This window comes from Phormidium sp. FACHB-592 (assembly GCF_014695795.1).
Lineage (GTDB): Bacteria > Cyanobacteriota > Cyanobacteriia > Leptolyngbyales > Leptolyngbyaceae > Stenomitos.
Map to the genome: position 1 here is coordinate 1 of NZ_JACJOZ010000089.1, position 57,671 is coordinate 57,671.

48 protein-coding genes and 5 pseudogenes are annotated in these 57,671 nt (G+C 48.5%); 29 read left to right on the top strand and 24 right to left on the bottom strand.

The genetic code is table 11. The annotated features are described in order from the left end of the window. Nucleotides 1–636: transposase (locus H6F86_RS24795; RefSeq protein ID WP_190452331.1), on the top strand; the 636-nt coding region annotated here is incomplete at its 5' end. Nucleotides 637–1,033: 397 nt separating this feature from the next. Here H6F86_RS24795 and H6F86_RS24800 read toward each other — a convergent pair. After that, nucleotides 1,034–2,239, bottom strand: coding sequence for a threonine synthase (locus H6F86_RS24800; protein ID WP_199305481.1), 1,206 nt, complete (start codon nucleotides 2,237–2,239; stop codon nucleotides 1,034–1,036). 551 nt (nucleotides 2,240–2,790) lie between these two features. Between H6F86_RS24800 and tnpA the strand changes: the two are divergent. From tnpA to H6F86_RS24835, 7 genes and pseudogenes are all read left to right on the top strand, one after another. Further along, a pseudogene (tnpA, locus tag H6F86_RS32480) lies at nucleotides 2,791–3,094 on the top strand (IS200/IS605 family transposase); the annotation flags it as partial. Nucleotides 3,095–3,391: 297 nt separating this feature from the next. Further along, entirely contained in the window at nucleotides 3,392–4,252 is an 861-nt protein-coding gene (locus H6F86_RS24810) for a prohibitin family protein (RefSeq protein ID WP_190452333.1), read from the top strand. Nucleotides 4,253–4,599: 347 nt separating this feature from the next. After that, nucleotides 4,600–4,950 carry an ATP-binding cassette domain-containing protein gene (locus H6F86_RS32485; RefSeq protein WP_190452341.1) on the top strand — a complete coding sequence of 117 codons (351 nt, stop codon included), beginning with the start codon at nucleotides 4,600–4,602 and terminating at the stop codon, nucleotides 4,948–4,950. 359 nt (nucleotides 4,951–5,309) lie between these two features. Beyond that, nucleotides 5,310–5,825 (top strand): Rrf2 family transcriptional regulator, encoded by a 516-nt coding sequence (locus H6F86_RS24820; RefSeq protein ID WP_190452343.1) that lies wholly within the window; start codon nucleotides 5,310–5,312, stop codon nucleotides 5,823–5,825. Between the two features lie 175 nt (nucleotides 5,826–6,000). Further along, entirely contained in the window at nucleotides 6,001–6,507 is a 507-nt protein-coding gene (locus H6F86_RS24825; RefSeq protein ID WP_190452345.1) for a hypothetical protein, read from the top strand. A 2-nt stretch (nucleotides 6,508–6,509) separates the two neighbouring features. Then, the gene (locus H6F86_RS24830; RefSeq protein ID WP_190452347.1) at nucleotides 6,510–7,307 is read left to right on the top strand and encodes a TSUP family transporter; all 798 of its coding nucleotides are present in this window, start codon (nucleotides 6,510–6,512) and stop codon (nucleotides 7,305–7,307) included. Nucleotides 7,308–7,310: 3 nt separating this feature from the next. Next, the gene (locus H6F86_RS24835) at nucleotides 7,311–8,054 is read left to right on the top strand and encodes a phosphatase PAP2 family protein (RefSeq protein WP_190452349.1); all 744 of its coding nucleotides are present in this window, start codon (nucleotides 7,311–7,313) and stop codon (nucleotides 8,052–8,054) included. On the opposite strand, the gene H6F86_RS24840 is transcribed toward H6F86_RS24835, so the two are convergent. From H6F86_RS24840 to H6F86_RS24860, 5 genes are all read right to left on the bottom strand, one after another. Beyond that, a complete protein-coding gene (locus tag H6F86_RS24840) occupies nucleotides 8,013–8,426 on the bottom strand; it encodes a DUF202 domain-containing protein (RefSeq protein WP_190452546.1) in 414 nt (137 codons plus the stop codon). The genes H6F86_RS24835 and H6F86_RS24840 overlap by 42 nt on opposite strands. Nucleotides 8,427–8,564: 138 nt before the next feature. Next, nucleotides 8,565–9,197 carry a hypothetical protein gene (locus tag H6F86_RS24845; protein WP_190452352.1) on the bottom strand — a complete coding sequence of 211 codons (633 nt, stop codon included), beginning with the start codon at nucleotides 9,195–9,197 and terminating at the stop codon, nucleotides 8,565–8,567. A gap of 121 nt (nucleotides 9,198–9,318) precedes the next feature. Then, complete coding sequence (locus tag H6F86_RS32490) at nucleotides 9,319–9,483, bottom strand: hypothetical protein (protein WP_242033680.1); 165 nt, start codon at nucleotides 9,481–9,483, stop codon at nucleotides 9,319–9,321. A 230-nt stretch (nucleotides 9,484–9,713) separates the two neighbouring features. Beyond that, on the bottom strand, nucleotides 9,714–10,460 hold the full coding sequence (locus H6F86_RS24855) for a cadmium resistance transporter (RefSeq protein WP_190452353.1): 747 nt from the start codon (nucleotides 10,458–10,460) through the stop codon (nucleotides 9,714–9,716). Nucleotides 10,461–10,474: 14 nt separating this feature from the next. Beyond that, complete coding sequence (locus H6F86_RS24860) at nucleotides 10,475–11,968, bottom strand: APC family permease (protein WP_190452355.1); 1,494 nt, start codon at nucleotides 11,966–11,968, stop codon at nucleotides 10,475–10,477. A 360-nt stretch (nucleotides 11,969–12,328) separates the two neighbouring features. Here H6F86_RS24860 and H6F86_RS24865 point away from each other — a divergent pair, with 360 nt between their 5' ends. Further along, nucleotides 12,329–13,249 carry a LysR substrate-binding domain-containing protein gene (locus tag H6F86_RS24865; protein WP_190452357.1) on the top strand — a complete coding sequence of 307 codons (921 nt, stop codon included), beginning with the start codon at nucleotides 12,329–12,331 and terminating at the stop codon, nucleotides 13,247–13,249. A 255-nt stretch (nucleotides 13,250–13,504) separates the two neighbouring features. Here H6F86_RS24865 and H6F86_RS24870 read toward each other — a convergent pair whose 3' ends face one another. Next, nucleotides 13,505–14,350, bottom strand: coding sequence for a DUF3883 domain-containing protein (locus tag H6F86_RS24870; RefSeq protein WP_190452359.1), 846 nt, complete (start codon nucleotides 14,348–14,350; stop codon nucleotides 13,505–13,507). 37 nt (nucleotides 14,351–14,387) lie between these two features. Further along, a complete protein-coding gene (locus H6F86_RS24875) occupies nucleotides 14,388–15,158 on the bottom strand; it encodes a lipase family protein (protein WP_190452362.1) in 771 nt (256 codons plus the stop codon). A 522-nt stretch (nucleotides 15,159–15,680) separates the two neighbouring features. On the opposite strand from H6F86_RS24875, the gene H6F86_RS24880 reads away from it, so the two are divergent. Beyond that, nucleotides 15,681–16,553, top strand: a complete 873-nt coding sequence (locus tag H6F86_RS24880) for an MBL fold metallo-hydrolase (protein ID WP_190452363.1) — start codon at nucleotides 15,681–15,683, stop codon at nucleotides 16,551–16,553. A gap of 289 nt (nucleotides 16,554–16,842) precedes the next feature. Here H6F86_RS24880 and H6F86_RS24885 read toward each other — a convergent pair whose 3' ends face one another. Beyond that, the gene (locus H6F86_RS24885; protein WP_190452365.1) at nucleotides 16,843–17,097 is read right to left on the bottom strand and encodes a hypothetical protein; all 255 of its coding nucleotides are present in this window, start codon (nucleotides 17,095–17,097) and stop codon (nucleotides 16,843–16,845) included. A 180-nt stretch (nucleotides 17,098–17,277) separates the two neighbouring features. Between H6F86_RS24885 and H6F86_RS24890 the strand changes: the two genes are divergently transcribed. The 5 genes from H6F86_RS24890 to H6F86_RS24910 all read left to right on the top strand — a co-directional run bounded on the left by H6F86_RS24890 (nucleotide 17,278) and on the right by H6F86_RS24910 (nucleotide 22,687). Continuing rightward, entirely contained in the window at nucleotides 17,278–17,814 is a 537-nt protein-coding gene (locus tag H6F86_RS24890) for a hypothetical protein (protein ID WP_190452367.1), read from the top strand. A 264-nt stretch (nucleotides 17,815–18,078) separates the two neighbouring features. Then, nucleotides 18,079–18,357 carry a Uma2 family endonuclease gene (locus H6F86_RS24895; RefSeq protein ID WP_347241082.1) on the top strand — a complete coding sequence of 93 codons (279 nt, stop codon included), beginning with the start codon at nucleotides 18,079–18,081 and terminating at the stop codon, nucleotides 18,355–18,357. A gap of 68 nt (nucleotides 18,358–18,425) precedes the next feature. Then, nucleotides 18,426–18,644 carry a hypothetical protein gene (locus H6F86_RS24900; protein ID WP_190452369.1) on the top strand — a complete coding sequence of 73 codons (219 nt, stop codon included), beginning with the start codon at nucleotides 18,426–18,428 and terminating at the stop codon, nucleotides 18,642–18,644. Nucleotides 18,645–18,961: 317 nt separating this feature from the next. Next, nucleotides 18,962–19,594, top strand: coding sequence for a M23 family metallopeptidase (locus H6F86_RS24905; RefSeq protein ID WP_190452371.1), 633 nt, complete (start codon nucleotides 18,962–18,964; stop codon nucleotides 19,592–19,594). A 555-nt stretch (nucleotides 19,595–20,149) separates the two neighbouring features. After that, entirely contained in the window at nucleotides 20,150–22,687 is a 2,538-nt protein-coding gene (locus H6F86_RS24910) for a penicillin acylase family protein (protein ID WP_190452373.1), read from the top strand. 293 nt (nucleotides 22,688–22,980) lie between these two features. On the opposite strand, the gene H6F86_RS24915 is transcribed toward H6F86_RS24910, so the two are convergent. The 8 genes and pseudogenes from H6F86_RS24915 to H6F86_RS24950 all read right to left on the bottom strand — a co-directional run bounded on the left by H6F86_RS24915 (nucleotide 22,981) and on the right by H6F86_RS24950 (nucleotide 28,980). After that, a complete protein-coding gene (locus H6F86_RS24915) occupies nucleotides 22,981–23,121 on the bottom strand; it encodes a hypothetical protein (RefSeq protein WP_190452375.1) in 141 nt (46 codons plus the stop codon). A 593-nt stretch (nucleotides 23,122–23,714) separates the two neighbouring features. Continuing rightward, the gene (locus H6F86_RS24920) at nucleotides 23,715–24,401 is read right to left on the bottom strand and encodes an urease accessory UreF family protein (protein ID WP_190452378.1); all 687 of its coding nucleotides are present in this window, start codon (nucleotides 24,399–24,401) and stop codon (nucleotides 23,715–23,717) included. Between the two features lie 18 nt (nucleotides 24,402–24,419). Further along, nucleotides 24,420–24,932, bottom strand: coding sequence for an urease accessory protein UreE (locus tag H6F86_RS24925; RefSeq protein ID WP_190452380.1), 513 nt, complete (start codon nucleotides 24,930–24,932; stop codon nucleotides 24,420–24,422). Then, nucleotides 24,929–25,882: an urease accessory protein UreD gene (locus tag H6F86_RS24930; RefSeq protein WP_190452382.1), complete on the bottom strand. Its 954-nt coding sequence runs from the start codon at nucleotides 25,880–25,882 to the stop codon at nucleotides 24,929–24,931. Before H6F86_RS24930 ends, H6F86_RS24925 begins: the two co-directional genes overlap by 4 nt. An 8-nt stretch (nucleotides 25,883–25,890) precedes the next feature. After that, nucleotides 25,891–26,520, bottom strand: a complete 630-nt coding sequence (gene ureG, locus H6F86_RS24935; RefSeq protein WP_190452383.1) for an urease accessory protein UreG — start codon at nucleotides 26,518–26,520, stop codon at nucleotides 25,891–25,893. A gap of 19 nt (nucleotides 26,521–26,539) precedes the next feature. Further along, nucleotides 26,540–28,246, bottom strand: a pseudogene (gene ureC, locus H6F86_RS24940) (urease subunit alpha). Beyond that, nucleotides 28,236–28,661, bottom strand: coding sequence for an urease subunit beta (locus H6F86_RS24945; RefSeq protein ID WP_190452392.1), 426 nt, complete (start codon nucleotides 28,659–28,661; stop codon nucleotides 28,236–28,238). The pseudogene ureC and the gene H6F86_RS24945 overlap by 11 nt, the downstream one beginning before the upstream one ends. Nucleotides 28,662–28,665: 4 nt before the next feature. After that, entirely contained in the window at nucleotides 28,666–28,980 is a 315-nt protein-coding gene (locus tag H6F86_RS24950; RefSeq protein ID WP_190452410.1) for an urease subunit gamma, read from the bottom strand. A 615-nt stretch (nucleotides 28,981–29,595) separates the two neighbouring features. Between H6F86_RS24950 and H6F86_RS32970 the strand changes: the two genes are divergently transcribed. Next, the gene (locus H6F86_RS32970; protein ID WP_277881711.1) at nucleotides 29,596–29,721 is read left to right on the top strand and encodes a hypothetical protein; all 126 of its coding nucleotides are present in this window, start codon (nucleotides 29,596–29,598) and stop codon (nucleotides 29,719–29,721) included. Here H6F86_RS32970 and H6F86_RS24955 read toward each other — a convergent pair. From H6F86_RS24955 to H6F86_RS24985, 7 genes are all read right to left on the bottom strand, one after another. Then, complete coding sequence (locus H6F86_RS24955; RefSeq protein ID WP_190452412.1) at nucleotides 29,714–30,115, bottom strand: transposase family protein; 402 nt, start codon at nucleotides 30,113–30,115, stop codon at nucleotides 29,714–29,716. The two genes, H6F86_RS32970 and H6F86_RS24955, sit on opposite strands and share 8 nt — an antisense overlap. A gap of 398 nt (nucleotides 30,116–30,513) precedes the next feature. Then, nucleotides 30,514–30,750, bottom strand: a complete 237-nt coding sequence (locus H6F86_RS24965; RefSeq protein ID WP_190452416.1) for a hypothetical protein — start codon at nucleotides 30,748–30,750, stop codon at nucleotides 30,514–30,516. Between the two features lie 509 nt (nucleotides 30,751–31,259). Next, on the bottom strand, nucleotides 31,260–31,379 hold the full coding sequence (locus H6F86_RS32975; protein ID WP_199305484.1) for an SDR family oxidoreductase: 120 nt from the start codon (nucleotides 31,377–31,379) through the stop codon (nucleotides 31,260–31,262). Between the two features lie 55 nt (nucleotides 31,380–31,434). Beyond that, entirely contained in the window at nucleotides 31,435–31,572 is a 138-nt protein-coding gene (locus H6F86_RS32980; RefSeq protein ID WP_347241066.1) for an SDR family oxidoreductase, read from the bottom strand. 45 nt (nucleotides 31,573–31,617) lie between these two features. Continuing rightward, a complete protein-coding gene (locus H6F86_RS31720; RefSeq protein WP_199305485.1) occupies nucleotides 31,618–32,007 on the bottom strand; it encodes a hypothetical protein in 390 nt (129 codons plus the stop codon). 1,200 nt (nucleotides 32,008–33,207) lie between these two features. After that, nucleotides 33,208–36,705: an AAA-like domain-containing protein gene (locus H6F86_RS24980; RefSeq protein ID WP_190452421.1), complete on the bottom strand. Its 3,498-nt coding sequence runs from the start codon at nucleotides 36,703–36,705 to the stop codon at nucleotides 33,208–33,210. A gap of 15 nt (nucleotides 36,706–36,720) precedes the next feature. Continuing rightward, on the bottom strand, nucleotides 36,721–38,487 hold the full coding sequence (locus H6F86_RS24985) for an AAA-like domain-containing protein (protein WP_190452423.1): 1,767 nt from the start codon (nucleotides 38,485–38,487) through the stop codon (nucleotides 36,721–36,723). Between the two features lie 250 nt (nucleotides 38,488–38,737). On the opposite strand from H6F86_RS24985, the gene H6F86_RS24990 reads away from it, so the two are divergent. The 13 genes and pseudogenes from H6F86_RS24990 (at nucleotide 38,738) to H6F86_RS25050 (ending at nucleotide 57,665) form a co-directional block, all read left to right on the top strand. Then, nucleotides 38,738–38,965, top strand: coding sequence for a hypothetical protein (locus tag H6F86_RS24990; RefSeq protein ID WP_190452424.1), 228 nt, complete (start codon nucleotides 38,738–38,740; stop codon nucleotides 38,963–38,965). A gap of 130 nt (nucleotides 38,966–39,095) precedes the next feature. Further along, nucleotides 39,096–40,007 (top strand): TPM domain-containing protein, encoded by a 912-nt coding sequence (locus tag H6F86_RS31725; protein ID WP_199305486.1) that lies wholly within the window; start codon nucleotides 39,096–39,098, stop codon nucleotides 40,005–40,007. Nucleotides 40,008–40,108: 101 nt separating this feature from the next. Next, nucleotides 40,109–41,233, top strand: a complete 1,125-nt coding sequence (locus H6F86_RS25000) for a trypsin-like peptidase domain-containing protein (protein WP_190452426.1) — start codon at nucleotides 40,109–40,111, stop codon at nucleotides 41,231–41,233. Between the two features lie 64 nt (nucleotides 41,234–41,297). Next, nucleotides 41,298–43,850: a type I secretion system permease/ATPase gene (locus H6F86_RS25005; RefSeq protein WP_190452429.1), complete on the top strand. Its 2,553-nt coding sequence runs from the start codon at nucleotides 41,298–41,300 to the stop codon at nucleotides 43,848–43,850. 42 nt (nucleotides 43,851–43,892) lie between these two features. Beyond that, nucleotides 43,893–46,601: a S8 family serine peptidase gene (locus H6F86_RS25010; RefSeq protein WP_190452431.1), complete on the top strand. Its 2,709-nt coding sequence runs from the start codon at nucleotides 43,893–43,895 to the stop codon at nucleotides 46,599–46,601. A gap of 428 nt (nucleotides 46,602–47,029) precedes the next feature. Beyond that, complete coding sequence (locus H6F86_RS25015; protein WP_190452432.1) at nucleotides 47,030–48,358, top strand: HlyD family type I secretion periplasmic adaptor subunit; 1,329 nt, start codon at nucleotides 47,030–47,032, stop codon at nucleotides 48,356–48,358. A 595-nt stretch (nucleotides 48,359–48,953) separates the two neighbouring features. Further along, nucleotides 48,954–49,124, top strand: a complete 171-nt coding sequence (locus tag H6F86_RS25020) for a hypothetical protein (RefSeq protein ID WP_190452434.1) — start codon at nucleotides 48,954–48,956, stop codon at nucleotides 49,122–49,124. Nucleotides 49,125–49,569: 445 nt separating this feature from the next. Next, a pseudogene (locus H6F86_RS32500) lies at nucleotides 49,570–49,991 on the top strand (IS1 family transposase); the annotation flags it as partial. Nucleotides 49,992–50,232: 241 nt separating this feature from the next. After that, a pseudogene (locus H6F86_RS25035) lies at nucleotides 50,233–50,394 on the top strand (IS1 family transposase); the annotation flags it as partial. 203 nt (nucleotides 50,395–50,597) lie between these two features. Beyond that, nucleotides 50,598–50,948 carry a hypothetical protein gene (locus tag H6F86_RS25040; protein ID WP_190452442.1) on the top strand — a complete coding sequence of 117 codons (351 nt, stop codon included), beginning with the start codon at nucleotides 50,598–50,600 and terminating at the stop codon, nucleotides 50,946–50,948. A 15-nt stretch (nucleotides 50,949–50,963) separates the two neighbouring features. Next, nucleotides 50,964–55,883: pseudogene (locus tag H6F86_RS25045) on the top strand (AAA family ATPase); the annotation flags it as partial. A gap of 24 nt (nucleotides 55,884–55,907) precedes the next feature. Next, on the top strand, nucleotides 55,908–56,402 hold the full coding sequence (locus tag H6F86_RS32505; RefSeq protein WP_242033687.1) for an ATP-binding protein: 495 nt from the start codon (nucleotides 55,908–55,910) through the stop codon (nucleotides 56,400–56,402). Between the two features lie 12 nt (nucleotides 56,403–56,414). After that, nucleotides 56,415–57,665: an ABC transporter substrate-binding protein gene (locus H6F86_RS25050; RefSeq protein WP_190452445.1), complete on the top strand. Its 1,251-nt coding sequence runs from the start codon at nucleotides 56,415–56,417 to the stop codon at nucleotides 57,663–57,665. Nucleotides 57,666–57,671: the final 6 nt, after the last annotated feature.

A 57,671-nucleotide genomic window follows, 5' to 3' on the forward strand; every position in this document is an offset into this window, starting at 1 on the left:
GCTAAAGGGTTACTACCAGCAGAGCATCTGGTTGATACAGCCTATGTAGACTCTCCACTCCTGCTGCATTCGGAGCCGCGTTATGGCCTTACGCTCATTGGACCGATGCGTCCGAATGTCAGTTGGCAGGCGAATGTTGATGGCAGCTATGACTTAAGCAAATTCCGCATTAACTGGAAAGCCCAAAAAGTGACTTGCCCACAGGGCAAAAAGAGTCGGAGTTGGTCAGAGGGCAAGGATATGGCAGACAGACAGGTCTTCCACGTCAAGTTCGCAACCAAGGACTGTCACCAATGTGCTCAGCGAGCCTTATGTACACGCTGCGAAAGTGCGCCTCGCCATTTGATGATTCGTCCCCAGCAAGAGCACAAAGCTTTGGCAGCAATCCGGCGACAGCAGCAGACCAAGAAGTGGAAGAAGCAGTATGACAAACGTGCTGGGATTGAGGGCACACTTGCCACAGGCATCCAAGTTCTGGGGTTGAGACAAACGCGCTATGTCGGCCTTGCTAAGACTCATCTCCAGCATATCTTGACTGCCTTAGCCATGAATTTAGCTCGGATTGTTGCTTGGCTGAAGGCAGAACCATTACCGAAACTTCGGGTGTCACGGTTTGCGGCCTTGGCTCCTGCATGAAACAGATGTAGCACATTCGCCAACAGCAACCATTGCTATACAAAGGCGTACCCCCGTTTCCTGCCTGCACTTAGCGGTATGCCCCATCAGGCTGATGTTAAAACGTTAAGGTGTACGAATGACAGGCAAGACTGTAGCACTGTTGCTCAACTCTCCAGCGTTGAAAATGGCAAACAAACCAGGGGTGACGCTGATGTTGTCAGTAAGCTTGAAATTGAGGAAGCCCTCTACCTAATACAGCGTGCGGTTGCCTGGGGTCAAACGTGCGTCCATTCTGTATTGATGTGAAGCTGCGGCTGCCCAAAGATAAGGTCAGCGGTACTCCCCTTACGGAACAGATCGTTCGCTTACGAGCCAACTAGGTTTTGAGCAAAGAAGCTGGGAATCTGGTAACTCTTTAATCACTAAATGCCTCCAGGTATTTCAGCCCTGAGCCTGTGTTGAATAAAACAATGCGCTCGTCCCGATCGAGCTTCTCCTGCTCGATTAAATGCGTAATCGCAGGGATGCAAGCACCCCCTTCAGGAGCGGCAAAGATTCCCTCAGTGGCTCCGATGAGCTTCACACCTGCTAGCAGCGCTTCATCGGTTACAGCAATGGCAGTGCCACCACTCTGGCGCAAAATCGCTAACATCATAAAATCTCCGATCGCCTTTGGTACTCGCAGTCCGGATGCGATCGTGCGGGCATTGATGATTTCAACTCCTGTTGTCAAACCAGACTCAAAAGCTTGAGCGATCGGCGCACAACCCGCCGCTTGCACACTGATCATCCGGGGGCGTTGACTCCCAATCCATCCCAGACGTTCCATTTCATCAAAGGCTTTCCACATCCCAATTAAACCCGTTCCACCACCAGTCGGATAAAGAATGACATCGGGTAGCTCCCAGCCCAACTGTTCCGCCAACTCATAACCCATTGTTTTCTTGCCTTCAACCCGGTACGGCTCCTTTAGCGTTGAAACATCAAACCAGCCTTCGGCGGCTTTGCGCTCTGCCACAATCTTTCCACAATCGGTAATCAAACCATCCACTAAAGTCACATGAGCACCCATTTGTTGACATTCGATGATGTTTGCTTTGGGAGTATCTTGCGGCATGAAAATGTACACCTCCAGTCCAGCTTTAGCAGCGTAGGCAGTAAGTGCCCCGGCAGCATTGCCTGCTGAAGGTACGGCTAGCGTTTTCACACCCAGTTCTTTCGCCATAGAAACGGCGACTGTCATACCTCGCGCTTTAAAGGAGGCGGTGGGATTTTGCGCTTCGTCTTTAATGTAAAGATGTTGCAATCCTAAAGATTGACCCAAGCGATCAGCTTTCAATAGTGGTGTCATACCCTCTCCCAACGTCACACAATGAGCGGGATCGTTGACGGGTAAAACTTCGGCATAGCGCCATAGCGTCGGGGAGCGATCGCGCAATGCTTCCTGAGTCAACGTTGTAGCGGCGCGATCGAGATCATAAGCAACCAGCAACGGTTTGCCACAGTTACATAGATTATGGAGCCGACGCGGCGCATAGTGGCTATTACAAGATGAGCAGTAGAGATGGGTTACATACATAATGCTAATGCCACTTAAGTAGTGTTTGCGGACTAAAAACACAGCATTCTGATAATTGATTGCTTTAATTTATCGTCCTAATAAAAAAGACTATTTACTGCTATTGTTTGCAGCCCATAGAGTGAAATCATAGCAAGTACAGCACAAATAGAACATAAGAACGAGCGCGTTTACAACGGCATCAAACAGTTTTTTAGTACAAGTAGTGCACTCATGAACTCAATTCAACCCACTTATGTAGAGCAACCAATTAGCTGACCGCAGCGACAAATTAGAAGTCTAGTTTTTCACGCCTGAAATCATTACTAGAAAGACACTTCATTTTTAGCGTTTCTGACATGGGGCTATAGAAATTGCTTCAACAGACGGTGTAGAAAGAATTGAATTGATAACAAACAAGCTGCCGTTCTGGTCAAATAGTTTGTCGCCTTTACAATTGGGTATTCATATACTTAACTCACCAAACTAACCCTAATTTGTTGTCTCAGCCCGTTAGTCAAAAACTCCCCCTTTAGTAAGATGCTTTAACAGCGACACACATCTGAGCAGAGGTTGACGCTGTCCAGTAGATGATAGCTTTGACGAAAAACGTCATGGCAGAACAACGTAAAAGGAGCCACACGATTAGCTGCTTGACCGTCCAGCTTATTTGGGTAACGAAATATCGCTAACACGTGCTTAAAGGCAAGATTCAAAAGCGGTTTCGAGAGTTGATTATTCAGATTTGTGATGCAGAGGGCATCAAACTTCTTAAAGGGACAGTAAGTAAGGATCAGGTCCGTGTACATTGAGTATCCTCCTTCCAAGTCAATCAGTGACATGGCGAAGCGCCTTAAAGGACGAACGTCCAGGTTGTTGCAAGAGTTTCCAGATTTAGAGAAGCAATATTGGGATAAGCCTCAATAAGATAAAGCCGCAAAAGATGACACTTATGAATAAGATTAAGATAAGCGTAGCAATTATACAAAAGGGTTACGCACATTCACCTCTTTACTATTCGAAAACCATTGAAGATTCGACAACAATTGAAAACTTTCTCCTGTAACGCTCCGAAGTCCCGATTGAGCTAATATTGTAATACGCTCTTAAAGGCAGTTATCATACTTTCGCTAGCAGTATCGATTACAACCTAACCTAAAATTAGTGCCGTGATTGGCTGCTTCTCTACGCTGATCTTAAATAACTACGATCTATATGAATTTAGAATCGACTAATGAGATTAAAGATTTAGAATCAACCCAAAAAACGAGAAATGACATTCATGTCGTCATTAAAATAGTCACGCTGCTGCTGGCATTAGCTATTTTGTCTACTTTCTTTGTGGTTATCAACGCCGGAGAACGAGGCATTCTGATGAAATTTGGTGAGGTGCAGGAGCAAATATTAGGAGAGGGATTGCATCTACTCATCCCGATCGTGCAGACCGTTGAACCAGTAAGTGTACGCGTTCAGAATCAGGAAATTTCTGCCGAAGCATCCTCAAAAGACCTTCAAGATGTCTATGCTGATGTGGCACTTAACTGGCATCTCATTCCAGAGAAGGTCAACATTATTTTTCAACGGGTTGGTAATGCCTTAGTCATTACCAATAGCATTATTAATCCAGCCGTTGAGGAAGTGTTGAAAGCTGTCATGGCGCAATATACGGCTGAAGAAATTATTACACGGCGTGGGGAAGTAAAAGCTGGTCTTGATCATGCTTTAACTGAGCGCTTGGCAAGCTATTACATTGCGGTTGATGACATTTCGCTCGTACATGCACACTTCTCAGAGCGGTTTAGTGATGCTGTAGAAGCAAAACAGGTTGCCGAGCAGGAAGCGAAACGAGCGGAATTTATTGCACGTAAGGCGGTCAGGCAGGCAGAAGCAAGGGTCAATTTGGCGAAGGGAGAAGCTGAAGCACAGCGGCTAATCCGTGAGACCTTAACGCCTGAATTGTTAAAGAAGCAAGCAGTCGAACGGTGGGATGGTAAACTGCCGCTGATTGTGGGTGATGAAACAGCAAAATTATTAGAGTTGGGATTGGATGATTTGGTGAAGTCTAGCCAGAAGTGATCGTTGCATTAGCTAGAAAAGCTTTCATCAAAGCGGTTTTGCAACAGAACATAAGGGACGATTGATGAGCAGGCAACCGTTGTAAATGCGATCGTGCGCCTAGACTCGATCACTCGTGTTGTTCATGCGTTAACAGCTTCAATACTTAAACCTTGCACTGCTTACGTCGTGGAGTAGATCCTCAAGCAAAGCGTTGGGTCAAAGCAGCGTGAAGCGGTCCTAAACCTGCCATGATTGAGCACTCGTTGTCTCCTTGTTACAGTGTGTACAAAAACTCCTCTTAATGTACTATATCTTGGTAGGTGATTCGTAGTATAAAGAACGTACTGGTTTTTAGGAGGGCTCGCGTGGGCATTTCGGTGCAGAGCATTTCCAAGTCTTTCGGCTCGTTCCATGCCGTTGACGACGTTAGCCTGGAAATTAAGATGGGTTCATTAGTGGCGCTACTAGGTCCTTCTGGATCTGGTAAATTGACCTCACTACGAATGATTGCTGGCCTGGAGCGACCCGATCAGGGCGAGATTTGGCTAACAAGCGAGAATGCTACAGATCGATCGGTACAAGATCGAAGCATTGGTTTTGTGTTTCAGCATCATGCCTTGTTTAAGGACTTCAAGCAACTTGAGCTAGAGCGTTATCAAACGGTCTTTGTCAAACCCAAAAAGTTAAAACCTTTCCTAGCCCTAGCTATGCCTTGAACTAAAGGGTGACTAATTGTTGTGATATCGATCTTTGTGGCAGCGTCTCAGTGCTCTTGAGCAGAGCGGAACCCAAGTGAGTTGAAGATGTGCGCTGTACAGTTCATCACCATTGGCTATGGCTTCGCTGAGGCACAGCCCACCCCCTTTTCAAGACTGGCATTGGCTCAATGCTTGTTCCTCAAGACGACTGCGCTGGTGTTTTCGCCAGACAGACAGCGGCTTGCATTATCTTCTACTCGTTGAACTGCCGCTTAGAGAACGCTGAGCCCAACGCAGGCGTGAAACAGTAGACAGCCGTCAAGCACTGAAAGTGCTTGGTTAAAACACCTCACATCGCTACTATCTGACATAGCAACATGGTTGAACCAGTGAAACAAGCGCTTAATCGTGCAAACGGTCGGCGCACTTCAAAAACACCAAACCCACCAGACTACGATCCGTTGGATTTGTCCTCCAAAATGGAGTACGCACTCATCGCGCTTTTAGAATTAGCAACCCAGACTGAGAAACAACCACCGCTGACGATCGGCGGTATTACGGCTAAACACGGCATTCCCGATCGTTACTTGGAACATATTCTCACCATCTTACGGCGCGGTGGTATGGTGCAAAGTCAGCGTGGTTCACGGGGGGGCTATGTACTTGCTCGTGAACCCTGGCAAATTAGTTTACTAGAAGTACTGGCGTTGATAGATGGTGCGCGAAAGGTGCGCGAGCAGACGCCTGCTTCAACGTCAGAGCGTGAAACCATTTATGCTTTCTGGCAACAGGCGAATACGGTTTCTCAAACCTTTTTGGGCAACTGTACGCTGCAAGATTTGTGCCAGCAGTTGAGCGAGCGCCGTCAAAAAAGCCCTATGTACTACATCTAAACCAGTCACACTTGCTCAAAGTTACTGGCTAGAGGCTGGCTTTCGAGACTGACGCTGCTTTTGGCTGGCGACCGCACTACAGAGAGTGTCTTGAAAGCTTTCCCTCGACAGAAGGAAGCTGTTGATCCTTAAGGATGATAAAATACGGAAAATTCGTCGAGATACCGTATTTAACATGGTGGATTTGAACGAGAGGCATGAAACGCTGGCGGCACTAGAACCAGGTGCTCCGCAACCAAGCAATTGGTCAGTGCTAACGCTGCTACGAGGACTGACAGCCAAAAAACTACGGGGCGGTTTCTTGTTTGGGGTGGGGTGGTTACTATCGCCGCTGTGCTGGTGGAATGATCTCATCTTTAATCTGCCCATCGCCTACGGGTTTGGCTTGCTTTGCCAGTTACTTGTGGCTGATTGGCTGCTGCCGGGGATGGTTGTAGGTTATTGGCTTTCTAACCTAGTTGGCATCTTCCTCATGCAAGCGGGTGCGGTAGATGTGTTTCAAGCTGAGATGCATGAACGCGATCGCAAGAAAGAGTTGCTGATCGGTGTGTGCGCTTCGACCGTTTTTACGCTAGCGATCGTGGTATTGGCGCAGTTTAAGTTCGTTGAGGTGCCTCTGCCCTTCGCGACAAACCCCTTGCATCTTGGTTTACAACTGCCCCTTACAGCGATCGGGCGGTAAGTGTGGACTATTTATTGCTTTCGTTTCTCAGCTTTGCCGTGGGCATTGTTGTAGGTTTAACTGGCATTGGCGGCGCATCGTTGATTACACCGATGTTGATCTTTGTCTTTCAAGTGCCCGCATCGATCGCCATCAGTTCTGATGTAGTAGCGGCGACCTTGATGAAAGTGGTAGGAGGCTGGCAGCACTGGCAACAGCAAACACTAGACCGCACTATAGCGAAGTGGCTAGCGCTGGGTAGCGTGCCCGGTTCGTTAGCGGGTGTGGGTCTTTTGCATCTGATGCGGCGCTCTCATGACCTTAATCTAGACGCATTGCTGCTGCACCTCATTGGTTACACCATTTTAGGCGTGACGCTCTTGGCGCTGTTGCAGCTACTGCTATTCTCGTTTGTGCCAACGCTTACAGTACCAGTGCTGCCAAAACTTGATCTGGAAACAGGGTGGGGACGACTTTTGACGATCGTGATTGGCGCAATTTTAGGGTGCATTGTGGGGCTGACAAGTGTTTCATCCGGCTCCATGTTTGCGCTAGTGCTGATTGCGTTTTTTCAGCTTGATGCACGCAAGCTAGTCGGCACCGATATTGTGCAGGCGGCGATTCTACTGAGCTTTACTGCTGTTGGGCATTTGACCTTAGGCACGGTTGACTGGAGTTTGGTTTTACCGATCTGGGCAGGCTCGGTACCGGGTGTCTTACTGGGTGCAAAACTTTGCCAGTTGGCACCGCAGAAAGCGCTGCGGTTTATGATTTATGTGATTCTTGTCGGGGTGAGTTGGAAGTTGGCGCATTCGGTGTGAACAATGGAGCAGTCCAAGCAAGCTCAAACATGGGCGAAGTTGCAGTCCTTTGGCACGTTTCTCAAGCAGTGGTTTAATAGACATTGGCGATCGCTGTTGCTGCTGCTGATCGGGGTTTATCTACCACTCCAGATTTTTGCGGTGCTGGCAGTGCAGGTCTGGTCACAAGATAATGGGTTCCACTGGGATCGCTCACTTTTAATCGCTATTCACGCGAACGCTCAAGCACCCCTCGATCAGTTTGCCACGTTCTTCACTAAGTTGGGCACGCGTTGGGGTGTGTTTCCGGCAACAGTTGCCATCATGCTGCTGCTGTTTGTCCGGCGGCAGTGGCGATCGTTGCTGTATCTTCTCATCACACTTCCGGGCTGTGCCTTGATTAACACAAACGCAAAAGTGTGGTTACACCGCGTCCGACCGCATCTGTGGGAAAAGACGTATTTACCTCAGGACTTTTCGTTTCCCAGCGGTCATGCCATGTCAAGTATGGAGTTCGTGGCAGTGCTGATCATTCTGACGTGGGGTAGCCGTTGGTGTGGTGCGGTTGTAGCGCTCGGCAGTCTCTTTGTGCTGACCATTGGCTGGACGCGGTTGTATTTGGGCGTCCATTACCCCAGTGATATTTTGGCGGGCTGGCTTATTGCCATTGCCTGGGCGATCGCTACTAGCTTTGTGCTTAAACCGCGCTTGATGACATCCAAAACCTTACTCAACGAGGACAGTGCCGAGCGTATCGAAGGGAATTGAAAACACGTAGTACACGACGCCTAAGCCCAGAATGAGCACTGCCATGCTGGCTAGCAAGACCCAGCGATCGCCAGGCTCATAAGTGTCGTCATCAATATCGTTGCGAACACTAAAGTAATGTTGAGTAGACAGTAGCACCATCAATAAGCCAACAATGGAGAAAGCCAAGCCCAGTTTCCATCCATTACCGGGCGGCTGTGGCGCGATTGGGGGACGCAAAATTCGTAGCCGCACAATCAGCACGCCAAAACCCATCAGGGCGATCGCGCTTCGCATCCAGGCTAGATAGGTACGCTCGTTAGCGAGATGATCGCGAACACGGTTGGGATTGCGTTTTCTAGCAAGCTCTGTTTTTTCGGCGTTTGCGTTCATCGGTTTAAGGAACAGTTGCATCAACAGGATCTCAGGTAAAAGCGGAATGGTTGGTGTCTGGGCAGAAGTGGGCTTCTTGACGCAAGCGGTGCGTTTAGACTGAAGCGAAAGCGTCAGAAACCCACTTGCTGTAAGTAGTTAATCTTCGATCGGGGCATTGGGTTTCGCAGCTTCGACATCGGCTTGAGTCAGGTTAGGAATGGACCAGGTGCCTTCACCCACCTTAAATACTTTGGCAGGCTTCACATTAAAGGTGATCGTGTCAGTATCAGGGTTTGCTTTTGCCACGAGTTGAGTGCCACCCACCACCTTGAAAGCCAGTGGTGCAGTGAGTGCGGGTGCTTCTGTTGTACCAAAACCATCGACTTTAGCGCCTGTGGGCAGATACACACCGTCACAACTGAAATCATCGTCGGTCACCTGACCATTACCTAAATAGTAAAGCGTGTTGGGTTGATCGGCTTTTTTACCTTTATGTACGTAGACCGCTAACGTTTTACCTGTTTCGTTGCGGCACTGTCCCCATTCGGTTGCCGATTCCAAAATGTACTTTTGCAAGTTCAACTCACCCAATTGTTGTTCGAGTGCTGCCGGTTTCCAAGCAGTTTGATTGGGATCTTGTTTGATTTTGAGCAGCTTGTCGATCGCCTGAGTCACATCTGTATAGTCAGGGGTTTCCGTTAATTTAACTGGGTCTGCCCAGGATGGCTGCACAACGACAAAATTAATGAGCATCACTAGAGCAATGAGGGCGAGTTTGAATCGTTTCATGGTTGTTTTCCTTAATAAAGCGTGAAAGTGGGACTGATTTTTGTGTCAAAAACGCGTGGTGCGTGATTCGTCATTCGTTCTTTTTTTCTTTGTTCCCTCCTCCTGGCTGGTGGCTGCTCTCTCAAAACTCTGGCAAAAGCCAATACGTCTCACTATCAATCAAAATAAAAACGCCTAAGCCGATTAACACAAAGGGAACGATCGTACCGCTGCGACGGGTGAGACCTTGAGCGATCATGGGTTGTCGAGTGAGTTGATACGGGGTCAAACAACAGACACTGACCATGACAAAAAAAGCTTAGAATAACGCCCAAACCTGGCAGACTCAGGACAAACAAAGCCGTGGATCCGAGGTGCCGCATCATAAAAATAGGCTTTGGTCGAAACGTGGCATTGACTTGAGCAAAGAAGAGCATTCAAATCACGATGTCATCAATGTTGGTTGCGGCAAACGCTGTCACCCCAGTAACAATGGCTTGTGTCAACCAATTCATGGCACTATGCTAAGAAACTCTTCTAATTCTTCTCCATCTTGGACACAGCCTTAGAAGTGGAGTAAAGCTTTGCCACTGACACCTGTTCCAGTTTGCGGAGCAGATTGAGCGTAAAGGTGCCGCTGATCAGGAGTGTGAGAACGACTAGCCCACGATTTTCGAGGGTGTGGCTATCAAGCAAAATCAACACACCTAGACCAATGAGAACATACGGCACGAGTTGATTGCCATACCGCGTCAGCATTTCAGCGATCGCTGGCACCTTCATCAACTGGTAGGCAGCACCACACCACACACCGATCAACCCAAAGAAGACACTCAGAATCACGACGAGGCTTTCCCAGGGGCTATTGGCAAACAAGGGCATATAGATGCCGATGTTATCGCCACCATTAGCAAACGTGACGGCTGCAACGCTGTAAGCCTGGGGTGACAGCATCGTGAGCCAGGTAGACGGTGTAGCTGAAGGCGACGTTTCTGTCTCGGCAGCCTCACTCTCTGTTTGCAGTAAACGGCTGATGCCGATCGCGATCGGGACAATGCCCAACATACCAATCCACGGACGCGGCAACAGCAGACCACTAAAAAAACCAGGTAGGCTGACTACAACTAGAGCAGCAAAGCCGAGATACTGACCCGCTACGACATGTCGTCGTCGAAACACGGTATTCACTTGTGAGAAGAACAACAGCAGAATCAAAATATCGTCCAGGTTGGTAGCTGTAAATGCAGTCAGCCCCGTTGTTATTGCTGCTAAAAGCTCATTCATGGCGGTTGTTCTCCCTATTGAAGGAATGACGATTCATCAGAAGCAGATGGAATGGTAACGGGGTCGGGGGCAGCAAATCTTACGTGAATCTCTTCCATACCGCGTTGCATTGAGCGCACAATGGCAGGCGATCGCAGCCGCTGCATGACAAACCAGCCACAGGTCACCGTCAGGTACAACAAGAACAAGTAGGGGAAGGCATCATAGGGCGCTGCCGGTATGGGAAACAAGGTGCTACCGGGAAGACCCACGCTACCCAAAATAGGAATGAGCATGAAGCCCACTGCGACCACTGCAATCAAGACATCGCGCACTCGTAATTGATGACAGCGGTACAGATAAACAGGTGCAGCGATCGAAATCAGCGTATACACCGTCAAAAAACCATAGCTGCACATCGCGCCCAAATAGCCCATACAGTCAAACAGCTTGATGTGAAACAGAGACAATGACGCAGGCACCAAAAACATCAGCAACGAACACAACGTGACAGCAATATGGGGAGTGCGGTTGTCTGCATGAGCTGTACCTAGAGAGGCTGGGAACAACCCGTGACGCGCCATTGTAAAGAAAACTCTCGCTGCCGGATTAATGCTGCCCAACACGCAGGCAAAGAAGCTAAACAGCGCTCCAACGGCAATCAACTCACCTAGAAAACCCACGCCCGCTTGCTGCGAAAGAAAGCCTAACGGTTCTTCTGTGTTGGCGATCGATATGCCCGTACCGCTAAAGCCCAATACTTCCACATAGGTGGTGAAGATAAAGAATAAACCCGCCAGCACCACACTGCCCATCACCGCTCTAGGAATCGTCTTTAAAGGTTTGCGTGCTTCATCACCCAACGAAGTTGCACTTTCAAAGCCTGAAAAGCCAAACATGACCAGCACTAAGCCCATTGCCACATTTCCTGGTGTCACACCTTGCAGCGTGAGCTGAGGCACATCCAATGCAAAGCCGTGATGCGCCCAAATGATCATCGCTAAAACCGTGATCAACGCAAGAGAAATGCCTTCTAGCCACAGCATGGCAACGGCTGAAAGCTGTACATCGCGGTAAGCAGCGTACCAGGCAATACCAGCACCGATCGCCAAGAGTGTCAGGCTAGAGGGATGAATGCCCCAATGCCCCAATAACACGCCGCCAAAGTTAGCAAACCCACAGAGCACCGACATCCCAGTAAATAAATATGCCAGTACTAAGCTCCAGCCACAAACTACACCGGCGGTCGGTCCCAGCCCTTTCACAATGTAGGTATAAAGCGAACCAGGTGAGGCAGAGCGACTCGCAAATTGATTGATGTTGAGACTAACAAACACTAGTCCCACCAACCCAATCACAAAGCTCAGCCAGGCACCATTACCAGCCAGCGCTACAATCAAGCCCAAATTGGATGCGGGTATGGTGATAGGCGCGATCACAGCAAACGACTGCGCCAACACTTCTCCCGAAGACAGATAATTTGGTCTTAAACCATGAACACTTTGACTCAATTGAACTTCACTCATCATGTGCAAATTTCCAAGCCTAGAAACTCCAATCGATGCCACTGCACCAACCTGGAATGTGGGGTTTGCTTCAGCAAGGTTTCCATGCAAAAAGCATAGTCTCAATGTAGAGAGCTATATCAATAGAATCAAATGTTCTTTGCTTGTTTATGCATAAAGCCAGGTTATGCATGATTAAAAGGCAAACTTGAATTGCGGGTGCCTACAGCCAGCATGGCACAGGAAGACTAGCCTACAATGATCCCATTAAGATGGTTAATGAAGCGATGGAGGTAACCCGCACAAAACTATCGCTTTCTGAGGGTTATAAAAGCGTCAGGTATTGATGAAACGATCGCTTTTGCCAGCCCTTAAAATGCTCTGATGACACTAGAACAATTACGCATTTTTTTGGCAGTTGCTGAACAGTTACACTTCACACGTGCGGCTGAAATACTTTATGTCACCCAACCTGCTGTCAGCGCCGCTATTCAAAGCCTGGAAACAGAATACAGCGTCAAACTCTTTCACCGCGTCGGTCGTCGGATTGAGATTACAGAAGCGGGCATCCTGCTACAGCTTGAAGCCCAAAAAATCTTGGAGCAAGTAGCGCTGACCGAACGGGGCTTACGGGAGTTGAACAATTTGCAGCGCGGTGAACTGCGTTTAGGGGCAAGCTTGACGATCGGGAACTACTGGCTACCCGCAAAAATTAGCCATTTCAAACATAAATATCCTGGCATCTCAGTCAACTGTCCCTTGGCAAACGCTGAAGAAATCTGCGAAGGCACCGCTACGGGCTTATTTGATCTGGGCGTTGTCACTGGTGATGTGAAACCAGCGCTCAAAAGTGTTTTAGAACAAACTGTCGTTGGGCATGAACGGCTACAAGTGGTTGTCGGCAAAACCCATCCCTGGTACAACCGCGCGCGCATTTCAGTACAAGAACTGATGGAAACAGGTTGGGTGATGCGTGAATCTGGGTCAGGGGCTCAACAAATGTTTGAGCAAGCGTTGCAGAACTGGGGCATTGATAGCGATCAATTGCCGATCGTTTTAATCTTGAGTAGTAGTGAGATGGTTAAAGCGATCGTGGAAACAGGGGTGGGTGCTGCCGCACTGCCTGAACTCATGATTCAAAAGGAATTACAACTACTAACCCTCCGCGCGATCGAGATTACCAGGAGCCGTAAAGGCATCGGCACCCTGCTCGAAATTGTGCAGCCTATTTGGAAAATTAAGCACCAGCAACGGTTTCAAACCAAACTAGCGATCGCCTTCGAGCAAATCTTAACGTCTGTCTAAGCGCTGGCAGCTCATCACGCGTAGCTTAATGGCACCCCAAGCTTTATAACTTGGTCATTGCGAGTTCAAGTCTCGCGACTGCGACCAATGCATAGATGTGTAAGGTCAAGACACCAGCCTGTGTTCGCGAAGCGTTCCCGAAGGGTAGCTGGTCATTAACAGGTTTCTCCATTCGGAGACGCTTTGCGAACGAGTCCCGCTAGGCACCCCTAACATGATGAACAACTGAATAGATGGAAGAAGGAAGACGATCGCCTACGCAATCCGAGCAACAAATTGTATTGGACTCAGGTTGCAAATGTGACTCAATGCGCCTGTGAGTGTGAATAGCCGTGGATCATCCCGGAATCGAAACACACGGTATAGATGGTAATGATCGCTGTAATTCTGGGAGACCGTTACCTCATTCTGGGAAACGAAGAATGGAACTTGCTTACCGTAAGCGGTTGTCTTGACTTCGATGAAGCGATCGCTCCCATTCGCTTCAAACGATCGAACATCAAAACCAGCCCCATTGCCCTCGGTCACAGCAATGTGTTCTACTCGGTCTGCAAGGCTTTCTTGTCCTAATCGAATGAGCCGCGCTCGCTCAAAATTAAGCACAAATTCTTCATCAGCCCTGCCAAGGGAGGCATTACGGGCTTCTCGTTCCAGATAATTGATGGCACGACGGACACGACGCAACGGTTTCGATCGCTCTACGGTTGGCGCAGGAGTGTATGGTTCAGGAGGCGAATCAAGCCGAGACAGTAAATCCTTGACAGTCGGGATGTTGGCAGGTTCTTCCACTACCTGCTGCACAATTACGCTAAAGCTTGAATCTGAACTGATGCGATCGACGCCAACCTCATAAAGTAGAGATTGATAATTGCCCAACGGCTTGTAGCCAAAGATGTAGGGATAACCAAACTTCATCAGAATGGCACTGATATTTTGGTGCTTTCGCTCAATGGCTCCTTCCGATCGCCCCTTAAGAAGTTGGATAAGGTCTCGTCGATGTGCAGCTTTGTTGTAAGGCTCCCGTCGTAATTCCAGGGAGAGCATGGTGAAGTAATCTGCAACAACAGCCTCGACTTCCGCTGGTGACCATTCACTTGGCACGTCATTTTTCCTTCCAGTCGAGAAGTTGAAACTTCAATTAACTGCCCTGCGTCGCTGCCAGAGTCTTCAGCGCAGTAATATAGTTTGCAATCTTATGGTCTTCAAAGCGTTGAGAGAAAAATTTCAGACTAAAACGAGGACCAAATCTATATTCTTGATCCACATGACTATAGCCCTGCCAGGGTCTTGGCAAAGCAGGCACCAGATCCATCCCATAAACAAAGCGATAGCTAGCGGGAACACGACGGTTAAAGGACTCTCTAAACCCCTGATTGCCAACTCTCGGCGCACCAAACGTGTAGATGTCGATCGCAAACTTACTTGAAAAGTTGTACTGCACATCAACGGCACACAGGGTTGCTAAGGCTCCGCCCAGACTATGACCTGTAACTGTCACACTTGTAGCAGCACGGCTCCTTAAATAGTTGTGAATTTGCTCTCGGACTGACAAGTAAGCTGCGACAAACCCCCGGTGCATTTTCGCACCAGATTGGCTTTCACCTTGATAGGGGTAGACTTGCTCTCGCTCCTGCACAATCTGTTCCTGAACTACTGTTTGCTGAAACTCAACCATTTCTTGCTCAAAGTTAAAGCTAGTGCTCCAGTCCAGACGCTTTTCACTGCCACGGAATACGATGTAGATGGCACCTGAGACATCCGACAAGAGCGCACATTGCGTATCAGTACTCGTTTGGTCAATCAAGTCTGGAGTCAGGTTAGGAAACTCACTAAATCGAAGCTGAGAGAAATCCTGATAGATTTCCTGCGAAAGAAGGGCACATTTGACCGCCTGAGAGTAGTTCACCATTACAAATCCTCTTTACCTAGTAAACCGACCTTAGCGCAGCACAAGTAACTAGAAAACAATACAAGTTTGTACGACTCAGCTAGTTTACTCTTCACTAAGTAGCCGCATTTTAGACTGTCCTGACGCTAAAAGTGGGTAAAAAAAGCGTTCAATAAGTAGCTGAGCATAATTCTTTATAAACTACCTTTTGACTTCGTATTCGACGTTGCGGCTAAGCTCAACGTCGAAGCCTAAGCGCTCAAGCCGAACGGCGTTCAGGTCGAAAGCTCACGCCGAAGTCTCAAGGCTCTTATTCCTGTATGCCAAAGGGTTGAGCGCAGTCGAAACCCAGTCTCTATCTCTAAGTAGTGCTTAATTTAGTAGTGCTTAATTTAACCCTTCTACTTATTAGGCTTTAGCACTTTTTACCTATCTATAGCTCAACTCCTTAAAGAGCCCGAACTACTAGCCAAACTTGTGAGAAGCATTGCCACAAAATGAGCGTCGATGTGTAGCCTGGAGGTAATCACGACACTTTGTTTTATGGCACACCTCACTCAACGCCGCTCCGAAAATGTGAGTGGTGACTTCTACGTTGATTCCACTTGCATTGACTGTGATACCTGTCGATGGATGGCTCCAGAAACGTTTCATGCGGCAGGTGATCAGTCTGCTGTGCACCATCAACCAACTAATGCAGCAGAACGTCTGCGGGCAATGCAAGCGTTATTGGCTTGCCCAACGGCATCCATTGGTACGATCGAAAAGCCGCAAGATATAAAGCAGGTTCACCACAGCTTGCCGATTCCCATTACAGAAACTGTGTATCACTGCGGCTATCACGCCGAAAATTCCTATGGAGCGGCTAGCTATTTGATTCAACGGCCCGAAGGAAATGTGCTGGTTGATTCACCTCGCTTTGCACCCCCGCTAGTGAAACGACTGGAGGCGATGGGCGGCATTCGTTATCTCTATTTGACTCACCGAGATGATGTGGCAGACCATCAAAAATTTCACCAGCACTTTGGTTGCGATCGTATCCTTCACCAAGATGAAATTAACCATTCCACCCAGGATGTTGAAATTCAACTATCAGGCTTAGAACCCTTTGAGCTAGAACCTGATCTGTTGATTCTTCCTGTTCCCGGTCACACCAAAGGGCATACGGTATTACTTTATAACAACACGATTTTGTTTACCGGCGATCACCTTGCCTGGTCAGACGAGCTGCATCACCTGTATGCCTTTCGCAGAGCCTGCTGGTATTCTTGGGCGGAACTCACCCGCTCAATGAAACGGCTGGCAGATTATTCGTTTGAGTGGGTGTTGCCAGGACATGGTCGTCGCTACCATAGCGATCGCTCAACCATGGCAGAGCAAATGCAAAAATGCCTGACCTGGATGGAAACTCAGTAGATTAGGTTTGTTGAGAAATAACCTGATTTTAAGAACGAGGTTTTCTGCTGTCCCCCCAAGTTAGGCTGCATGAAGATAGAAGTTCCATAAACCGACTGCATTAAGTATTAAGCGGTCATCGAAATTAGGTACACGCTTTCGGTAGACATCTGCTACGGCACGATAGCGCGTTCTACCAGCATGGGCATGTTCACCTACCACTCGTTAATGACTGAACCCTCGGCGCTCCTGCTTCTGTTGTTCACTCAATGCCTTACCCCTTGGTTTCTTGTGTGGCAAAGGAACGTTATCAAACTCGTTGTGTAAGGGCAAAACGGAGCAGCAACGCTTTAAAGGCAACGGTGACACTGTTATGTTCAAGGACTCGCCACAACAAGGGAACCGCCCGTCCACAGCACACTACCGACAGGTGAATCATGCAAAAGCGATTCCACAAAACCGTCGTATCTAAGGCTAAATACAATCGCGGTTGCTTCCATCCACTCAGAGTCGCCAGCACCAAGGGTCCGTAAATTGCCATCACGCTCATGCGGCAATCGTCCATAAATTGCTGCCAGCGTCGCTCCGTACTTTGCGCTTTCGTCGCTCGGTTGAGGGTCTTTTAGGGGCGATCGCTTCCAACTTTTGACTTTGGTATCACCGTCTTGGTGAACTCTTTATAACAACGTTGAGATTTTTCTCTCTACACCGGGAACGCTTGAAACAGCACTTACCCGGTCAAACCATGAACCTTCTTCGTTGGGCTGTTGTCTCAGTTGTTACTACTGCACTCTCTCTGTCAACTTCGGGGGCTTCTAGCCGACCGACTGAACCGGATTACCCCTGCTATGTGCAAACTCAGTCGGGGCGCATAGTTAACCTGACGGCTTTATGTACTGGTAAGCCAACAGCCATCAATGTCGCTAGTGATCCGATCGTTCGACAGACCGCCCTGAAGCCTCAGAAGCAAGCTGCTAAAGGTGGGCAGGTGGCTGAGACAGCACGCGAGATCAAAGGTCGTGGCGATAATGGTTGGACGCTTTCTGGCAAGGTGCAAAATCAGACAAAGCAGTCTATTCGTGACCTGAGAGTCACCGTTTCCATTGATGTTGGATCAAAAAAACTGGTGGAATCGATGCGGACTAAACAGTCAGCGGTGCCACCGGGAGGCTACGCCGATTTTGAGGTAGCTATACCAGGTGATCCAGATCATCGTCCTGATTTTCGTGTTGCTTTAACGCAGTGGCGCAACGAAGATGGCACGGCTGGTCAATACCCTTAAACGCATCATCAACATAACCCTTCAGATCCCTTACCCCCGATCGCTTGGTCGGGGGTTTCTTTTGATGTGCGGTTGTGGGCAGGTTTGAAGGAGCAAGACCTACCTTTCTTCCTCCTTTAGACCTGCTATGTCAAGCCGGAGCCTGACAAAGCGGGTTACTTGCCAGATTTGGTGGTGCTAGACGAGCGCACGATTGACGAGGACCCTCGTTGGCAGAAGGAATCAACTGTCTCCAAGGGAATCTCCACCTAACTCGTCATCGAGATCACCAGCAGCAATTGGCGTGACGACTATGAGCGCAAGTTGCCAGATTACGAAGAAATGGGCATCGCTGAATACTGGATTGTCGATTATCTCGTGCTCGGAGCCAATCACCACATCGATTCTCCAAAGCAGCCGTTAATCACGGTGTACCAGTTGATTGGTGGCGAGTATCAGTTCATGCAGTTTCGTGGTGCTGAGCCAGTACGATCACAGGTGTTTCCAAACTTGAGCTTGTCGGTTGACGACATTCTTGCAGCCTTGCAGCCACGCCAAAAGTAACGAAGTGCTGATTTTAGGCTTAAGGTGTTTGGCTGCTTTGGCTGGGCTTTAGGTTAGCAGCAAAGAATTTGCTTTATGCACTTGAAACAATACCGCTCACGCTGGCTGTACCTCTTTTTGGCATTGTTGATGCTCAGTTTAGGCTTGAGCTTAAGACAGCGGCTATAGGCGAAACGTTTTTTGTGTCCAGTCGCCTTTCTAAAGAGGTGGTAGCTGAAATGGCTGAGTTTACGGGTGAAGCAATGTCAAAGGCTCTAAGTGAAGCTGTTCTAAGTGAAGCTGTTTGAAGAGTACAAGAGCAAGGTCAAACTAAACCAATTAAGTTTTGGGCTTCTTCCACCGACAAAGACAAAACAGAAAGGCTGCTCCCGAACCAAGACTACTAGCGATCGCTAGGGCAGCAATTTCTCAAGTGGTTAAAGCGAAGTCAACTTGTTGACTGTTTGGCTTTGCAGTGCAAGCGACATGGGTTCCTCTTTGTTAGTTCCCTTAACGAACGCGAGGAAGCAGGGTGAAGGGGATTGGTCTCGCCCCTCAATTATCACCTCAGTTTGTAGTACAATTGCACTCATTCCCAAGGCTTTCCCAACCGGAGGCTGGATCTATGCCCTGTGACTTTGTTGGGTTTTCTGTCCTTTTGACTGCCGCTACTGTTTTGGCTTCGCTGCCTGCTTGGGCGTTCCGACTTGACCCAGCAGACAAAAGCTTTTACTACCCATTGGCAGAAGTCGTGCCGTTTTCGTCGCCGTTCGGTTGGCGAACACACCCAATCACAGGTGAGCAGCGTCTTCACTCTGGCGTTGACTTAGCGGCAGCTCATGGTGCTGTCGTTCAGTCGGCACACTCTGGTACAGTCGTCTTTGCAGGGTGGAAAGGTGGCTACGGTAAGACTGCGATTGTGAGTTACCCTGACGAAAAATATAAGACGCTGTACGCGCATTTGTCAGAGCTACTAGTAACCGAAGGGCAGGTAGTGCGGGCGAAGGACACGATCGGGCGTGTAGGCAGCACTGGTAACTCGACGGGTCCTCACTTGCATTTTGAATTACGCCGCTTCTCTGAGGGGCAGTGGGTTGCCGTTGATGCCGGGTCTCAACTGAGAGCGGTTGAGGCTTTTGTTCACGCGACGCCGCCGCCTTTGCAACCTGTGGCAGTTGCTGTCACGGTGTCACCACCAGAACCACCGTCTGAGTCTGTGGCGCTGAGTTTTGAGTTGCCGTCTCAGACTCAAAACTAACTGTGTTTTGCTGGCACGCTAACGCTAGTGCTGCGTCTTTACTCTTCGGTCTTTCTGCACTGCCCTTGCCAAATTGCTTGTTCTTCAACAATTTTTGCGATAGAACCAGTTTAGCAATGCCTATAAACGCCATTATGCCGTTGCTGATCGTATCATCAAACTTATTGCATAACACCCTACTGTGGCGGGTTTGCCAGAAGCTTGCAAAGTCGGAAACTGTCTTTGTAACCCTGCCTTAGCGGCGTTCGGAATTGTTCTAAGTAGGAGGGCTAAATTAAGCACCACTTAGCGACCAGGTTTCGACTGCGCTCAACCGGCCGACATACAGGACTAAGAGCATTGAGACTTCGGCATGAGCGCTTAAGCCGAAGGGCGCTCATGCTTCGACGTTGAACTTAGCCAAAACGTCGAACGCGAAGTCGAAAAGCAGCTTGTAAATAGCTACGTCCAGCTACTTAGCTTCACGTCTCTAACAGCCCGTCGGTTAAAAGGTTTGTGCTTATTGACTGAAAAATTTCTCAAAGAACAGCCCCACCTGAGGAGAAATAATAACCCATGCCATTTTCACAAAACGCCGCTTTAAATGCTCTTTTACAACCCAACAATGGACTCGATAACCTGGCTCAACTTACACAGTTTCTTCAGTCAGCCGATCAAGATCTAACAGGCGCAAGGGGTGTTGTGAGAGAGGCGCTGTCATTTGTTGGGTCACGTGCATCGGCTAATCTGCCAGGGTTAAGCGATCGAGTCAACGTTTCTCGTGAACCGTCTGGAATTGTCCATATCCAGGCACAAAATGAGGATGATCTGTTCTACACGTTGGGGTTCATGCACGCGAACGATCGCCTCTGGCAAATGGACTTTCAACGCAGAATAACGCAGGGTAGACTATCAGAGGTTGTGGGTGAAACGACACTGCAACAGGACATTACCAACCGCACTCTGGGACTTTATCAGGCAGCCGCATCAGCCTACACCAACTTGGATGCTGCTACACGTCACATTGTCGATACCTACACGAATGGCATTAATGCTTACCTGAACCTCAATCTTTCACTACCACTAGAATTTCAGGTGTTGAACTACAGACCTGAGCCGTGGCAGCCCATTGATGTTTTGGGAGCGGTCAAGCTGCAAAGTCTAGTGCAATCGGGCAACTTTCAATCAGAGCTTCTGCGATCGCGCCTGCTGTCTCAAGGCATTCCTTTAGCCCGCATTCAAGAAATCTTTCCACCCTATACCGGCGATCTGACCATTCTTCGCCCTGAAGATGTCGCGAAAATTCCTGGTTTACCTTCTAGTAACTCCTCAGCTCTGCCCCAAACTGACCTTTCGGCGCTGGCTGAGCCTGTGAACGATGCTGCTCTAGAACGGCTTGCCTCTAGCCAACTGCTGTCTCCCGAAACGTTTGCATCAAATAACTGGGTCATCTCAGGTAGCCGCACCACCACTGGTAAGCCCTTCTTAGCCAATGACCCCCACATCACGCTACAAATTCCTTCCGTTTGGTACGCGGCGCATCTGGAAGCACCTACTTATGAGACGATTGGGGCAACCTTTCCAGGCTTACCAGGGGTCGTGATTGGGCGCAACAACTCTATTGCTTGGGGCGTGACGACAACTCAAGCCGACGTGCAAGATCTCTATGCGCTGGTAGAAGATCCCACCCAACCTGGGCAATACCTCTACCGTGATCAACTGCGGCCCTACAGTGTGCGTTACGAAACCATCAAGGTGCGCGGTGCGGCGGATGTTGTGCTTCCGGTTCGTGAGAGTGTTTACGGTCCTGTAATTTCGGATGCACTAGGAATTTCGCAACCTTTAGCGCTTCAGTTTGTCAGCCTGAGTGAAACGGACAACACACTTACCGCCTTCCAGGGCATTAATCGGGCACGCAATTGGGATGAGTTCACCACCGCCCTGCAAAACTATGTTGCGCCCATCCAAAACTTTGTTTATGCGGATGTGGATGGCAATATTGGTCACTACACCCCAGGTAAAATTCCCATTCGTCAAGATGGTCATTCGGGGCTGTTACCCATTCCTGGCACTGGGCAATTTGATTGGCAAGGCTTTATCCCCTTCAATCAATTACCCCATGTGTTAAATCCTGACTCTGGTTTCATTGTCACTGCCAACAACCGGGTTGCACCTTCTAACTATCCCTACACCATTAGTCAGGAGTGGGCAGAACCTTATCGCGCAGAGCGCATTCAACAGCTAATTTTGAGCAAGGACAAGCTTTCGCTGGATGATATGCAGGCGATTCAGCTTGACCAGACAACCCTGCTCTATCGCGATTTCAAACCGATCCTGCAACAGCTTCAGCCCATTCTCAATAGTTTGAATCCAATTCCAACTGAAACCGTAAATTGGTTAAACCAACTATTGAATTGGGATGGCAATCTGCGTCCCGATTCTCAAGTCGGCACTGTGTTTGAAGCCTGGTTTAACGAACTGACGAAATTTGTAGCTCGATCGATCGGGTTAGAAGTTTTGGAAGGCAATGCTCAGGAACCTGCTCCCCGCTTTTTGCTCAAAGCGCTGACGCAGGGCGATCCAGTGTTAGGTGGTTCTGCGGCTCAGGCATTAACCAACGCAGCACTGGCGCTACAACGAGTAGTTGACGGGTTTAATGGCAACGTTCCTCAGTGGGGTGACGTGCATCAGGCGGTCTTTAAACATCCGGTGTTGCCAATTCGTCGTCAGGTTCCCTATGGAGGCGATCGCTACACAGTCAATGTCGGTCCCTACAACTCCACTAACTTCTTGATGGATCGCAATGGTCCTAGCTATCGGCAGTTGATTGATTTATCTGACCCAGAGCGATCGCGATATATCTACCCTACTGGTCAGTCAGGGCGGTTCTTTTCACCCTATTTCGACAATCTTCTAGAACCCTGGCGGCAGGGGCAATATCTAACAATGAAAACTGAAAACTTTCCGATGGCAACTCGGCTCTCGCTTAGACCCGGAACGAGTCGGAGTCGGTCATTCGTTCTGCCCGAAGACCAGATTGAAGACTGGGTTTTGGCGATCGCAGGACCAACTGTGAGAGGGGTCTTAGGCTCAGTTTTAGCAACAGATCGTTAAGGCTGAAAAGCGCATAAATTAGGGTTCTCAACAGGCGTTTGGTTGAGATGTCCATCCGCTTGAACTGTCCCGTTTTCACCTATAGCAGTCGAAGAGAGCGTTAGGACAGACATCAGACTTGAAACTTCTTTTGAGTAAGGGTTTCTATTCAGCCTTCAGCCTTTTGCTATATAAATGGGACAGTCGATGCCGCAAAAGCTTGATTTGACGTTGATATAAAGAATGCTCAGGGTTGCAAAGACGCTAACTGCAATCACTCTAAGAAAAACCTAAGCACGTTTCCAGCCTATGCATCACGATGAGTTCACCTCTAGCGTCATCCCAACCCGACGTAAGCGCTCTGCTAGGACATCCCCTAACCCGGTTGCTAGTGTAAGAATGCCGCCCCGTGCTTGACCACCGGGCAACTCATTAATTTGCAGTGCCAAACTCAAGACAGCTTCACAAAATTTGCTCGTTGCTCGGTTGCCAGGGTTGCCCTGATCTCGAATAAGTCCTCGTACCTGACGCCCGTATACACCATAGGTGAAATCGGGTCCATAGGGTTTCTACCATGCTTGGTACAAAGCACTACTGCGATCAAAGCGATTTCAATCAATTGCCTCAGAGACGATCGAGAATGGGTGGAGCCGCAATGTCCTGATCCACCAGATCGATACTGATCTGTATAACTGTTAGAGAGGCGCACTAACGAATTTTCAGGCAGTACTTCCGGCTCCTCAGTCTGATTTTGCCCAAAGCTTACTCAAGTCAGAATACAACCTGGAGTTTCTCGATCTGCGTGAAAAAGCCCTTAAACGTGACTTAGAACATCTCTACCTATCGCACCTCGGCGGCACTACCGGACGAGTTTAAAGCGAAGCTACCTTCGATTGAGGATCTACAACATGAGATTGAGGCTGTGGCGGCTGTAGTTAAGGAGTTCGATCGAGATGTAGACCCAGGCTAACCAGCCTTTAGAGAAATCATAATGATGTTCAAAATATGCAGCATGATGAACACGATTAGTTTCCCCTATAGGCGTTTATCAAGTAGCAAATTGCTTGCTATGCGAGCGTTGATGCAACATTTGAGCCACGTCGATCGCAGGTGTACACGACCACATCTCGCCTAATGACAGCGATAGGGCTTGAGTAGCAATCGCCTCTATTTCTACAGCCATCTTAGCGAGAAGTGTTTGTGCGCCCAAGTGCCCCAAAACACCTAGACGAATCGCCGCTCCCACGACACCAGTGATAAAACTATGGAGAAAGGCAAGGCTGGTGTCGCTCTCGCTCAGATGAACCGCACGACCGACAACTGCAAACACGATCGGATGTAAGCCAGGAGTTCGCTTGGTATCCACATCATTCTGTAAAGACTCCAGTTGTTGATCGCGCCAGGTTGATCGTGCCACCATCAACAGTGCTTGCCCACTTCGACCTTGCGCGTCACGGGTTACTTGAATCAGGGTCTGGGCATACAGGTACGCATCGGCACGTCGAATTTCGTCAGGCTCATTGGCAGCACTGGCGCGATAGGCATGGATCAGGGCAACCAAATCTGAGCAGCCAATTTTATGGCGTAGCAGCAGGTAAAGAAACGTTTCCACATCTGCTGCCGTGCAGATCTGGTTAGTTTGCACCAAGCTTTCTAGTCCGTGGGAAAGCGTAAAGGAGCCTGAGGGGAAAAAGGAGTCGGACAATTGCATCAGCGCCAACCGAGAATCAATCATAGCGGTCGTTTAGGCCCCTTAATGATGAGAATGAGACGAGAATTGTAGCGGAGCGGCAGGCGATCGCACCTCGTAGTCGATATATAAACCTGGAATGTTGACGGCTCTTATCTTCGTTTCCATCACGGCTGGATCAGCCATCATTTCTACATAGATGCGATCGCCCTGCACTAGCACTGACCAATGGTGATTACCCAGCACATGCCCTAGATAAATGAGGTCAATAGCATGACCCGTGGCATCGCCATCAAAGCTCAACACCATGACAGTCTGAGCGTGGAGATGGATGAGCAACAGTTGGTTTGATTGGGTGACAAAGATATCGCCCAGCTTCAGGGCATGGTCACGGCTTTTGACGATGCCAAGCTCAACGCCACAGGTAGAGTGGGCATGAATACGACCTTTGGCGCGATCGCCTGGTTGCAAATAAACCTCCAGTAAGGTTCCGGCTTGACGCGCTTGCTCCACTTGCTGCTGTAGCGCTGAGTCACCTACCTGATTGCCCAAATAGGTTTCTGCTAGAGTTGTCATTTGGGCACCTCTGGCAAGCTGGGTTGACCATTGAGATGACGCATTCTCGTTAACGCATAGTTGATGTAGGTTTTAGCGATCGACACGCTACCCGCCATTGCTCGTAGCCACAAACCATTACAGTTTGGGAGAGGGGAACTGGCAGCAGTTAGATTGGTCTGCACCTGAGCAAACTGTGCTAAATCCTGGCTCAGCGGTTGCAAATCAATTTCAGGCAGAACCAAAAGCAGGCTGGCAAGGATAGGGTACGGCGAAAATAAAGGGCTTTGGGACGCGCGATCAAACGAGGTGCGATCTGGCTCCGCAGCGTGAGGTCGATCGCCCTGCCCCTTGAGCTGCATAGCATCCGTAAAAACTAAGTCTCCAGCTGGTGTGTAAACTTGTAACCGATTGACATATTGACGAAAGTGAAAGTATTCGCCTCGCGCTAGCCGGCCAGGAACCATGATGTCGCTGAGAAATAAGCTCCCGGTGGGTGCCAGCGTGATCCGCATCGTTTGTTTTAGACTGGCATTGCGGTAAAGAATGATGGGTTCTGGAACGTACTCTAAGCTTGCGCCAGAGCCAACTGCGACCTCGTAATGAACGCGAGCACTTTGCTCCACCGCCATTTGATGCACCTTGGTTGCCGACTGATCAGTGAGGTAAAGGGCAGTACGATCGCTGAGTCGGACACTCATCTGAAAGGCATCACCAGCCAGTAGACCGGGTGAGGAATTCATGATGTAAAGATAAGTGCGGTGAGCATCGGTTGGATCAAGCCGTAGCGCTCGCGAAAGCCTGAAGGGGTAGGTGGCATACTGACGCTGTACAAAAGATTGATGGTAGTGATCCAGCCCAATCTGTACAGCAAGCTGGTTGGAAGAGGTACGACCGAAAGCCACAGTTGATGGATCGCTGCGTTCAGCAGCACTATCTGCCGTTTGTCTATCTTTTATGATTGTTTCCATTGCAGTCATTAAGCCAGCACCCGCACTGATTGAAACAGCAATTTGTCAAAGATGAATTGCATTACCTGATCCAATCCTTCACCCGTTTTGCAGTTGGTATAGGCGATCGGCTTACCGCATCGGCGCTCTGTCGCTTCGCGATGAATCAGGTCTAAATCGGCTTCAACGTAAGGAGCAAGGTCAATTTTGTTAATGACCACCAAGTCTGCCTGCATGAAACCAGGACCGTTTTTGCGGGGGATATCATCGCCTGCACCCACATCCAGCACAAAGATATATGCATCAATTAAGTCGTAGCTGAAGGTCGAGGCAAGATTGTCACCCCCACTTTCCACAAACACAAGATCCAGTTCTGGGAACGATTGCTCCAGGTTGCGAATTGCCAATAAATTCATGGTGGGATCTTCGCGGATAGCGGTATGGGGGCAACTGCCCGTTTCCACCCCAATAATGCGATCAGTGGGTAAGAAGCCTTTGCGCTTGAGGCGATCGGCGTCCTCCTGTGTCAGCAAATCATTGGTAACGACTGCCACTTCAATGCCTTGCTGCATCAGCAACGGTACCAATCGTTCCAGTAGCGCCGTTTTACCACTGCCAACAGGACCCCCTATCCCCAAACGAGCGACTGTTTTTTGCATCTTTGCCCTCACGCTGGATTTACCGAAACATATACAGCCGACCCAGCGGTACCCGCGACACAGGTTCGCAGGTTGCAATGTCACCGTTGACACGTACCTGAAACGTATCTGGATCAACTTCAATCTCAGGACACGCGTTGTTATGCAACATATCGGCTTTACTGAGCGATCGCGTGCCTTTCACAGGCAGCAGTTGTTTGCGTAACTTCAGCTTGTCGGACAACCCTTGCTCCAACGCGGTTTGAGTCACAAAGCAAAACGAGGTGGATTGCTTCGCACTGCCAAAACTACCCCATTGTGGGCGATAGAGAATGGGTTCACAGGTCATTAAGGAGGCGTTGGATTCACCCATTGGTGACCAGGCAATGAAACCACCTTTAATAATGAGTTCTGGTTTGATGCCAAAAAAGCCCGGTTGCCATAGCACAATATCTGCAATCTTGCCAGGCTCGATCGATCCCACATGGGCATCAATGCCACAAGTTTTGGCTGGATTGATGGTGTACTTTGCCAGATACCGCAGAATACGCTGATTGTCGTTGCGCTCATTATCTTCTGGCAGCGTGCCGCGCTGGTCTTTCATCTTGGATGCCAACTGCCAGGTGCGACAGATGACTTCGCCAATGCGCCCCATCCCCTGACTATCCGATCCCATCATGCTGATGGCACCCATGTCGTGCAAGACATCTTCAGCGGCGATCGTTTCAGCCCGAATGCGCGATTCAGCAAAAGCAACATCCTCTGGCACTTTGGGGTTGAGGTGATGGCACACCATCACCATGTCCAGGTGTTCATCAAAGGTGTTGACGGTGTAGGGGTTTGTGGGATTGGTGGATGATGGCAGGCAATGGGTGTAACCAGCCACTTTAATGATGTCTGGTGCATGTCCACCACCTGCGCCTTCTGTGTGATACATGTGAATCGTGCGCCCTCGAATGGCTGCCATCGTGTCTTCCACCTAGCCTGACTCGTTCAAGGTATCAGTGTGGATTTGCACTTGAAAGTCATAGTCATCTGCTACAGAAAGGCAGGTATCGATGACCGCAGGCATAGCACCCCAGTCTTCATGGATTTTAAGACCGATCGCCCCTCCTTCCACCTGTTCCACCAAACTCGCAGGCAGGCTAGAACTTCCTTTGCCGAGAAACCCAAAGTTCATGGCAAAGCCTTCGGACGCTTGCAGCATCAAGCCCATGTTGTAGGCTCCACCGGAACAGATGCCCACTGTCACGGGTCCCAGCCCACCGCCGATCATGGTTGTAAGTCCGCTAGAGAGTGCTTCGGCACAAAGCCCAGCACTGTCAAAGTGAACGTGGCAATCAATGCCACCCGGCGTCGCAATTAAACCCTCCGCCGATCGCACATCAGTATTGGCGCTAATGACCAGGTTAGGTTGTACGCCATCCATCACGCCCGGATTGCCTGCTTTGCCAATACCTACAATGCGACCATCTTTGATACCAATATCGGTTTTGACAATGCCCTGTACTGGGTCCATCAGCACCACATTGGTGATCACCAGATCCAAGGCACCGTCGGCTGCCGTCACACCAGCAGCCAACCCCAATCCATCGCGCAGTGTTTTGCCACCACCAAACACACACTCGTCACCATAAACAGTGGTGTCGCGCTCGACTTCTGCGATTAAAGAGGTGTCGCCTAAGCGAATCCGATCGCCCGTTGTCGGACCAAAGAGTTCAGCGTAGCGCTCACGACTAATTTCCATGCCCCTCCTCCGCTGCCTCATGCTCTGCAGGACGTGTACTGTAACCGAGCGATCGCACCCGTTCCATTGCCGCTGCTTTCGCCTCTGGTGCATCTAGCGCCTGATTGACCAAATTATTAAGTCCCTGTACCTGACGGGTGCCACCGATCGCGATGAGAGTCACCATTTTGGTGTCGCCTGGCTCAAATCGTACCGCTGTCCCTGCCGGAATATCCAACCGAAACCCGTACGCTTCAGCGCGATCAAACTGCAAGGCGCGGTTCACCTCAAAAAAATGGTAGTGCGAACCAACCTGAATCGGTCGATCGCCCAAATTAGCAACCGTTAAGGTTTTACACGCCCGTCCGACGTTGAGGTGCAGGGTTCCAGGGGCACACAGCACCTCACCCGGAAAGGCGCTTGAGTCAGTGGTCATCGTCTCAAACTCCAACGCTACGAATGGGATTGTGAATGCTGATGAGCTTGGTGCCATCGGCAAAATGTGCTTCGACCTGAATCAGCGGAATCAATTCAGTCACACCCGGCAGCACATCGTCGCTCGTTAGCAAGGTTGCGCCTTCAGACATGAGCTGCGCCACGCTTTTGTCTTCGCGCGCCCCTTCAATCATGGCATCGGTAATATAGGCGATCGCTTCTGGCACATTCAGCTTAAGACCTTTTTCTTTTCGGCGACGAGCAATTTCTGCTGCCGTAAAAATCGTTAACCGCTCCATTTCTCTGGGGGTTAAGTACACGTCAACTCTCCACAACCCTTGATAACTACCGCATTACACTGCTTCTGTCGAAACCAATGAGTAGCGAAAGTTACAGAAGCGTCAATTAAACCTGTTAGAACGCAATTCCTGACCGCTTAACTAAACAAGCAGTACCGACTGACTATGTGTAGCAAACTGCAAACAGCAACAACTTGAACTGCAAACAAGGGGATTTTCTGCCCATATTATTTGCAAATGCGAGAAATACCAAAACCAGATTAACTGAATTCAGTCCACATTAGCCACAACACGACTGCAATGAGCCTTCTCAAACCAGATTAATTACAACTAAGGTTAGGGTCCGGCGAAATCTCTCTTGGCTTTTATTTGAACGTATATTGTTCAACTCAAACCATCAAAAGCAGACGTATGCGTCTGGTTTGAACCATTATTAAAACTGGATACTGCACCCCCATGTGGGTCAATTATCTGCTGAATAACACTTCAGGCTTAGTAAACTTTATCGGAAATAAGAGTAGATTAGAACGCGATAGGGAAGCATTTCCAGAATCCTCCCTTAGGCTACCCTTAGCTTGCAATGGCTCCAGCGGCAGTTTGCAGACCACAAGCTGTTTCCATAACATCATTGGCAAAATGATTGCTTCGACTTCTGAATGGATGTACCAAAATGTTGCAGCGTTTGACACCACCAATCTGGTGCATAATCTCAACGTGTTGTCTGAAAATCTCCCGATCGTGTTTCTTGTCTACCTCACTTAATTCTTGTTTGCGCGGTTTCTTCTTGGCTGAAAGGGGGTGGCTTCTGCTGTCTCATAGCTTTGAAACTCGTGTCTTTCCAAAGTTTGCTGCCCTCTGGAAGCTTATAATCCTCCTCCTCACGAATGGCTTTATCATGCTTTTTGCCCTCGTAGGTACCGCTCAAAAACAGCACCTTGTCAATGCATTGAGTGATCAGGTTGTTCTTGATGGTGAATGTTTTCTTCGTCCCGTTGTAATACTGTTTACGCTCCGCTTTGCCCTTTGAACGGTTAACCCCCCGCTCTGTTTCATCAACGATGAACGCCAAACTAGGACACTGGTTCAATACGGCTTCTAAGCGATACGGTTCCCGTTCTGGCAATTGCTTTTCGTAGCCCAGAGCTTGATTCGACACCTGCATTAGCTGATGCACCTACTTATGCGCCTGAGGTTAACCAATACCAAACAGAAAACCTTGTACTTCTTGGGTTGGGTATAACCGGAAGTACATCAAGATAAACAACAGCTTGTCGTACGGTTGCCTCAAATGGGGATAGCGTCAGCCCCCATAGCATCGTCATGGTATTTGGTTTATATAGTGCTGCTCTACATAGCTCTGCCAAGCCTGCTCAAAGCTCACTAAAAGCGGCTCGAATTCAACAACTGTTAATTGTCAAGCTTTGTAATGCATGGGGCGTGTTTTGAACTTTGGCGTAGGACAGCATCTTCACCTCAGGGTCTACTTCCTAATCCCCATAACACCTAGCTTACTTTATTTCCGGTGAAGTCTATTATTGAGGAAGCACTAGCGCTTCAATACCTGGACGATGAAGACGTTTGCGTGCGGCGACCGGAGCTGTAGCTATAGTTGGAAGCAGAATAAACAGAGCGCATGGTTGCGTTATAGCCAGGTGAGGCATACACCGTAGTCGTCACGCCGCCATTGACCCTTTTCACCACAGACCGAACCCCGTGGGCGATCGCGACAAAGTTGGGCGGCTGTAAGAGGAACGTGTTGAGGTCGAACGGTTGGCAGGCTGGGTGCGGCAAAGCGATTGCCTCAGGTCAATGACTTGCCCAGACGAATTGGTCATGTAACAAGTACTATCCGACTCCAGCGGTAAAGCCTGGGCACGCAAGACAATGAGCGTCATTGAGGCAAGTCCAACAGCGGCAGCGATCGACTAAAATGGCAGTTCATGAAAGTGGCAGGTACAGGTGCTCTTCAACCATGCACCCACAGAGTTGCTATCGCCCAATGGTAGAGGGAGGTTTAAGGCAAAACTCCCCCTACCAGTGAACGTGCATCCTGAAAACATTGTCCATTACCGCTGACTCTGGTGATACTTAAGGAGACTAGAGCAAACGAGTCATCACTAACAACAAGATGGTGTGACGTGATCGAGGGCACGAAGAGCTTGATGCATGAGCGTTGCATTGCCCCGATTTATCACCCAGCAATTTGTAAGAGCTCGCTCAAAAGATGTCGAATGGGTTCTACAAAGTTTCTAAAATTTCTGACTTTAGGAATCTTACTTTTGTCGAGCGAAACATGCTCTTCAAGCTGCTGTGTAGCCGCCATCAATAACTAGAGACTGACCTGTAATGTAGCTAGCAGCATCAGAACATAAGAACACAACAGTTGCAGCAATTTCTCCTGGTTGACCCATTCGACCCATCGGGACGATCGCCGCGAGTTGTTACTCTAGACCAGGATCTTTATGACTAAAGCGATCAATCATCTCTGTAGCAGTCAGACCGATTGACTGCATTAATCCGAATGCCTTGCTTGGCATAGTCAAGTGCAGCGGTGCGCGTCACCCCCATCACGGCGTGTTTACTGGCAACGTAAGGGCTTGTCCCCGCAAACACAACTAGCCCGCTAGTTGAAGCATTGTTGACGATGACACCAGAGCCTTAAGTCAGCATCTGTTGAGTTTCATATTTCATACAGCCGATTTCGTTGCCCTCTTCATCAATGGCTAGAACGTCTTGAGGTGTCTCATCAATTTCGAGGACTTTGTTACTGTAATCAATAACAATATCTCCAAACAGAGTTTTGAGCACTCTAGGCAAACCCTGCCCGATGTAGCGAACTGGCTTTGACTGCTCCTCCAAGTAAGAATCTATGATTAAATAGGTAGACCTGTGAGATTGGTGAGGTTGGACCTTCCCTGACTTAACCTCCTCTCTAATTTCCTTAAGAATTTTGCGGATAGAGGTATTGTTGGACTTACTATCAGGATCGAGTTGCTCAGCGACTCCTTTAAAGAAAGTATCAACAGATTCAGAAGAGCGGTTTTTCAACCTGTTGAACTTGTTGATGATCGCTAAAATAAGCTGCCAAATTCCATTCCGGCTAACTCGATGTGCGTATCGCTGCCCTCATTTGTAAAGTTCAATTACCAGTCGTCGCCAAGCATCGGAAACATAACGCGATTTTCCCTTGTCGGAGCGCGGAGAACGTTCCAGAGCACAAAGCCCCCTCTTCTCGACACCGGTAACAATGCGTGGAATAGAGCCAGTATGATAGCCTAAAGCGTCTGCCGCCTTTTGGATAAGTTGCTTCTCAAGTGCGTCATTATGAAAGGCTCTCGCGTTACGACTCTTATTAACCCAGTACAGTTTCTGTTGGGCTTCTTCAGATAGGTCTTCAGGCATTAATTGAGGAGCAGGAGAACCAGAGCCTTGCTTATCTTCTGCTTCACTACGTGGTTAGCTGGTATGCTCGTCATCCTCGTGGACTACAGCACTCTCCTCAGTACAGGACTGTAAACCTTCCATCTTGGCTTAAAACGGTCGGAATCACTGAATTTTTAATTTTAGAGATTAATCTATTTTCTCTTATTTCCCCTAACAAAGAAAATTAGGAGGAAATACCTATATAGTAAATTACAATTAATTGTTTAAACTTGCAAGTGCAAAATCGGGGCATTTTACACTTATTTGCTTAAGTTTTTATAGAAAAATAATGAGGTTTTCAGAACCGAAGCTCTTACAGCTTGGTGGTTTTAGGGATTATTGAGCAAGTCGCTAAATGTTTAAACTTGAACAAATAGCTGTTTAATGTACATTTTGGCTATTAATTATTAACTTGTGCTGTTTGATTGCACATTAAACATTTATTTGTTTTGGTTTAAACATTTATTTGTTCAGACCGACGCGTTTCCTGCTTTTTAGCCTCTTGAACACCTGGTAAAACCTATCTGCGCTGTAATCTGGAAAAATTCAAATAATTAAATGTTCAGCCGACCTACACTTGTCTGCCATTGTGTAGGTGAGCAGAAAGAATGGCGCAATGAGCAAAGGAGTGGCGCAGTACAGGAAGCGCTACAACACTGCCCTAGCTAACCTTAGAGGTATCAGGTACTAGAGCCCGTCAGCCGGTGGTAGCGATTAACACAAGCGTGACATGGCAGCAAAGATAGAGGTTCTACGGCTTGCGCCACTCCTTTGCTCTTTGCGCCAAATAATCTGCTCACTCACAGCTGACAATGCTGATGAGGGTTATGGAGCATCACCGTAACTGTTGCAGATGTGGCGATCGCTTTCCTCTAAAGTTGGATTTGTCTTCAAATAATCGTGTAGCCACTGACAGCCAAAGGGCAATAGCGCTTTCAACTCCGAAAGCTGTTGCTTAGTACTATCGAGCTGCCAAAGCCTGATTGTTTGATCTCTGCTAGCAGATGCAAGTAGTTTACCATCGGGGCTAAAGCTGGCATGCCAGACCCAATCGGTATGACCAGAAAACGTTTGAAGTGGGCTACCATCTGATGTTCGCCAAAGTTTAATGGTTTTATCAAATCCTGCTGTCGCCATCACGTTGCCGTCAGGGCTGAAACTAACAGACATGACGCGCTCAGTATGTCCGGTTAAGGTTCTTAGGAGCGTGCCATCCAGCGTCCAAAGTTTGGCGGTCTTGTCATCGCTAGCAGTCGCAACGGTTTTTCCGTTGGGGCTAAAACTAATGCCATTGACTTCATCACGATGTCCTTTTAATTCTCCAATCGCTTTACCAGCGTGGCTCCAGAGTTTAACAGTTTTGTCATCACTGGCAGTTGCGATCACACCTTCAAGCACGGCTCCGCTCATGGTCTGGTTAGTACCCGACGGCAGACTAACGTTAATGGGGCTAAAGCGAATATCCACAACGTTTCCCTGATGATGGGTGGTCCACTTTTGTTTGATTTTTTTGCTGCTGACGCTCCAGAGGATGATGCTTCTGTCGCTGCCTGTTGACGCGATCGTTTGACCATCAGGGCTAAAACTGACGCTCATAACCCACCCGCCGTGTCCGGTCAAAGTGCCAAGCTGCGTACCATCGCGTCGCCAAAGTTTGATGGTTTTATCCCAGCTGGCAGTGGCAATGGTTTGACCATCCGGGCTAAAACTGATGTCCCACACGCGATCGCGATGTCCTTTCAAGGTTGTAAGCGCTCTGCCATCCTGGTGCCACAGTTTGACGGTGTGGTCGTAACTCGCAGTTGCGATTGTCTGCCCATTCGGGCTGAAACTAACCTTATAAACATCGCCAGTGTGCCCTTGCAGAATTAACGGCAAACTGCCATCGATTTTCCAAAATCGGATAGTTTGATCAAAGCTAGCTGACGTAATCGTCTGCCCATCCGGGCTAAAACTGACGCTGGTAATACGGTCGTTGTGTCCCTTCAGAGTTTTGAGTAAGGCGCCGTCCTGACGCCAAAGCTTGATAGTTTTGTCACTACTCGCGGTGGCGATCGTCCGACCGTCTGGGCTAAAACTGACGCTCATGACGCGATCATTGTGCCCCTGTAATGTTTTTAATAGCGTGCCATCGCGCCGCCAAAGTTTGACTGTATAATCCCAACTTGCCGTTGCTAGCATTTGACTATCAGGACTAAAGCTAACACTGTAAACTTTGTCTACGTGACCTTTGAGGGTTTTGAGTGCGTTACCATCTCGGTCCCAGAGTTTGACAGTGCTATCTTCACTCGCAGAGGCGATCGTTTGTCCATCCGGACTAAAGCTGACGCTGGTGACGGCACTGTTATGCCCTGTTAAGGTTTTTAGTCCACTACTAGTGCGGTGCCAAAGTTTGATGGTTTTGTCGTCACTGGCGGAGGCGATCGTTTGTCTATCTGGGCTAAAGCTGACACAGGTAACAGAACCACGATGTCCTTGGAGAGTTTTTAGCTCAGTTCCATCACGACTCCAAAGTTTAATGGTTTTGTCGTCACTTGCAGAGGCGATCATTTGTCCATCCGGGCTAAAGCTGACACTGGTAACAGAACCACGATGTCCTTGGAGAGTTTTTAGCTCAGTTCCATCACGACTCCAAAGTTTGATGGTTTTGTCGTCACTGGCGGAGGCGATCGTTTGTCCATCTGGACTAAAGCTCGCACTGGTAACAGAACCACGATGTCGCTCTAGGCGATTGGATTCCTGAATCGCATAGATTACCTGTTGCAGAACATTTGCCGTTTTGGTTTTCAATTCACTTTGATTGCCAACAATGCCCTTTAGCTGCTGACTTGCTTTCACGCTGGCAACCAGTGCCTCTAATTGCTGTGCTTCTAATTGTTGATTGGAGCCAAGTAGCTTCTCAGAGACTGCATTCAACGCTTGAATCTGCTCAACTTTGTGCACCATACTTGCCAGAATAATCGCTGTCATCGTCCCAACTAAAGACAGACCTAAAAACGCAGACCCAACTCTGATCTGCCGCTTCGCAGTTCGTTGTGCCTCGCGTTGTTCGCGCTCCTGACTGGCATTCAAAAATTGATAATCTTCAGTACTCAGGCTCTTATCGGCTGCCCACGCTTGTGCGTTTTGAAGTGCCTGCCCTTGCAGCAGAGGGGATGCGTCTTCTTGATTGGAAGCAATCCAGGCATTCAACGCTTCAGCGTAGGGACGTAAATTTGACAATGCTTTTTCCACCCAACGGCGATCGAACACAGCGGCATAAATACGGTTATAAACTCTCAATTTCCCCTGCTGTTTGACCACTAAGCCCGATAGCTGCAATTCCACCTGCCCAAAACTGCCATCGGCTGCAATTTCGCCCTCTTGCAAAATTTGCTGATACAGTCCCAACAGATGGGCTGCCCGTTGTTCATTCCGCAACAGACGATCACGAATCGTCTTGAGATGCTCTGGTTCATCCTGTGCCTCCCAAGTTTGGATGATACGAGTGTGAACGAGACGGTCTAAATGAGAAGTAGGGAGTAGGGATTGGGAGGACGTTTCCACATTCTCCGAGCTTTGCGCTACCAACTGACATAGCTTTTGGGTCAGAAAGGGTTGACCTCCAGTCCAATCTAAAACTGTACGCAACACTGCTTCAGGATTGCTGACCTTTGTTGCCAATCCCTGAATGAGCGGTTGGGCTTCCTGCCACTGGAAACCATTTAGGTCAATGATCTGCCCAATGTTAAACGGTGTGCGGTTTTTATCTTGTACTAGATCAGAAGCGGCTGCTACACCTAAGAGCGCAAAGGTCAGACGATCGTACTCTGGAGCATCCGCACGTTTGTTGTAGCAAGCCCGAATAAACGCAAAGAAATCATCTTTGAATGTGAGACTGAGAATGCTGTCAATTTCATCAATAAAAACCACAATCGGTCGACAACACTCGACTAGCAGCACTGACTCAATAAAAACGCTCAAGCGATTGACAGCCGAAAGATGCTCATGCTCCCGCCACCAGACTCCTAGATTGATTTGCAGCTTCAAACTCTTAACGATCGTGCCCACCAACCCGGCATACCAGCGATCGGGCGTAACCTGCTGAGTGCCGATCGCGGTTACATCAATCACAACACAGGCAATATTGTCACCTTGCAACCGCCGCATGGTGCGGACGCGCAGACTGGATTTGCCCATTTGCCGAGAGTTCAAGACATAACAAAACTCACCCGCTTTTAGCTTTGCGTATAAATCCTGGTCTGCCTGCCGCTCAACATACGATAAAGCGTTTGGTGGTAAACTGCCACCAACTTGATAGTTGTAAGTTGAATGTTGGTTCATTGGTTGTCGATCAGGTTACTCAATCTCATCCATTACCAGATGTTGAGAGAAATACTGTTGGTATAACTCACACCGTGGGGTGACGTGATTGTTTACGATTGTCACTAGTCCTAAACTACGTAGTTTAAATGCCAGGATTGGCCTTAATGTAATGGGGACCTTTGCTATCACCACATCACTGAAAGCGTTGGCTAATTCTGGATATTGTTCCAGGTTCCACAAATGGCGACGAAGATGATCGCTGTAAACACCTGCTTCAGTTGGAGCTTGTTCAAGTACCTGTTCAAAGGCGATCGCTTGATGGGCAACATGATACATCGCCACTCGCACCAAGTAAGGATGACCACCGACCAAGCGCATTAGTGCCTTTATTTGATCGAGTGTCCAGTCTAGGTGATAACGCTGGGTTAAGTCCTGTACTTGCTCTATGGTGAATTCGGGTAATTCGATCGAAAGTCCCACGTTAAAGGGGGACTGATTCAAGTTCATCGGAATATATACTTCGGTGGAATGAATTACGATGAGTCGAAGCTTTTTCCAGGTATCGCTATCCCGATCGCCATACTTTGCCTTCTCATACCAGGCTCGCAATAAGCCAAAAAAATCATTGGCAATTTCGGGGTAGGCAAACACACGATCGACTTCATCTAAACCAATCACTAATGGACTGTTAGTTGCTACCAACAAGTACTGCTCAAAATAACTGGTGCTGTTGTAGTTACCATCAAAAATATCGTCCCAATAATCAGCCAATTGGTTGGGTAAGCTTAAACTTCGGCTCACACAGAGACAAAACCAGCGCATTAATTTATCGACATTGCTTAATACGTTACTGGGAGCAAGTTGAAAGCTCAGATGCACCGCACGATAGCCCTGCTTTCGTGCCTGATCAAGCATGCGCGCCATTAATGATGTTTTTCCCATCTGCCTGGGCGCTTTGATCCGAATCAGTGCCCCTGGATGTACGATTTCTTGGTAACACTGCGCCTCGATCGGTGGACGCTCGATATAAAAAGTGGACTCAAGCGGCACTTGACCGACCGGAAGTTCTGGCTCTAGAGCCAGACTGTCAGAAAGTAGGATCACAGGTAAATCTTTCTCAGCTGGCGGATTTTGAATGGCTTCTACGATGGCAGGCACATCAGTCGGCGATCGCCACTCCCAAGTCTGTAGCCCTGTCAGATAATCACTTAGATCAGAATTAATGGGTGCCATTTGCCCTACATGAATCGGTACAATTTGGGGCTGCTTTTGAGTGTTATACCGTTCTCTCACCTGACGCACCTCTTCAGCCATCATTTCGCTCATTGCCGCCTGGGAAGACAACAGCAGCACATAACAATGACATCGATCTAAGGCGTCAGTAAATTGCTGGAACCAATGGGTGCTTTTTCGGACAGCTTCTCCAGCCATAAAGACAGTTTGTCCCACTGCTTGCAACTGGCTGCACAACTGCTGTGCAACATCAAAATTTGAGTTGTGATAACTCATCAAAATCTTTTCATTAATCACCGCTTCATAGGGTTGTGGATCGATTAAGGGCTCCCATACATCGGGATCAATAATATCTGTTGGCTGCAACTCTAAGGCAGCAACAAGCCTGCGTACCGAGTCTCGATCAACGTTTTTGCGCTTGATTAACCGCTCTAGGGTATCCAGCGAAACACCTGCTCGATTCGCCAAGGTCTGACGAGTCCAGTTCTCATCCACCCGTCTTGCTTCCAAGCTTTCGACGCCTGCCGCAGTTGCTTGAACGCTACGGCTTCTACGATTTTGACTCATCAGTTCAACCTAGCTGAATGATGCCTAACAATACTTTATCCGGTCGTGAGCATTGCTTGTAGGGCAGATGACCAAAGTTAATTTATCTGCGCTTATCTGCGGTTTTTAGCCCCTGTCTAACGCCCTAGCCTCTGTCTATGCTGATGGCATCACCAGGAACCAGCAATTGAACTTGAGTGGTGTGAGCAAAGAAATGGTGTGAGATCGGCAATTGTTTCGCTCAGAAATCATCCAAGAAGAGGTTGGAACAATGAAAAATTCTCATAATCGTCTGTTTCATCTTGCTTGCAAAGCCGCTAAATATTTTTTCGTTGGGCTCTTTGGTGTTGTGGTTACAGGCTTGCTTACCGCTGCCTTTGGCATTTTCCATATTTTTGTCTTGCTTTTACCCTGGCTGTGGAGTTGGCTTCTGCGTCTGGGAATCACGATCAGCTGTTTATTGGCAACGGCTGTCATTGTTGAATCGCTCAGCTCCTAAGAGGCGATTTAACATAACTGCACGCTTTTAGAGAACGATCAGCTTTTCTCTCGCTGCTAAGCGCTGTTAGCCAACAGCGCTTAGCAAAGTCCTTTCATTGAACTTTAACGCACATTCTGGAGTTAAACCCATGTCATCCTTAGCCATGCAATCTCAAAAAATCTTTTATGTCGGCTGTACATGCCTGTTTATGATCAGTACTCCGTTGATGAGTCTTGCCGTCACTGTGGAATCAGTGCTCAATCCACGGCAAACGGATGGAGGTTGGGTATCCGATACAGCCAATATTCTCAACGCTTCTACTGAGAACAAACTTAATCAAGCAATCTCGCAACTGGAAGCCAAAAATGGCACTGAGATTGCAGTGGTAACAGTACCCAAGACATCGCCTTCTGAGACACCCAAGGCATTTGCGACACAGTTGTTCAATCACTGGAAGATTGGTAAAGCAGGTCAAAATAATGGCGTGCTGTTTCTAATTTCTAAGGGCGATCGACGAGTTGAAATTGAAACAGGTTATGGCATTGAGGCAATTTTACCGAATGCTCAAGTCAGTGAAATGATTCAGCAAAAAATCGTACCATCCTTTAAACAAGGCAATTTTGATCAGGGTACTCTCAATGGCACTAATGCACTGATTACTACTTTAGAAACTAAAACGTTTTCAGCCAACGCCACAGCCGTTAGAGCTCCAATCACTCGTTCAGCCGTGAGCACTAATCCAGCTCCATCTTCAAGCAAAACCGATGCCTTTAACTGGGTTCCGTTTCTCGTCTTTGTATCTGTTGGATCACTGCTGCTGTTGAGTTTAATCACTTTGGCGAAGGGTCGCCAAAGTGATGACGATGACGATGACGATCACCGGGGTGGCCGTGGTCGCCATAGTGCTTCAAATCATTTAAGCAGCCACTATAACAGCACTATTTATGGCGGTAGTACAGGCAGCGCTGGCAGTACAGGTGGTAGTACTGGCGGTGGTAGTACAGGTGGGGGATTCGGTGGCGGTTCTAGCGGTGGCGGTGGTGCGGGTGGTGGATTCTAAATGGCTGCGTAACAGAAAGATGGAAACAATTGTTTAGTTACTTCAATGAGCCTCATTCCAATTTCCAAGCTAAAGCTTACGCTTACACAGGAGAATCCCTGATGAAGTTGGTATCCAAGACGTTTACAGTGCTAAATACCCTGGCGCTCTCGCTGGGTATGGCTCATGCCGCATTGGCGCTTGACCCGGCAATCCTCTATCAGCGATCGAGTCCTGCGGTGGTTTCGATCGCCGCTCGAAATGGCAAAGCGTTTAATTATGGCAGTGGGTTTATTACTGATCCTAAAGGCTTCATTCTGACCAATCAGCATGTAGTCGGAACGAACAAACAAGTTTCGATTAAGTTAGCTGATGGCTCCATTTATTCAGGCGTTGTGGTGTCTCGCAGTGCTCAAGTTGACCTGGCACTCATTCAGATTCGCCCTAAAAAGCCGCTGCCAAGCTTGAGAATGCAAACAGTGCCACCCCAAATTGGGCAAAAAGCCTATGAGATCGGCGATCCCAAGGGTTTAGAGAGAAGCTTCAGCGATGGCATTGTCAGCCGCATTGATGGCAGTGGCATGATTCAATATACCGCAGCCGCTAGCTTTGGCAGTTCTGGTGGACCTCTGCTAAATGAGGATGGTCAAGTCATTGGGATTGTTCAAGGCGGCAATCCGGGCACCAATCTCAATTTTGCCATTCCCGCTGCTGCCATTAACAGTCTGCCGGGACAGCGAGGACTTGTAGCTCAACAACGCCAACAAATTGGACACTACACTCTGGCAAGCAATCTTCAGTTCAGACAAGGCAACTATCAGAAAATGTTGGCGATCTTGAATGAAGGAATTCGCCGCTATCCCAACAATGCGCTTCTCTACTCAAATCGAGGTACTGCTAAAAGCTCTCTACGAGATTACCAGGGCGCACTAAACGACTACACTCGCTCCATTCAGCTTCAGCCGTCCTCACTGGCTTACAGTAACCGAGCTAGGGTTTACGTTGCCTTAAAGCAGCAGCAGCAAGCCCTTGAAGATTTCACTCAAGCCATCAGAATCAATCAGGGTTGGGGTGAGAGCAATATTGGAGCAGCGTTTTATGGTCGCGGTGAGTTTCAGAATCAACTCGGTAACACCAAGTCTGCCATCTCAGACTTCAAACAAGCCGCCAAGTTTTATCAACAGATTGGCAATTCAGAACGTTATCGCGCTGCACTCGATCGCATTACGCTGATCAGCGCTCAGTAGCGGGCGATCGTCATCGAGTGATGGTTGGAATTCCGCCTAGACTGCGAATTACAGGTGAACTGACATGGTTGCCCAAACAGACATTTATACGCTCAACCTGCCTTGGGATGAGCTCCCGTTGAACCTGCTTGAAGATGAACAGAAATTACACTTTCGACAGCACGCCCAAATCAGCCGTCATACAACCGGAGAAGTGCTTTGGTCGAGTCAAACACCGGGTAGCCAACTGCTGGTGCTGGCTGGAAAGGTGCGGCTGGTGCAAGCGAAAGGAACCTCAGCTCTGGAACCGGGAAAATCAGTTCTACTCAAGCCCGGAGACTGGTTTGGCGATGCGTTAGAACTGGTTGGACAGTGGAAAGCGAGAGCCGCCAGCAAAGAAGTCGTCATCGCGTTTTGGCAGTCTGATCTCTGGCGAGAAGCCGACTCTCCCCTGCTGCGTAAGGTTTGGACAGACCTGCGCTGGCGCTATCAACCGCTCGATCCACAACTGCCGCACCCAGCACCGGGCTATCCCTACGTGTTTAGCCTCAACAGCGCCGCCGCTTGCTTGACGATGGCGACGCAACACTTGCAAACGCCGATACCACTCAAGCAAGTGCAGCGGCAAATCCAGGGACAAACGGCTCAAAACTTGGCAGCAGGGGCGGCGACGATCGGGCTTCAACTCCATCACATTCAGCAAGTCAGTTGGGTGGGTCTCGATCGACTCACGTTTCCAGCTTTGCTGCACTGGCGGCAAGAACACTGGGTTGTGGTGTATGAAGTAAACGGCGATCGCATGGTCATCGCCGACCCGCTTAATCGCCACAAGCGATGTGAGAGTGTGCCGCGTCAGATGATCGAAACCGCTTGGGATGGGCAACTATGGCTGGTAGAACCCTTACCCAAAGCTGAATCGTTTAATCTGCGTTGGTTTATTCCCGCCGTGTGGCGCTACCGCAAACTGCTAGGGGAAGTGCTGTTAGCGTCGCTGGTGCTGCAAGTGTTGGGGTTAGCAACTCCAATGTTGACGCAGGTGATCATAGATAAAGTCATTGTGCATGAGAGTTTATCCACGCTGCATGTGGTCGCGATCGCGCTTCTCGGTGTCGGCATTTTTGAAGCCATTCTGGGCGTAATTCGCCTGTTCGTATTTACGCATACGGCACGTCGCCTCGACTTAAGTTTGTCATCGCAGCTCTTTCGCCATTTGCTGGAATTGCCCCTGGCTTACTTCGAGTCCCGGCGCGTGGGTGACACCGTGGCGCGGGCGCAGGAGCTAGAAAACATTCGCCAGTTTCTCACGGGTACAGCCTTAACAGTAGTGATTGATGCCGTGTTCATGGTGGTTTACCTGGGCTTAATGCTGTTCTACAGCCCCAAATTAACCTTAGTCAGTTTGGCAGTGATTCCTGCATTGGTCGGACTGATGTTGTTTACCACTCCCCTGTTGCGAAGCTGGCTGAACGAGTCATTTAATCGTCATGCGGATAGTCAGTCGTTTCTGGTAGAAACAGTTTCGGGAATTCATGCCATCAAAGCTCACTCAGCTCAGTTGGCAACGCGAGAACGGTGGGAGGGATTGTTTGCTCGCTATGTGCGGACTAATTTTCGCGCCTCTACGTTGTCCAATGTCGATGGTCATGTCGGGGAGTGGTTGACCAATCTTTCAGAACTATTGATTCTCTGGTTCGGGGCGATGCTAGTAATTGAGCATCATCTGACGATCGGACAGTTGGTCGCGTTTCAAATGCTATCGGGCAAGGCGATCGCGCCTTTATTACATCTCGCGCAACTGTGGCAAAGTTTTCAGCAAGTATTGCTGTCGGTTGATCGCATTGGTGACATTCTCAATGAAGCGCCAGAAGCTGCTTCAGACACCGGGTTAGTGCTGCCGCCGCTTCAGGGTCAAGTCAGCTTCGATAAACTATTTTTCCGCTATCAGCCAGACCTGGAAGATGTGCTAAAAGGCATTTCGTTTGACATTAAGCCAGGGATGTTTGTCGGCATTGTGGGGCGGAGTGGCTCTGGTAAAAGCACCTTGTCGAAGCTGATTCAACGCTTGTATCACCCGCGATCGGGGCGAGTCTTACTGGATGGTTTTGATGTTAAAGGTGCCAATTTAGAGTCTTTACGACAACAAATTGGCGTGGTGCTGCAAGATGACTTTTTGTTCAACGGCACGGTCTTCGATAACATCACGTTCAACAATGCTGATATTTCACCCGAACAAGTGGTTGAGGCAGCCAAGATGGCGGCAGCTCATGATTTTATTTCGGAACTGCCCCAGGGCTATGAAACCTCGATCGGCGAACGTGGCACCGGGCTATCAGGTGGACAACGGCAACGATTAGCCTTGGCACGAATCTTTCTTTCAACCGCACCAATCTTGATTCTCGACGAAGCGACTAGCGCCTTAGACAGTGAAACCGAACGCCAGGTCTTGCAGAATTTGCAGCAAGTTAGCAACGGACGAACCGTGTTAATGATCACCCACCGATTTGCACCGCTTAAACATGCCGATCGGGTTTTAGTACTCGAAAAAGGAGTTTTGATCGAGCAAGGTTCTCACGAGGAACTTTTGCATCAGCAGGGCGCATATTGGGCGCTGTACCAACAGCAGCAAGCAGCCGTTTAAGTTTTACCGCTCACAATTTACACCTTACATTGGAGCACAACTATGAAACGTGATTCTTACTCTGATCAACAAGCTCATGCCAGTTTTCAACCCCAATCGCCGCACTCTGCGATCGATCGATCGCAGCTTGGTCAACCGACCCAACACAGCAGTTCTACAAACAATGTGGGTTCCAACTGGTTGAACAAAGCGAGTAGCTGGGTGGCTGATAAATTTCAAACGGCACAGAACGTTGTAGCTGCTTCGGGAGACGCGATTGCACCGGATCAAATCCTTCCCGCTTTAAAGGGAACCGCATCACCCAATCAACCGCTAGTAGGTGTAATTGATTCGGGGTTTGGCGCAAATGAGCATGGCAGCAAAATGGTCGAAGCCGTTCAAAAGGAGAATCCGCAAGCGCAAATCTGGCAAGGAGGCGGTGTCGGCACAGGCAATTGGTCAGAATCGCTGGTTGAGTTTGTCGATACTGCCAAAGCGGGTGGACAGTCGCGGGCGGTGGCGAACCTCAGCTTTGATCTGACTGAAGTGCATCCAGACGGCAGCACCTCGACGCGCATGCAGTTGACGGCTGAAGAGCACTCTGCCTTAGCGTATGCTCGTGATAATGGGGTGTTAGTGGTTGCATCAGCGGGCAACCAAGGTGGGGTGATGTCGGCGTTGGGGGAAGCGTCTCAACCGTCTGACAATTTGATTGTGGTGGGTGCGGCGGATGGCAACGATCGTGCGTCCTACTCTAGCTATGGCAATGGCTTAGATCTGGTTGCAAATGTGGGAACTGCCGGAACCTCAGAGGCGGCGGCAACCGTGACGGGCACGATCGCCAATATCTGGAGCGCCAACCCGGAATTAAACAGTCAGCAAGTCAATCAAATTCTCACTGCCACTGCCACCGATTTAAAGACTCCTGGCAGGGATGCTGAAACAGGTGCGGGGTTGCTCAATTCGACGAGCGCGATCGATCTGGCAACACATACCATTCTTGAATCGATCGTATTTTCTGGTGCTCAACTGATTCAGCAAGAGCCTGAGTCTTTGGCTGGCGCGACCTGGGAAAATCGGAATGGCGCTGTAGCGAGTGAGCGATCGACTGGATTTGGCGATTGGGTTCACGGTGCTTTGGACGTAGCCGGGTTTATTCCCGGCGTCGGAGCCGTTGCTGATGTTGCGAATGCTGCCTTGTATGCTGCCAAAGGTGATTATGCAAATGCTGCAATGTCTGCTGCTGCCGCCGTTCCTGGTATCGGTGATGCAGCCGCTGCCGTGAAGCTTGCTAACCGTGGCGTGCAGGCAGCACGGGCAGCTAATCGAGCGACACGCGCCCCCGTCCCGATTCGTCCTCGTCCAAGCAGCCCCCCGAATCGCCCCCCTACAAGACCGGCTTCATCGGGCGCTTCTGGACGACCCGCATCCAATCCCAGACCACCGCAGCGACAAACGGTAGGCGCATCGAATCCCAGACCGCCGCAGCGACAAACAGGGAGCGCATCGAATCCCAGACCGCCGCAGCGACAAACGGTAGGCGCATCGAATCCCAGACAAAACGCTAACCCGCAACCGCACGCTAGAGGCGATCGACAGCCAGATAGGTTTTCTACACGATCGCAGCAAGAAAGAAATCAACAAATCCGCGAGTCCATCTCCGAAACCTCAATGGAAGCTCTTACTTCTATCGCAGAACAGTATGCTGGAGAAATTCCAGCCCTTCAAGGGGTAATGGATGTAGTCGGTCTCTTCGGAGGACGACGGGGTAGAGCGGAAAACCCTAGGGGCGATCGCGAATCTGTTGCTGTTAGAGGAGGCAATGGTGGGACTCGTCCTTCTAACCCATCTACCGCCTCAGCAACACCGGGTTCCACCACGCGCGATCGGAACTCTCGTGCTGACTCATCACCTGCGCCTCGGTCAGGTGGTTCTGGCGGTGGCAATCAACCCCCTCGGAAACCCCCTACTGATGGTGGCGGTCGCCCTAGTGGCGGATACGATGACTCTGACAACAATGGACTACCAGCAAGGAACGATGGTAATTCCGGCAATAGTGGATCGCCCTCCAACCAACCTGGACGTGCTGACTCAGTACCTACGCCTCAGTCAGGTGGTGGAGATGCTGGCAGTCAGCCCGCTCAAGACCTATCCACTGGCGGTGGTGGTTCTCCTTCACTCTCTGGCTCCAAACCAAACGATTCAAATACGAACAGACCTCTGGGGCAACCAAGCAACTTTAATGAAACTGAAGAAGACACGCTTCATCGCCCAACTAATAAGCTTGAGTCAGATGCTGCCGAAAAAGCTAAGGCTGCTCGCGACAGTTTGAAGAGAACTAGAAAAACTCTCGCCAAAGCTGAAGACAATAAAAAAATCTTGAGTGGTTGGAAAAAAGATCCACGACGGCAGCATTTAGTGGGACAAGTAGAAAGCTTTATGAACAAGTATGAGATAGAGTTTCAGGATTCAGGAGCGTTTGATCAGGGGTATGGTGGCAAATACAAAGCTGCACACGCTGAACGGATGGCATTCATTGAAGAGTGGCTCCGAAATCCTGACAAACCAGTTTTTGCAATCGGTGTGAATCGTAAACTGTGCAGCGATGGTGATGGTGGGAAAAAAGGTCCAGCCGCTGCGTCATGTGAAGCCTTTTTCCAAGATGCAGCAAATGTAACTGGAAAAACGATTGTAATTGCTGACTATGACAAGGATGGCAAAAAGAAGGATGGCAAAAAGAGAACATGGTTTTTTCGCCCTGACCCTGAATAATCATCATCAGCGTCAATCCGCATTAGTAGAGCGTGCATTTCTACTCTGCTAGCCAAAAACTCAAGTTTTTGAGCAAATTTGTCAAAGTTTTGAGTTGTGAGCTGCAACTGCCAAAGTTGGAACGCTATCGTTTGAGATTAGAACAGCAACGATCGAGTCCAAAGTGACAACATTTGGAATTAGAACAGCAACGATCGCGCTCAAAACAGAAATTTTTGAGTTCAAACCTCCATCTCTCCAGTTCAAACCTACAACGATCGCGTTCAAACCTCCATTTCTTAAGTTCAGAATAGCAACGATCGCGTTCAGAACTCCATTCTTCCAACGCAAAACAAAGACGATCGCATCGATAACCTCATCTTTCTGATTCAGATCTCAAACGATCGAGTTCAAGCTGCTGATCAAGCCACTTATAGGAGAAAGGCATCATGAAAACTCCGTCAATGTCTGTACAACGACAGCAAACCAAAGTTCAATTTGCCAATGCTCAGGACTACCTCAACTATGAATTAGGCAATGCTCAACGTCGGTTGCCGTCTGTGTATGTTCGGCTACTTGGATTTAGCATCTGCGCCCTCGTAGGCGGCACGATCGCCTGGGCAACCTTCAGCAAAGTCGATGAAGTCGCAACCGCTCCCGGACAGGTGATTCCCGCATCGCAAGTACAGCCAATGCGATCGCTCGCCAGCGGTCTACTACGCGAAATCAAAGTCGCCGAAGGCAAGCATGTGCAAAAAGGCGATGTCTTAGTGCAGCTTGACCCAACGATTTCTCAGTCTGAAGTCGATCGGCTCGAAAAACTCTCTCAACAGAGCCGCGACACTCTGGCACGATTGCAAGCCGAACGCAACGGCAACACTCAAGCCGGAAGCTTATTACAAAATCAACTATTAGCCGCTCGACTGCGAGAATTTCGCGATCGTCGCGCTGCTGCCCATGCCGAAGCTAACCGCCAAATGAGCATCATCGAAACCACACAGGTCAAACTCAGTCAATTGCAGTCAGAATCTGCTTATACCAACACCAAAGCAAACGCGATCGCGTCGTTATTAACCAATGGAGCCGTGCCGCGTTTTGACTATTTAGATGCCAGAAATAAAGCAGACTCTCTGCAAAAAGAAATCATTGCCCAAAAGCAGGAGATTGAGCAAGCAAAGCAGTCGTATCAAGCTGCGATTAACAATGCCACTCGATTAGAATCTGAGCGGCAAAGCGAAATCTTGACCCAAATTGACAAACAACAGCAAGAACTCACCGACCTCAACGCACAACTGACTCAAGCTCAAGCACAACACAAGCACAGTACGGTTCGCGCTGGGGTAGCGGGGACGGTCTACAACATTAAAGTCAGCAAAACGGGGGCTACGGTGCAACCGGGCGATGAAGTGCTGTCGATCGTGCCTGATGGTGAAGAGTTAATTCTCGAAGCCAAAGTGCAGAACCAAGACATTGGATTTGTGCGATCGGGGATGCGAGTCAAAGTCAAGCTGGCAACCTTTCCCTATCAAGAATTTGGCATGATCGAGGGCATCGTCAGTCGAGTCAGTCCCAATGCGGTGAACGAACAAAATGGTGGGTTAGTCTTTCCGGTGCAAGTTCGACTCAAGCAGCGATCGGTGAGAACCTCTGATCAGGAAGTATTGTTGTCTCCTGGCATGGCAGCAACCGCAGAAATTGTCACCCGTCAGAAAACCGTGATGAGCTTTTTGTTAGATCCAATCACTGCCAGTTGGGATCGTGCTTTCTCAGTGAGATAAGGGTTTGGCAACGGTACTGTCAACTTAAGGCAGCAGGAAAAAATAAACACAGTTAGCCCTGCAAAAAACTGGACGCTGCCATGAGTTGACAGCCTTTAGTCCCGCCCTTCCTCGGTCATCCTCCCTACGTTGATGCCTTTCTTGCCGCTTGCGGCGAGCAACGGTCACTTGGGGTGGCATCTCGCATGGGTCCAAAGGCAGCGAGAAAGCGTTGGGCTTGCCTTGACGACTTCAACGTTCGTCTGCATCGCGTACGCGAGCACGTTGGTTACTGTGCTGTCCCCGCTCGGTAGTTCCAGCCCTAAGGCTGTCGGTGCTCGCGCTTGCACCACTGATGCTTGGCAACTTCATTGCTGTTCCCTTTGTCCGTCACAAGCAACTGTGATACCAAGCCTTGCTGCTTGCGGCGCTGACAGCAATGTGCTTGACACGCTGAAGCCACCGCTCGCCACCAGGCATACTCTTTGCCTTTGCTGGTGCTAACCACTACATCGAGCTGCCACCGATTGGTCCAGTCAGGTGACGGCTACCTGCTTGGCGTCTTACTTATCCGCACTACTGGCACCCTTTCCGCATCGACTGGTCGGTTACCGCTATGCCGCAATCGAGTCGCAGCGTATCAAGCAAGCTTGCGGTCGTTGAGCGGGAAAGTGTCATAGAGCCAGACGCCATCACTGCTGCTTGCGGCAGGCAAGCGGGGGCAAGCAGACAGGAGCAACAACCAGGCAATCAAGGTGGGATTCCGCCTTTTGTCGCCGCCCCTTAATTAAGTTGACAATACTGTTCCAAGGCTCGCATTGCTGCAATCTGTACCGACTGTTCATCCTTCTGGTGGCACAAGCCCCAAGGTGCAACTTGTCGAACCGTTGACGCCACCACCGCTGCATCACGATACTTGGCCCAGCTGGGCACCTGATAAAACTACCCCTGTTGTTCTAATTCAAAGCCTCCCAGCAGCACACCGAGCCACACTTCCACCCACGGATTCCCTAAGCCGCAGCAGAGTTCAACAAACGCGGCTGTGTGATCAGGCGCTACCTGTAGCCATTAGGTGAGTGCCGCTGTCCAACGGCTTACGTCCTCATCAGGCGCAGCAATTCTTGTTCGTTGACCGTCTTATGTTTTGCCGTCTGTACTGTCTCCGTCTCCATTTTCCCTGACAGGCAACCAAAATGTGCCAGTACTTTATTAGTCTGACTATATTCTGATAGAGATAAGTGGGACAGTTGCTACCTGATGCCGATGATCCAGACACGATTCCAGAGGTGGCAGAACTCGATGAATTAGAAACCTTTGTCGGGTCAAAAAAAACAAAATCTGGTTGTGGACTGTCGTTAACCATTTCCAACCTGACATGTTGGGGTGGGTGACTAGCGATCATCATGCCGAGACCTTTGCTCCGTTATGGACCCTAGTCGTGCTCTGGAATTGCTACTTCTATGTCACTGATGGTAATCGCGTCTATCCCCTGTTTATCCCCGACGCAGACCATATTGTGAGTAAAACTGACAGGACTCGGGTCGAAGGAGAAAACCCGCGATTCAGACATTATCTCGCCTGACTACATTGCAAGACCTTGTGCTACTCAAAGCCAGTAGAAAGGCTGAAGCACTCAGTTCGTCTCCTCCACTAGCTCAAGTTTTGGGATGCTCCTGTTCCAACCTGATTCATTCTTGAATTCAGCAACACCTCAAATTCTGACTTGCGTGCTCCCCAATAAAGTTTGGGGCGACAGTTTGCGGTGCTTGTAGGTATCAGGGTCAGACTGTTGGACAGGCTCGGAGCACCAAGGATCCTCGACCTCATTGCCAGTCTTGGTGCAAAGGCTACCACTTTTTCATGCGTGCTGGTGGACGCAGTTCATGAGGACTGTTGGCAAGTGCCATACTCAGAAGATTGAACGGAAGCATTTAACATTACGGATACGGATTAAGCAACTAGCGCGCAAAACAACTTGCTTTTCCAAGTCAGTCTTGATGCATGATGTGGTGATTGGGTTATTTGTCAATCGATTTGAGTTTGGATTACCGATCTAGGCAATAACAACAGATCTATAGCACCACGGCAGATGATCTAGGGCACATCGGCAGTACCAGCGCACATTGAGTACGATGATCTCAGGTACAAAGTATCACCACTTGAATCAGGAGGGAACAGCCATTTAGGTCGAAGCTAGAGAAATTAACCTCTCTAACCTCTCATTATTTGCGACTACCAATCTCCATAAGCTGAGGTCACTATGAAAGACAGAAAGAGCGGCTTAGTTTCTGGTTATGAAGTTACGCAAGAACTTCTATCCAATCGAGATGAGAATATTTATCGAGCTTATAGCCAACAAGATCAAACAACGGTAGTTATTAAAGTTTTCAGACGGACGGGAAAAATTGAATTAAGGGAGGTTGCTCGATTTAGGCAGGAATACAGAATCACTCAATATCTGGATATCAAAGAGGTTTTGAAGCCTATTCGATTAGAGGAGAATGATAAGAATCTGATCCTCACTTATGAAGACTTTAATGGAATCTTTTTATCAAATGTTTTAATTCATCAAAGATTTCAGTTATCACAGTTTTTGAACATTGCACTGTAGTTAGTATCTGCTCTAGAGGGGCTTCATACAAATCAGATTATCCATAAAGATATTAAACCTCAGAATATAATTTTGAATTTGGAAACTCAACAAGTCAAAATTACTAGTTTGAGTGCGGCAACTCTCCTATCTAAAGAAACTCCAGCAGTGCGTAATCCCGGTTTTTTGGAGGGGACACTAGCCTATATGTCTCCAGAACAAACAGGGCGGATGAATCGATCGCTCGACTATCGCACTGACTTCTACTCCCTGGGCGTTACTTTCTATGAAATGCTAACGGGTCAATTACCCTTTCTCACGACAAACTCAATGGAGCTTGTGCATGACCATATTGCCAGAGTTCCAACGCCGCCCCATTTGATTAGCAGGAGTTCGGAAAACCGGGAAATCGAGGAAAGGGATTGTCCAGAAGCAGTTTCAAACATTGTGATGAAGCTGTTGGCTAAGAATGCGGAGGAGCGATATCAAAGTACCTATGGTCTAAAGGTTGACCTGGAAACTTGCTTGACTCAGCTACAGGAAAATGGGCATATCTCCTGCTTTTCTTTAGGGCAACACGATGTATCGAGTAAACTTCTGATTCCTCAAAAATTGTATGGTCGAGAACAGGAAGTTGCAGTCCTGCTGGCAGCATTTGCAAGGGCATCGGGGAATGAAGAACAACCTTCTACAGCTTACGATCGCAAAGAACTCATCCTGGTGACGGGTTATTCTGGAATTGGCAAGTCTTCTTTAGTCAATGAAGTTCACAAGCCGATCGTGCAGAAACACGGGTATTTTATTGCCGGGAAGTTTGACCAATTTAAGCGCAATATTCCTTATTCGGGTTGGGTTCAGGCATTTCAAGATTTGATTCGACAGTTGCTTACTGAAAGCTTTGAAGAACTTCAAACCTGGAGAGCAGCTATTTTAGAGGCTGTTGGCATGAATAGCCAGGTGATCATCGATGTCATTCCCGAACTGGAGTTGATTATTGGTCAGCAACCAACTGTGGCAGCTCCTAAGACGACAGAGTTCCAACATCAATTCAATCGAGTCTTCAAGCAATTAGCGGGTGTATTTGCCCAACCAGAGCATCCTCTAGTTATTTTTTTAGACGATTTACAGTGGATCGATTTAGCCTCCTTAAAACTGTTTCAACTGTTGATGACTGATTCAGATATCCAGCACCTTTTGCTGATTGGAGCCTATCGAGACAATGAAGTTAGTGCAACCCATCCGCTGATGACGACTTTGGAGGAGATTGAAAGAACTAAAGCGGTCGTGAATCAGATTAATCTGAGACCACTGGATCTTTCGCATGTCACTCAACTCATTTCAGATACCCTCCACTGTGAAGTTGAGCGTTGTCAACCATTGGTTACGATCGCCTTCCAGAAAACGGCTGGCAATCCTTTTTTTCTGACTCAACTGCTCGAGACGATGCACCAGGAGAATTTGTTGTTTTTTGACTTCAGCAGGGGGTGCTGGCAGTGGGATTTACAGCAAATTCGAGATAGAAACATCCTGGATGATGTTGTTGAGTTGATGGTTTACAAGATTCAGCAATTGGGTGAGGCAGTTCCCACCGTTCTGGCGTTAGCAGCCTGTGTTGGCAACCAATTTGATTTAAATGCACTTTCAATTGTTCATCAGAAACCGCCTTTAGAAACGGCTAATGATCTTTGGAGAGCCTTGCAAGCAGGGTTAATCCTGCCTTCGAGCGATACCTATTTAGTTCCACAAGTGGTCGATCGCTTAGACAGGGACGCAAGTTTTGTTTTGCCAACTGTCAACTATAAGTTTCTACACGATCGTGTACAGCAGGCAGCCTATGCATTGATTCCTAGCGATCGTAAAAGTGAAGTTCACCTGGAAATCGGTAAGCTTCTGCTACGAAACACCTCACCTGAGGAACTGGAAGATAATATTTTTGAGATTGTCAATCAATTGAACATCGGTTTGGAGTTAATCACTGATCAGCCAGAAAAAAATACACTAGCGAAACTCAATCTTCTAGCGGGACAGAAGGCAAAGGCAGCAACCGCTTACGAAGCAGCTGTCAGATATTTAACGATCGGTTGTGAGTTATTAGCAGACAACAGTTGGCAGGAAGACTATGAATTGACTTTAGCGCTGTATGTTGAAGCGACAGAAGCAGAGTATTTGAGTACTCATTTCGAGCAGGCAAATCAGCTTGCTGAAGTGGTTTTGCACCAATCAAAAAGTGTGCTAGATAAGGTTCAAATTTACGAGCGGCAGATCCAATTTTATATTTCTCAAAACCAGTTGCATCAAGCTGTCGAGCTTGGACTGAAAGTTCTGCGAATGCTGGGTATGGTCATTCCTGAACATCTAATTCAGCAAAGTATTGTCATGGAATCATTGTGTACCCAGATGATGATGAGAGGGAAACAAATTGAGGATTTAAGCAGTTTGCCAGAAATGACTAACCCTGAAAAGTTAGCAGTGATGCGAGTTTCTAGAAGTGTCATTGCAGCGGCTTACATGGCAGTTCCCCAGCTTTATCCGTTGCTTGTCTTGAAAGCGCTTAATTTCAGCTTGAGGCATGGTAACTCCTCCATGTCTCCACTGACCTACAGCCAGTATGGCGTGTACTTGTGTACGAATGGGGATGCTGAAGCAGGTTACCGAGGCGGTCAATTAGCGTTGAGGTTATTAGAACAGTTTGATGCGTATACCTTAAAGTGTAAGGTTTACTTCTTGTTCAGTGCTTTTATTAAACATCGGAAAGAGCCAATTCGAGAAACGGTCAATGTGTTACTAGAGGCTTATCAAAGCGGCTTTGCAGTAGGCGATATTGAATTTGCTTGTTACAGTGTTTCGTTCCACTACATGCACCTATTTTTTGTTGGAGAATCTCTAGGTTTTGTCGCTCAAAAGCAGGCTCAATATCTTGAATTAATGACAAAGCTCAAACAGGAATTTCAAATTATTTTTATTGGGATTTGGAGAAATTTTGTTCTCGGTCTGATGGGCGACTTAGCAGAATCATATCGATTAGAAGGAGAACAGTTTGATGAGGTGGGTGTAATCGGGTATTTTACCGAAACTAATAACTATCAATCTCTCTTCTTCGTGCATCACACAAAATCTGTCTTATCCTATTTTTTACAGGACTATGCTCAGGCAGCAATCAGCGCAGAACTAGCAGAAAAATATGTGGAAACGGTCTCTGGCATGGTTGTGTTGGCGGAGCATCGTTTTTATCATGCACTCATTTTGCTGGAAATGTATTCTACTGCCTCTAATAGTGAACAACGGCATATTTTGAGGAGGGTGCGATCGCATCAGAAGGTCATGAAGCAATGGGCTGTTCACGCACCTGCCAATTATCAGCATCAGTATGACTTAGTTGAAGCAGAAACTGCCAGAGTTGCAGGACGAGCTTTAGAGGCGATGAATCTCTACGATCGAGCGGGTCAAGACGCTAGAGAGCATGGCTATATTCAGGTAGAAGCCTTAGCCAATGAATTAGCCGCTAGATTTTATCTTTCTTTGGATAAGCCTAAGATTGCAAATCCTTATCTGGAAGCAGCAGTTACTTGCTATGAGCAGTGGGGAGCGATGGCAAAGGTTGCCAGTCTTAAATCGAGTTATCCTCATTTGTCTACCCAACTAGCAAGCCGATCACCGAACACTGTAGAAATGACGCCCATCGCCTCTATCACCCCAGATCATCCTAGAGTGCTCGATTATGAAACTGTGATCAAAGCCTCCCAAGCTTTATCTAAAGAGATGGTTTTGAGCAATTTGCTGGAACGATTCATGCAAATTTTGGTTGAAAATGCAGGTGCTCGAACTGGCTTTTTTATTACTAAAAAAGATAACCAGTTTGTTATTGAAGCTCAAGTTGAGGTGAATGACAGTGAAGCCATCATGCTTCATTCGATGCCAATGAATACGGCTAGTCAACATCTTCCAATGACGCTAATTCATTATGTAGAGCGGACTCGAGAGGATGTGGTTCTAAACAATGCATCTCTTGAAGGACGGTTTACATCGGATCCTTATATTGTTCAGCACCGATCGAAATCCATTCTATGTTTGCCTATTATCCATCAAGGAAAACTCACGGGTATTCTTTATTTGGCGAACGATCTGGTTGCTGGTGTGTTTACCCCCGATCGATTGGAGATTCTCAAACTTCTCACGGCACAGGTCGCTATCTCCATTGAAAATGCACGGCTTTATACTCAGTTAGAACAACAAGTTCAAGAGCGCACTGCTCAATTACAGCGATCGCTAACTTTTGAAGCAACGCTCAAGCGTATTACTGATAAAGTACGGGATAGCCTGGATGAAAGCCAGATTTTACAAACCACTGTAGAAGAACTCGCCATTGTGTTAGGGGTCGATTGTTGCGATGCAGGAATTTATGACAGTGAGCATCAAACGTCAACGATTCAGTATGAGTACACCACCTCAATGGATTCAATCCAGGGACAGGTTATTCAATTGGATACGATGCCAGATCTCTATGCCCAACTGCTACAGGGGCAGGATTTCCAATTTTGCATGATTATACCTGAGACACTGCGATCCAAACACCAGTTTGCTATGCTAGCGTGTCCAATTGTCGATAACGAAGGGACTTTGGGTGATCTGTGGTTGTTTAGACCTAAAGAGGCTGCTTTCAGCGAATTAGAAATTCGCTTGGTACAACAGGTGGCAAATCAATGTGCGATCGCCATTCGACAAGCCCGCCTCTATCAAGCCGCCCAAACTCAAGTTCAAACGCTGGAGGAACTGAATCAGCTTAAAGATGATTTTCTCAGTACAGTTTCCCATGAGCTACGGACTCCCATTTCAAACATGAAGATGGCGATTTATATGCTGAATCAGATCCCTGATCCAGAGCGGCAGCAGCGGTATTTAAACATTTTGCAATACGAGTGTGCTAGAGAAGCAGAGCTAATAAATGACTTACTGGATTTGCAACGCTTGGCTGTAGGCACCATGTCTTTAAACCTGGAAACGATTCAACTTCAGGAATGGCTTCCTGAAAGCCTGGAACCCTTTTATGAGCGAACCGAAAATCGCCAGCAACACTTGCAAGTTGATATTGCACCCGATCTTCCACCCCTGACATCGGACCCTGCCAGCCTGAGTCGTATCGTTGCAGAGTTACTCAATAATGCGTGTAAATATACGCCGCCTGGAGAATGGATTCGGATAATGATTAGAATAAAGGCGGCAATGGTCGGCAGCCAGGAGCCAAGATATGCTTCCCTCGTGATTAGCGTCAGTAACTCTGGGGTGGAGATTCCTGTAAGTGAGCTGCCTCATGTGTTTGATAGATTCTACCGTGTTGCCGGAGCTGATCGGTGGAAGCAAGGAGGAACCGGGCTAGGACTGGCACTGGTACAGAAATTAGTCGATCACCTGGGGGGAACGATTCGAGTAGAAAGCACCACGAATCTGACCTGTTTTACGGTTGAGTTACCCCTATAAGAATCAGGTGTCATGGTTAACCGCCGTCGATTTCTGCTATCCGGTTCCGCAGCCTTTGGTGGCAGTCTTTTGTTAAAAGGATGCAGAGGTCGTTCTGCAGCAATTCGGGACCCTCGTCAACCCATCCTTGTTGGTAGCCTGCTCGATGCGACAGGTGCGGTGAGCGCGGTAGGGGTGCAAATGATTGCAGCCGCTGAATTGGCGATCGCCGAAATTAACGCGGCTGGAGGACTGCTCGGTCGTCCAGTTCAACTGAAGCAATATGATACGCAGAGCGATATTCAGAAATATACTCAGTACGCTCAACAACTGGTTCTTCAAGACAATGTTGATGTTTTAATTGGCGGAATTACTAGTGCAGCACGAGAAGCCATTCGTCCTGTGGTTGACAAGTATAAAGCCCTGTACTTCTACACAACTAACTATGAAGGTGGGCTGTGTGACAAATATACCTTTTGTACGGGCGTCACACCATCTGGTCAGATTGATCAACTGCTTGCTTATCTATCAGACCGTTTTCAAGCCAAGACAATTTATACCCTTGCGGCTGATTACAACTTTGGTCAAATTGCTGCCAAGTGGACCCGATTTTATGGGAAGAAGCACGGTATGGAAGTTATCCAGGAAGACTTTATTCCCCTGCAAATCTCGGACTTCAGTACTTCGATTAGTAAAATTCAGCAGTTAAAACCAGATGCGATCGTCACGGTCATCGTGGGGGCAAACCAGTGGGGGTTTTTTGGTCAATGGGCTGCAACGGGTCTACAATCAAAAATTCCGCTGACTTGTCTGACCTACAACCATCCCTATGTGAATGATCACACCAGCAAACTAGAGTGGACAAACATCATTGTGGCAGAGCCATTTTGGGTCGAAAATCCGGCGGCTGCCAGTCAAAAATTTCTGAACCAGTTCCGCCAAAAGTTTGGGGCTGATAAGTACCCTGCCAGTCTGGCAGCCACTCATTACACCGCAATCAAGTTATGGGCTGAAGCCGTCAAAAAAGCTGGCACGACCGATCGCGCCGCAGTCACTCAGGTTCTAGAATCAGGGCTAACTTATACTACAGGTCCTCTAGGGTCTGTTTCCTTTGACAAAACTCACCACATCGCCCATACGATCAACATTCTGGAGTCTACTGAAGACCAGGCATTCAACCAGGTTGCCGGACCCTTTTCAAACATCTCAGCGCTAGAAGACCAGGGGCGTTGCGACTTAATTGCCAGACCCAATACCTCTGAGCAGTTCACCCCCAAAATCTAGCGTAGC

Coding starts and splice junctions, on each gene's coding strand:
- H6F86_RS24810 (WP_190452333.1), top strand. CDS start 3,392: ATGAATTTAGAATCGACTAATGAGATTAAAGATTTAGAATCAACCCAA.
- H6F86_RS24820 (WP_190452343.1), top strand. CDS start 5,310: ATGGTTGAACCAGTGAAACAAGCGCTTAATCGTGCAAACGGTCGGCGC.
- H6F86_RS24825 (WP_190452345.1), top strand. CDS start 6,001: ATGGTGGATTTGAACGAGAGGCATGAAACGCTGGCGGCACTAGAACCA.
- H6F86_RS24835 (WP_190452349.1), top strand. CDS start 7,311: ATGGAGCAGTCCAAGCAAGCTCAAACATGGGCGAAGTTGCAGTCCTTT.
- H6F86_RS24840 (WP_190452546.1), bottom strand. CDS start 8,426: ATGAACGCAAACGCCGAAAAAACAGAGCTTGCTAGAAAACGCAATCCC.
- H6F86_RS24845 (WP_190452352.1), bottom strand. CDS start 9,197: ATGAAACGATTCAAACTCGCCCTCATTGCTCTAGTGATGCTCATTAAT.
- H6F86_RS32490 (WP_242033680.1), bottom strand. CDS start 9,483: ATGGTCAGTGTCTGTTGTTTGACCCCGTATCAACTCACTCGACAACCC.
- H6F86_RS24855 (WP_190452353.1), bottom strand. CDS start 10,460: ATGAATGAGCTTTTAGCAGCAATAACAACGGGGCTGACTGCATTTACA.
- H6F86_RS24860 (WP_190452355.1), bottom strand. CDS start 11,968: ATGATGAGTGAAGTTCAATTGAGTCAAAGTGTTCATGGTTTAAGACCA.
- H6F86_RS24865 (WP_190452357.1), top strand. CDS start 12,329: ATGACACTAGAACAATTACGCATTTTTTTGGCAGTTGCTGAACAGTTA.
- H6F86_RS24875 (WP_190452362.1), bottom strand. CDS start 15,158: ATGGTGAACTACTCTCAGGCGGTCAAATGTGCCCTTCTTTCGCAGGAA.
- H6F86_RS24880 (WP_190452363.1), top strand. CDS start 15,681: ATGGCACACCTCACTCAACGCCGCTCCGAAAATGTGAGTGGTGACTTC.
- H6F86_RS24885 (WP_190452365.1), bottom strand. CDS start 17,097: ATGGACGATTGCCGCATGAGCGTGATGGCAATTTACGGACCCTTGGTG.
- H6F86_RS24890 (WP_190452367.1), top strand. CDS start 17,278: ATGAACCTTCTTCGTTGGGCTGTTGTCTCAGTTGTTACTACTGCACTC.
- H6F86_RS24905 (WP_190452371.1), top strand. CDS start 18,962: ATGCCCTGTGACTTTGTTGGGTTTTCTGTCCTTTTGACTGCCGCTACT.
- H6F86_RS24910 (WP_190452373.1), top strand. CDS start 20,150: ATGCCATTTTCACAAAACGCCGCTTTAAATGCTCTTTTACAACCCAAC.
- H6F86_RS24920 (WP_190452378.1), bottom strand. CDS start 24,401: ATGATTGATTCTCGGTTGGCGCTGATGCAATTGTCCGACTCCTTTTTC.
- H6F86_RS24925 (WP_190452380.1), bottom strand. CDS start 24,932: ATGACAACTCTAGCAGAAACCTATTTGGGCAATCAGGTAGGTGACTCA.
- H6F86_RS24930 (WP_190452382.1), bottom strand. CDS start 25,882: ATGGAAACAATCATAAAAGATAGACAAACGGCAGATAGTGCTGCTGAA.
- ureG (WP_190452383.1), bottom strand. CDS start 26,520: ATGCAAAAAACAGTCGCTCGTTTGGGGATAGGGGGTCCTGTTGGCAGT.
- H6F86_RS24945 (WP_190452392.1), bottom strand. CDS start 28,661: ATGACCACTGACTCAAGCGCCTTTCCGGGTGAGGTGCTGTGTGCCCCT.
- H6F86_RS32970 (WP_277881711.1), top strand. CDS start 29,596: ATGATTGCTTCGACTTCTGAATGGATGTACCAAAATGTTGCAGCGTTT.
- H6F86_RS32975 (WP_199305484.1), bottom strand. CDS start 31,379: ATGGGTCGAATGGGTCAACCAGGAGAAATTGCTGCAACTGTTGTGTTC.
- H6F86_RS24980 (WP_190452421.1), bottom strand. CDS start 36,705: ATGAACCAACATTCAACTTACAACTATCAAGTTGGTGGCAGTTTACCA.
- H6F86_RS24985 (WP_190452423.1), bottom strand. CDS start 38,487: ATGAGTCAAAATCGTAGAAGCCGTAGCGTTCAAGCAACTGCGGCAGGC.
- H6F86_RS24990 (WP_190452424.1), top strand. CDS start 38,738: ATGAAAAATTCTCATAATCGTCTGTTTCATCTTGCTTGCAAAGCCGCT.
- H6F86_RS31725 (WP_199305486.1), top strand. CDS start 39,096: ATGTCATCCTTAGCCATGCAATCTCAAAAAATCTTTTATGTCGGCTGT.
- H6F86_RS25000 (WP_190452426.1), top strand. CDS start 40,109: ATGAAGTTGGTATCCAAGACGTTTACAGTGCTAAATACCCTGGCGCTC.
- H6F86_RS25005 (WP_190452429.1), top strand. CDS start 41,298: ATGGTTGCCCAAACAGACATTTATACGCTCAACCTGCCTTGGGATGAG.
- H6F86_RS25010 (WP_190452431.1), top strand. CDS start 43,893: ATGAAACGTGATTCTTACTCTGATCAACAAGCTCATGCCAGTTTTCAA.
- H6F86_RS25015 (WP_190452432.1), top strand. CDS start 47,030: ATGAAAACTCCGTCAATGTCTGTACAACGACAGCAAACCAAAGTTCAA.
- H6F86_RS25020 (WP_190452434.1), top strand. CDS start 48,954: ATGCCGCAATCGAGTCGCAGCGTATCAAGCAAGCTTGCGGTCGTTGAG.
- H6F86_RS25040 (WP_190452442.1), top strand. CDS start 50,598: ATGAAAGACAGAAAGAGCGGCTTAGTTTCTGGTTATGAAGTTACGCAA.
- H6F86_RS32505 (WP_242033687.1), top strand. CDS start 55,908: ATGTCTTTAAACCTGGAAACGATTCAACTTCAGGAATGGCTTCCTGAA.
- H6F86_RS25050 (WP_190452445.1), top strand. CDS start 56,415: ATGGTTAACCGCCGTCGATTTCTGCTATCCGGTTCCGCAGCCTTTGGT.